This is a genomic window from Candidatus Latescibacter sp. IFSED24, from assembly GCF_058273205.1.
In genome coordinates this window covers 3856659-3913794 of the sequence record NZ_CM177850.1, presented here as the reverse complement: position 1 = coordinate 3913794, position 57136 = coordinate 3856659, and the positions used below count along the sequence as shown (strand labels likewise).

Genomic DNA, 57136 nt, shown 5'->3' with positions numbered 1-57136 from the left:
GGCTGGCCCGCCGGTGGTCGGCTGACCGGAATCCGGACGGTCCGACCGCTCCGGTGGCCAGGGTCTGGACCGGGCTCAGGCCGCGGGGCGGCTGCGCGCCGGCAGCTGCACCTGGGAGAGGATCATCCCCACCAGCATCAGCGCGCAGCCCAGCAGGCCGCGCGGCGCCAGCGACTCGCCCAACACCACCAGCCCGCCGATCACCGCGAACACCGCCTCCAGCGAGAGGATGATCGCCGCGTGGGCCGGCGGCGCCTGGCGCTGCGCCACCACCTGCAGGGTGTAGGCGACGCCGGTGGACAGGAGGCCGGCGTAGAGGATGGGACCGACCGCGCCGGCCAGCCCGGCCCACGACGCGCGGTCCTCGAAGACCGCGGCGGCGAGCAGGCTCAGCACGGCGCAGACCGCGAACTGGAGGCAGGCCAGGCGGACGGGGTCGGTCCGCGGGGCGTAGCGGGCGATGAGCAGGACGTGGGTGGACCAGAAGAACGCGCCCAGCAGCACCAGCAGGTCGCCCTTGGCCATGGCGAGGCTGCCGGTCATGGTCAGGAAATAGAGGCCGGCCACCGCCAGCGCCGCGCCCAGCCAGGTGCCGCGGCCGGTGCGCTGGCCCACCGCCAGGCCCAGGATGGGCACCAGCACCACGTAGAGGCCGGTGATGAAGCCGGCCTTGCCCGCGGTGGTGAAGACCACGCCGAACTGCTGCAGGGTGGCGCCGCCGAAGAGGACCAGGCCCAGGATCAGGCCGCGGCGCAGGTCCCGCCGCCAGGGTGCGGGTGGTGCGCCCTGGCCGGCCGGGCGCCGGCCGCGGGCCCGGACCAGCGGCACCAGCACCGCGGCGCCCAGCGCGAACCGCGTGCCGTTGAAGGCCAGCGGCCCGGTGTGCTCCATGCCCAGGCGCTGGGCCACGAAGGCGAAGCCCCAGATGGCGGCGGCGAGCAGGAGCAGGAGGTCGGCGCGGAGCTTCGGGGTCATGGTCGGTCCTTCGGGGTCGGATGTCCGGCGCCAAGAGTGCACGCGACCTGGGGAGTTGTCCAGCGCCCGCCGCTCCGGTAGACTGGTGCGGGCCGGAGGAAGGTCCATGCCCCCCACGCTGTTGCTGATCCACCATTCGCACACCGACATCGGGTACACCGATCCGCAGGGTGTGGTCGAACGGTGGCACACCGCTTACATCCGCCGCGCGCTGCAACTGACCGCCGCGGTGCCCGGCTTCGCCTGGCAGTGCGAGGCCTTCCGGCCGGTGGAGCGCTTCCTGGCCGAGGCCCGGCCCGAGGAGCACGACGCCCTGCTAGCCGCGGTGCGCACCGGGGCGGTGGGGCTGTCGGCGAGCTGGCTCAACCTGAACGAGCTGGCCGACCAGCCGCTGCTGACCGCGCTCGTGGGCCGCGCCCGCCGGTTCGGCCAGCGCACGGGCCTGCCGGTGCGGTCGGCCATGACCGCCGACATCAACGGCTACTCATGGGGCTTCGCCACGGCGCTGCTCGACGCCGGGGTCGAGAATCTCTTCACCTGCATCCACACGCACCACGGCCGCTACCCGCTGGACCGGCAGCAGACCGGGTTCTGGTGGGAAGCTCCCGACGGGCGCCGCCTGCTGGTGTGGTCGGGCGAGCACTACCACTTCGGCAACGAGCTGGGCCTCTGCCCCGGCGCCGTCTCGAGCTACCTGACCAAGGACGACTGCGACCGCGACCTGATCTTCGGCGACCACTGGACCGTGGCCGAGCGGCGCATCCCCCGCTACCTCGACCGCCTCCGTGACCTGGGCCTCGCCCGCGACCTCATCCCCGTCATGATCAGCGGCCTGCGCAGCGACAACGCCCCGCCCAACGCGGCCATCGCCGAGACCGCCCGGCGCTGGAACCGCGAGCACGGCGACGTCTGCCGCGTGGCCCTGGGCACCCTGGAGACCTTCTTCGACCACCTCCGCGAGCACGACGCCGCGTCGTTACCGGTCCACCGCGGCGACTGGCCCGACTGGTGGAGCGACGGCCTGGCCAGCGAACCCGTGGCCACGCGCCTGTTCCGGCAGGCCCAGCGCGACTGGCTCTGGCTGCGCGCGCTCCTCGCCCGCCACCCCGAGCTGCCGCCGCCCGACCTCACCGCGCTCGAGGACCAGCTCGGCCTCTTCGCCGAGCACACCTTCGGCCACAGCGACAGCCTCACGGCGCCCTGGCACGAGCTGGTCCAGGCCATCGGCGCCCGCAAGCGCGCCTACGCCGCCCAGGCGCTGGACACCGCGGCGCGCGCGCTGGACGCGGCCGGCACCGCGCTGGGCGGATCGCCGCCGGCCCCCGACCGTCCGCTGCGGTTCCTGGTCTGCAACCCCCTCGACGTGCCCGTGGCCGCCATCGTGCCGCTGGTGGTGGAGCATTTCGAGTACGCCGAGCGCCAGCTCGACGGTCCGGTGCGCGTGAGCGACCTCAAGGCCGCCACCCTGCGCCCCTGGCAACGGCGGGACGTGCCGCGCGGCATGGCCTTCGAGGTGGCCCTGGACCTGACCGCGGGCGAGGAACGCGTGCTCGAGCTCTCGCCGCTGGCGGGCCGCCGCCAGGACGGCCCCGAGCCCCAGGCCTGGGCCGACGGCGGCGAGCTGATCACCGACGCCCTGCAGCTGTCGTGGTCGCAGGGACCGGGGATCACCACGCTCTCGGCGGACGGCCACGCGCTGCTGCGGTCAGACGCCCCCAATCCCGCCTTCGCCCTGCTGCAGGAACACACGCCCGCGACCGGCGACCAGGCCCGTGTCCGCGGCGCCATGGTGCTGGACCGCAAGGGGCCCGACGAGACCCGCCGGACGGTCCGCTGCACCGGCGGCCGGGTCCTCGCCGCGGGCCCGGTTGCGGTGCGCCATCTGCTGCGCTACGCGGGCGACGGCGTCCCGTGGTGCGAGCTCGAGCTGACCGCCCACCGCACGGCGCCGGTCCTGGAGGCCTCGTTGCGCCTCCAGCACACGGGCACCTGGGATCCCGAGAACCTCTATCTGCCCCTGCCCTTCACCTGGCCCGGCGTGCAGGACCTCTGGGTGGCCAAGGCCGGAGCCTGCGTCCGACCCTGGCGCGACCAACTGCCCGGCACGCTCACCGACTGGACCTGCCTGCAGGAGGGCTTCGCCTGGTGCGGTCCGCTGGGCGGCCTGGTGGTGGCGCCGCTGGACGCGCCGCTGCTCTGGCTCGGCCCGCTGGCCAGCGGCCGCCGCCGGCTCATGGGCGACGAGGACCTGCCCTCCCGCCCCGACCATCTCTACTCCTGGTTGGCCACCAACTACTGGGAGACCAACTTCGCCGCCGACCTGGGCGGCTTCCTGGAGTTCCGCTACCGCCTGAGCTGGGGCGCCTCGCTCACCGATCCCGACACGGCCCGGGCCCGCCTGCGCGCCCTGGCCCAGCCACCGCGAGCCATCCGCCTGGGAGAATGACGTGTCCCGGATCTTGCCGATCATCCTCTTGCTGGGGAGCCTGAACACCGCCATGCCAGTCCACGCCCTGCCGCTGATCCCCGTTCCGCATTCCGTCGCCCCCCAGGGCGGCGAGTTCGCGCTCACCCGGACCACCACGCTCCTGGTGGCCCCGGGCCGGCCCGACCTGGCCGAGCGCCTGGCCCCCGTGGTCGACCTCCTGCGCGAGGGCACGGGCCTGGACCTGCCGCTCGCCGAGGCCGACCAGCCCCGTCCGGGCGCCATCTTCGTGGGCCCCTTGCCCGACGCCGCCCCCGAGGCCTACACCCTCGACGTGCTCCCCGACGGCATCGTCCTGCGCGCCGGCGGCCCCGACGGCGTGACCTGGGGCCTGCAGACCCTGCGCCAGCTCCTGCCCCCCGCGGTGGAGACGCCGCTGCCGCCGTTGATCGACGATCCGGGCCGTCCCGACGGCCACCTGCGCCCCCTGCCGGCCGACTGCCGCTACCCCCGCAACAACCTGCGGCCCGCGCCGGCCGCCCCCATGCGCACCGAGGCGGCGAGCCCGGCCGTCGCCTGCACCATCCCCTGCGTCCGCATCGCCGACCAGCCCCGCTTCGGCTGGCGCGGCGTGCTCCTCGACTGCTGCCGCCACTACCTGGACCTGACCGCCATCGAGCGCGTCATCGACCTGATGTCGCTGCACAAGCTGAACCGGCTGCACTGGCACCTCACCGAGGACCAGGCCTGGCGCCTGGCCATCGACGCGTACCCCCGGCTCACCGAGGTCGCCGCCTGGCGCACCGACCAGGACGGCGTCCGCTACGGCGGCTACTACACGCAGGACCAGGCGCGCCACGTGGTGGACTACGCCGCCCGGCGCGGCATCACCGTGGTGCCCGAGATCGAGATGCCCGGGCACAGCCAGGCGGCCCTCGCCGCCTACCCCGAGCTGAGCTGCCGCCAGGCCGACCTCGCGGTGCAGCCCTGCTGGGGCGTGTGGCCCGACGTCTACTGCGCCGGCCGCGAGGAGACCTTCACCTTCCTCGAGACCGTGCTGACCGAGGTCCTGGACATCTTCCCGTCGGAGTTCATCCACGTCGGCGGCGACGAGTGCCCCAAGGATCGCTGGCGCGAATGCCCCCGCTGCCAGGACCGCATCCACCGGGAGGGCCTGGCCGACGAGCACGAGTTGCAGAGCTGGTTCATCCAGCGCATGGAACGCTGGCTCGCCGCGCGGGGCCGCCGGCTCATCGGCTGGGACGAGATCCTCGAGGGCGGCCTCGCCCCCGGCGCCACGGTCCAGAGCTGGCGCGGCTTCGAGGGTGCGGTGGCCGCCGCCAGCGAGGGCCACGACACCGTGGTCTCCCCCACCAGCCACGCCTACTTCGACTACGACATCGGCACCACCGACCTCGCCGGCATCTACGCCTACGAGCCGGTGCCCGCCGAGCTCACCCCCGCGCAGGCCCGCCACGTCCTGGGCGGCGAGATGAACCTGTGGACCGAGTACGCACCGCAGGCCGTACTCGACGAGCGCCTGCTGCCCCGGCTATGCGCCATGAGCGAGGTGCTGTGGTCGCCGGCGCCGCCACACCCCGAGCGCGCCGGCCGCGACGTCGACGACCCCGCCGTGGTCGGCCGCGACCTGACCGGCTTCTGGCACCGCCTGACCGGACACTACCGGCGCCTCGACCGCCTCGGCGTCCGCCGCGCCGGCGAGGGCCGGCCGGTCACTCTCACCGCCGCCTGGGATCCGCAGCGCGCCGGCTGGCTGCTGGCCTGGCAGGCCGATGAGCGGCGCCCTGCCGGGGAAGCCACGGTGGAGGTGACCACCGGCGGCCAGCGCCACATGGAGTCCACCACGGGCACCGCCGTGCGGCAGGACCCGGGTCTGGTCTGCGCCCAGCTCATGGTGGACGGGCGGCCCTTCGGCGCCCCGCAGCGTCTGGAACTGGTGCGGAACCTGGCGCTGGGCCGCCCGGTGTCGGTGACGCCCGAGCCCGCCGCCAGGTACCACCCCGGCGTCCCGGACCCGGTGACCGACGGCGTGCTGCCCGACGGCGACTACCACGACGGGCGCTGGCTCGCCTGGGAAGGCCCCGACGCCGCCGTCGTCGTGGATCTGGGCGAGGCCGTGCCGGTCCGCGAGACCGCGGCGGTCTGCCTGCATGCCGGTGGGCGGCTGATCTATTCCCCCGAGGAGATCGCGGTGTCCGTCTCGCTGGACCAGATTGACTGGACGCCGCTGGGTTCGGCGCGCTGGGTGCTCGAGCCCGGGGTCATGGCGCGGGTCCTGCGGACCTATCGCGTCGCCGTGGATCAGCCCGCGGAAGCGCGTTACGTCCGCTTCGAACTGCAGCAACGACAGCATGTTCCGGCATGGCCCTGGGCGCCGGATTCGCCGCCCTGGATCTTCCTGGGCCAGTTAATAATTAAATAGGCATCCAATCAAACCGAAGATAATTCGTCGATTTTTTGACAGCTTCAGATGACATGTCAACAAATTGCAATCGTTTTAGTAGACTTATAGAAAATAGATATCAAAATTATCAGCCCCCGGGACACGGCGCCCCGCCGCGGATAGACCGGTCGGGGCGCGTTCTTTTCGAGACCGCGAGGAGGGCGTCGAGTCGGCCTTTCAAGCCGACGTGGCGATGCGATCAGCGGTGAATCGACACCGGCGGAACCACCGCCGGAGCCTCACGATACCCGCGATCGTAGGCCATGGGGCATGCGCAGGCCGAGCCCATGGGCTGCTCGCCGGCCATGGCGTCGGCCCAGCCCTGGTGGTAGGACATCCAGTAGTCCTGCTCAGTCTCACTGCAGCGGTATCCCATTGTCCTCTCCTGTTCGAGATGCCCCCGGAGGGGCGGCCTATTCTGTGCATATACTAATTCATGATTGCCGAAAATTCAACAGGCAGAATTGGTAATTCGTTGACAACCGATCAAATTGGCCGCTGAGGCTCAAAATGCAAGAAGTATTTCCGGGATCCAAGCCCGGGCCGACGGTCGGAAAACCCGGTCGGAAGGCGGATGACACGAGAACGCCCGGCCGCCTCGTCCCGCTGGACGTGACGGCCGGGCCTCCGGATCGCTGCGCACAGGCTCACTTCAGGAGCGTCAGCCCCCGCGTCTGGCAGGTCGTACCCGCCACGAGCCTCACGAGGTAAGGACCCGACGCCACCCCGCGTCCGCCCGCATCGCGACCGTCCCAGACCGCCGCGTGCTCACCGGCCGAACGGTGCCCGTCCACGAGCACCCGCACCAGCGACCCGTCGACCGCATGGATGGACAGGCGCACGGACCGCCCCGCGGCGAGGCTGTACTTCAGGACCGTGCCGGGGTTGAAGGGGTTGGGGAACGGCGGTGCCAGCTCCGCCATGGGCGGCACGGCGGTCGGCAGCACGGCCACCGGCTGGTAGCCCCCGACGTGGTGCCGGGCCATGGCCGCGACGTTGTCCTGCAGCGCGGTGCTGTCGACGCCGCAGACCACGGCGAACGCCACGCGCAGGGTGTCGCCGGCCGCGAGCAGCGGCACCGGACCGGTGGAGAGCAAGCCCATCCAGTCGTGCATGATGGTGAAGTCGCCCTCGTCGGTCACGTCCACGTCGAAGTCGCCGTTGCTCATGAGCTGATACTTGCCGGGCTGCGCCAGACCGTCGTCGTCGATGTAGGTGTCGTCGTGCCGGGGCACGTGGTGGTAGGGCCACGCGTTGTAGGAGACCGGCGGCTGGCCGGGCTCGGGTTCGGCTGCCGGCTCCAGCGAGAGCAGGCGGCAGCCGACCCAGGACGTGGCCATGCCGTCCTCGCCGTCACCGTCGTGCTTGTGCATGAGCCAGCCGGTGGGGTCGGCCGGCACGTCGCCGGGGCGCCAGGCGCCGCTGAGGTCGTCGTAGTAGTTCCAGGGGACCGGCGCGCCCGGATCGTAGGGGTCGGTGACCTCGGTGTTGCCCACGGTGGCGTCGGCGAAGTACCCCACGTGGAGGTCGCGCAGCGCCGTACCGGACTGGTTGATGATGGCGTACTCGATGATGACCCCGTCGTCGAGCGCTCCGGCGCTCCAGGCCAGGACGCTGGCCTCGACCCGCAGGCCCAGCGGCACGTGGCCCGTCACCGCGGCGTCGTCGCGAAAGGCGTAGTGGGCTTCCCAGGAGGCCACGGCGCGGGGGTCGTAGAGGGGGTCGTGGATGTCTTCGGACCAGACCTCGACCGGTCCCTGATCCCAGGCGAACTCGCGCAGGTCCTGCGCGCCCTGGAAGCCGTTGGCGTCCTCCGCCGAGGTGGAGACGCGCACCTCGCCGGACGCCGTCCGGGCGCCGACCCACAGGCCGGCCTGGAAGAGGTGCTCGACGTGAGAGTTTCGCGGGTAGGCGAGCGACGGGCTGGACGGGGACGCGAAGAAGTTCCCCTGGTAGCCGTCGGTGTTCAGGTTCATGGCCACCAGGCTCCGCTCGGTGGTCAGGTCCACGGCGCGGTCGGCGTCGGCGGGGCGCGGGTCGCGGCGGCGGTCGGCGGGACCGCCGGCGCCCAGGAGCAGCGGCAGCAGCGCCGCCAGTGCGACGATTGCCAGGGCGGGCGGGGTCGATCCGTGGTTCACGAGGGGTCCTCTCGAGCGAGCGCGCACGGTCCTGACGAGCGCTCTCATGATACCACGTTCGGCGGGTCGCGTGGGCTGCGGGCAGCTTTTTGCCGCCAGACCTGATGACACCGGAAAACCTGGCGTTAGACTGTGGGGCAGCGCCGAGGGGCCGTTGTCACGACGGCGCCGACAAGGTCCATCTCACCGGAGAGTTGCCAGGATGATCGCCGCCACCGAAGCCCTCGACCGTCTCCGCGCCGGCAACCGCCGTTTCATGGCCGGCGCCAACTCCTGCCACACCCACCAGAGCCTGGTGGCGGCGGATCAGACGCCCTTCGCCATCATCCTCGGCTGCTCGGATTCGCGGGTGCCGGTGGAGATCGTCTTCGACCAGGGCCTGGGCGACCTCTTCGTGATCCGCGTGGCCGGCAACATCGTGGCCCCGTCGCTGATCGGCAGCGTCGAGTTCGCCGCCGCCAAGTTCGGCACCCGCTTGGTGGTGGTCCTGGGCCATTCGCGGTGCGGCGCGGTGCAGGCCACCCTCGAGACCATGCAGGATCCGGAGGCGGCCCCATCGCGGAACCTCTGTTCCATCGTCGACCGGATCAAGCCCTCGGTGGCCGACCTCCTCGCCACCGAGCTCCGGCACGATCCGGACGCCCTCTTCGAGCAGGCCATCCGCGCCAACGTGCGCGCCTCGGTGGATCAGCTCCGGCACGGGTCGCCCATCCTCGAGGAGCTGATCGACCACGACGGGCTGCGCATCGTCGGCGCCGAGTACGAGCTGGCCACCGGCGCGGTCGACTTCTTCGACACCGAGCCGCGCGCGGTCTGACGCCGCCTCACTGCGGCAGCGGCGAGAGCTCCGCCCGCAGCCGCGGCAGCGCCGCCGGATACTGATCCCGCACGAACGCCACCAGCTTCTCGCGCACGTGGCAACGCAGGTCCCAGGCCTTCCCCGAATCCGCGGCGCTCACCAGCGCGCGCACCTGCACCGTGCTCTGGGTGACGTCGGTCATCACCACTTGCGCCACGCGGCCGTCCCAGCGCTCGTCGTCCGCCACCACGCGCTGCAGCTCGTCGCGCAGCGCGTCCACGGGCACCGTGGCGTCCACGTGCAGGTAGACCGTTCCCAGCAGCTCGGCCGTGACGCGGGTCCAGTTCTGGAACGGTTGCTCGAGGAAGTAGGTGATGGGCACCACGAGGCGGCGCTGGTCCCAGATGCGGACCACGACATAGGTGAGGGTGATCTCCTCGATCCGGCCCCACTCGCCCTCCACGATCACCACGTCGTCCAGCCGGATGGGCTGGGTCAGCGCGATCTGGATGCCGGCGAAGAGCGTGGCCAGCGACTTCTGCGCGGCGAAGCCCACGATGATGCCCACGATCCCGGCCGAGGCGAGGATGCCGGCGCCGAGCTGGCGGACCTGGTCGAAGGTCATCAGCACGCTGGCCAGGCCCAGCATCACGGCCACGGCGATGACCACTTTGCTGAGGACGTCGTACTGCGTGTGGATCTTGCGGGCCTCGAGGTTGTCGGCGGCCGTGAGGTCGAAGTGGGCGCCGAGCACGTCGCGGCCCGCGCGCGTGAGCGCCACCGCGAGCCAGGTGATCGCCACGATGAGCAGGATGCTGGTGAGCTGGGCCACGGAGTCCTGGACCGTGCCGACCAGGCGCATCAGGGGCACGGCGATCTTCAGCACGATCAAGAGGATCACGAGCCGCGCCGGTCCGCGGAGGTGGCGCACCAGCGCGTCGTCGACCAAGGTCGGCGTGCGGCGCGCGATGCGGGCCAGTACGGCGAAGAGGACCGCGTGGACCACGAGGCCGACAGCGACGCCGGCGGCGAGGACGATCAGCGCCCGCAGCGCATCCTCGCCCAGGGTGAGGAGGGAATCCATGGTGTCGCTCCTTTCGGGAAGACCGCGGACGGACGGACCCGCGACCGGGTCACGTCAGGCCGCCGGCTCGCTTCGTCCCAACGGCTTCAGCTTCTCGACCACGCGGGTCTCCACGTCGTCCCAGAAGACCTGGAGATGGGGATAGGGGATCTGGATCCCGGCGTCATCCAGGGCGTGCTTGCAGGTCTCCAGCACCGCGAACTGGACCCCTTGCCGGGCGCCGGCATCCGAGACCCAGACGCGCACCTGCAGGTTCACGCTGGAATCGGCGCAGGCCTGGACCACCACCTGGGGACCGGGATCCGACATGACGTCCTCGAGACCATCGACAGCCTTCAGCAGCGCCTCCCGAGCGGCGACGGTGTCCTCCTTGTAGGCGATGCCGATGGGCACGTCGATACGCACCTCGCCGTGCTTGCTGTCGTTCTCCAGCACCTCGTCGATGATGCGCTTGTTGGGGATCACCACGTAGGAGTTGCGCGGCGTGCGGATCCTGGTGGAGCGCAGGGTGATGTCCTGGACCATGCCGTACTCGCCGGCCACGGTGATCCAGTCGCCCACCACGAAGGGCTTGTCCCAGAAGATGGTGAACCCGGCGATGGTGTTGGACAGCGAGTCCTGTGCGGCCAGGCCCACGGCGATGCCGGCCACGCCGAGTCCCGCCACCGCCGCCCCAACGTTCACGCCGAGCTGCGAGAGCGACAGGACCAGGCCGAAGGCGAAGATGGTGTAGCGGTAGATGCCGTCGATCAGCAGGCCGACCAGCTTGGCGTGCATGCCGCTGTGGGTCATGGCCAGCCGCAGGGGTCGCCGGCTGAGCCGGTACAGCACCCAGAACGCCACCATGATGACGAGGGCGACGATCAGGCGCGGGGCAAAGACCACCATCTGGTTCAGCAGGGCATCGAGGTCAAGAGCGTTCTGCAGGTACTGCATGCAGACACCTCCGGAGTTCGGGGGACCAGCGTCTCGTCATCCCGTCAAGCTAGGCAGGATGGGCGATCTTGGCCCCCGGGGTCCCCGGAGGAATCTGCCCGACCGGTCAATCTTCTTCCAGCTCGGCCAACCGCTTGGCGCTCACCGTCTCCGCGCGCAGATCGCCGTAGACCACCCGGTAGCGGCCGTCGTCCAGGCGCCAGCGCAGCAGCACGCGGTCGAAGTCGCGGGCCGTGACCGTGTCGCCGTGGTAGGCCGGGTCCCGGTCGGCGGCCTGCAGGTCGCGGTAGAAGTTGCAGGTGCTGCGGATCTCGAACAGCGCCGCGACGTCCCGGCCGGCCGCCGCGTCGTAGCGGTCGTGCTGGTCGTCGAGCCGGCGCTCGGCCTCGGCGACGGCGGTGGTGAAGGAGAGCGCGCTGGGGTAGTGGCCGGCGAGCAGCCCGGCGTAGGCACGGAGACCGTCGACGGCCTTCTCCTCGGTGGCCTCCACCTCGCCGAGGTCGGCGATGAGCTTGTAGCCGTCGGGGATCTCGAAGGCGAAGTCGCGGGGCGTGAACCGGGCGTTCCACTGGAAGTCCTCGAGCGTGTACGTCTTGTGGAAGGCGCCGCCATGCCCCTCCACCTCCAGCTCGAGCAGGATCGGCCACTCGGTCTCCACGTCGACCCACAGCCGGCAGCGGCTCTTCTCGAAGACCGCCGACCACTCCGCGAGGTCGGTGATCTCGATTCCCTCGGCCAGCTTGCCGTCGATGCGCCGGCGGCCGAGCTTGCGGTACTCGTTCTCGCGGAAGCTCGCCACCATCTCGCGGGCGTTGGTCTGACGGCGCAGCTCGGCCATCTGCTCGTCGCTGTAGCGCTGCTGCATGTAGGTGCGGTCGCGGTGGATGAGGGCGTAGCCCATGTTCTCGGCCGGCACGATGTACTGGACGGCCTGCAGCTTGCCGTTCTGGTAGATGTCCTGGCGCAGCCCGTACTGCGCCGAGCGGTACTCGACGATCTCCTGGGCCGGCTCCCCGCTGCGCTTCTCGATGCGCCGGCAGACGAAGTCCTGGGCCTCCACCACGCGGGCCAGGACGTCGGCCCAGACCAGGCCGCCGGTGCCGTCGCGGTCGAGGAGATTCACGCCGAAGAAGATGCACACGGCCAGCGCGGCGGCCACGGCCCAGCGCAGGCGGGCGGGGGTGAAGAGGCGTCGTCGGGAACGGTCGCGCGCGGGCGCGGACGGGATCTCGCGGTCGATGGTCTTCATGATCTGGTCCTCCACTCTGGCCAGGACCGGGTCGGTCGCCTCCACGAAGGCGGACAGACGGCGGTCGTCCTCTTGCAGGGCCAGACGGAGTTCACGGCAGTCGGCGCAGTCCTCGAGATGACGCGCGAGGGTCTCCTGCTCGGCGGCGGTCAACGCCTGCAGGGTCTCGGCCATCAGGAGGTCCCGGACGTGGTCGCAACGCTCACTCATGAGGACTCGCCTCCTCCTCGAGCAGGCTCCGCAGGCGCTGGCGCGCCCGGAAGAGCCGGGTGCAGGCGCCCCCCTCGGTGAGTCCCATCTCGCGCGCCAGCGTCTTGACGCTCTTGCCGTCGTAGTAATAGAGCAAGAGCGGCAGGCGGTGCTCCTCCGGCAGGCGCGACAGGGCGAGCCGCAGCTCGGGGAACTCGTCCGTGGGGGCGGGGGCCTGGTCGGCGATGTCGTGGGTCAGCGAGCATTCGGAGCGTCGCGCCCGCCGGCGCAGCAGGTCCCGACAGCGGTTGCGCGCGATCTGGCCGATCCAGCTCGCGAAGCGACCGCCGTCGCGCAGTTTCCCGATCTGCTCGAATCCGCGCACGAAGACCTCCTGCGTCGCGTCCTCGGCCTCGGCCGGGTCGCCCAGCACGCCCAGGCAGATGGCGAAGACACGCTTCAGGTGGCGGTGCACCAGTTCGGCGTAGGCGTCGCGATCGCCTTGGCGGCTGACGGTTGCCAGGAACTCGTCTGGTCGTTCCATGAGCGGGAGGCCTCCCTGTTCACTTGGCAAGACGACGGGAGGGGCGGATTCATTTCACAGGATCTTGGCGCTCCTGTACAGAGCGGTGATGATGCGTGACCACGATCGACCCCCGGCCAGCTTCGCGCGTGCAATCCCGCCGGCCTCGCCGTAGGCTCGACGCACCGGAACCCGATCCACCGAGGAGGCGCCGACCGTGCAACACTCCCGCAAGCGTACCCGGCCCGGAGCGGTGGCCGGCGAGATGGCCATCCCCCCCGGTTCGCCGCCGCCGAGGATCCGCGTCTGCCGCTACGGCCCGGACACCGTCGACGAAACCGACCTGGAAGGTCCGCTCACGGGCACCGACCTGTCCCCCCACCCCGACAGGACGCTCTGGATCGACGTCCAGGGCTTCGGCGACGAGACCCGCCTGCGCGACCTCGCCCGCCGCCTGGACATCCCCGAGATGGCCCTGGCCGACGTGGTCAACGCCCCGCAGCGCGACAAGGTGGAGACCCTGCCCGACCAGCTCTTCGTCCTCGCCCACCAGTTCTGGCTCGACGCGGACGCGTGCCTGCAGACCGGCCAGCTCAGTCTCTTTCTTGGCGACGGCTACGTGGTCTCGTTCCACGACGCCCCGGTGGACTCGTTCCAGGCCGTCCGCCAGCGCATCCGCAACCCGCGCAGCCGCCTCTCCACCCGCGGGGCCGACTACCTCCTCTACGCCCTGCTCGACTCGCTCATCGACCAGTACTTCCCGGTCCTCGACCACTACGCCGACGCCATCGAGGAACTGCAGGACGCCATCTTCGCCCAGCCCGCCGACGACCACCAGGCCGCCCTCTTCGCCCTGCGGCGCGACCTGACCGCCATCCGCCGCCGCGTCTGGCCGCTGCGCGAGATCGTCAGCGCGCTCGTGCGCGATGACTCGGACCGCCTCGACGTGGTGGCCGAGCAGCACCTGCGCGACTGCTTCGACCACGTCGCCGTACTCGTGGACACGGTCGACTCCCAGCGCGACCTGGTGGCCGGCCTCGCCGAGGCCCACGTGGCCGGCGTGTCCAACCACATGAACCAGGTGATGAAGCTGCTGACGGTCATCGCCACCACCTTCATCCCGCTGTCGTTCCTGGCCGGCGTCTTCGGCATGAACTTCGACCGCGAGGGACACCCCTGGAACATGCCCGAGCTGGGCCTGCCCTTCGGGTATCTCCTGTTCTGGGGGCTCTGCCTGGTGGTGGTGGGGGTGATGGTGTGGGTGTTCCGGCGTAATCGGTGGCTATAGAGGACCACCGCCGAAAGCAAACTGCACCGGCTACCGAAATATAGATTTGACGTCGCTCCAGCTATGAGCTTCCACCCCTACTTGGGGCTCCAGATTGGAGCGCACAACGTAGTCGAATTCGTTCCCTTCGAAGTACGACGGTGGCTCGAAACTTGGCCGAACCAGTATCCAAACCAGATCTCCCGGCTCTCCAAAAACGGTCATCGTCCGCTCAGAACAACCGGCGACATCCATCTGATTCCCGTACCAGATGTCGTCGCAATCTTGCGGATTCGACTCGTAGACTCGCAAGAGCATCTCGGTCTCGATCGAAATATCAAGGTAACCATCCTGTGGCATCACGAACTCGAACCAATCGATATCCCAGTCGATGGGCCCTGGCGAGTCGTACCACCCCGAAACTGCACAAAAGACCGGACTAGTGATTGGCTGAAATGGCGCGTATCCCAGAAAGTCAATACTGGCACAACCGCCGTTTAGAGCGTCGATATAGCCATCGTACAGGGTGGGTTCTCCCTCCAATACAGCATCGCCTGGGCAGGAGATATCGCACGCTTCATACTCCTGGACATGCATGACATAGTTGCCCTGGTCATTGGTATGACCGTCGACCACAATGAAGTAGACTGCACCGCCCAAAAGGGGCGCGGCGACAATTTTCGATTCGTAGTTCTCCCAGTAGTAGTCATCGTTGCACTCCACGAGATCGTAGTCGGCATCCCAGATCCAGACCTTCGTATCATAATCGGAGCCCCAAAGATCGACTGTCAGCAAGAGGTCATATTCGGGAACAAATTCGTAGACGACATCGGGAGAGATCCCGGGATATGGGCAGCTTTCGTCGTAGTCGTTCGCGAAGCCGACGGTGGTTCCCGAGGCATCATATGGCAGGCTGGCAATTGGCACAGCCAACTCGATCGTATCGCCGCCTTGGCGCCCAGCTTCAACGCGCGTCGGTGCTAGAGAGACAAATACTAGGGGCAACAACAATACAATATTGTTCTCACCCGACTCTCCCTTCGTCCGGCAAGGAATCGTATTCTAACTCGCGAGGGTTAGCTTGGTCATCGTTGTCCTCGTAGCCGACGCGACCCGTACAAGGTAGCAGTCTTGCACGGAAATTTCCGACATCGGCTGAAGCAGCTTCCTTTTCTCGTCCGTACTCATTCGGGCTCTTGTAGCCCAGGCTCGAATGCACTCATCGCTGATTATACCACACCTCGATCCACCAGCTGAGATCGGCCGCGGCTTCCTTCCTGGACCGCTACTGCTTCCACCTCACGCGTTGGCGATGTCCGTGTCGTCCGCCACCCAGAACGAGTTCTGCCGATCCGTCTCGAAGTACTGGTCGACCAGATTCGGGGCCGCCTTCCGACAGAGACCGGATCTCATTGATTGTCTGCTTGCGCATCTCTCGCAGTTTGAGACTGACTTCTTTTTCACCACATTCCCCGAAGGGCCAGTTCGCTAGGATTTGCTATTGATTCCACTCCACGATCCGACCCCGAAACGTGGAATCCTCCTTGCATTCCTTGGCACGCTTCACTCACGGGTTACAAGGCCATTATCTTCACCAACCACCACCCCCTAATCGATATAGACGAACCCCGGCGGCGCGAACCCGTTGAACCGCGTCGCCTCCGAGAAGGTGTAGGCCCCCATGCTGCCCGCCACCAGCAGATCGTCGAGGTGCATCTCCGGCAACGTGACCGTGGCGATCTCGCCGCGATGGTCGCGCGAGAACACGTCGATGCAGTCGCAGGTGGGGCCCGCGAGCACGTACGGCGTGGGCGGTCCGTCGGTGAGGCCCTTCAGCGGATAGGTCATGCGGTAGAGCAGGACCTCGAGGAAGCTGCCGTAGGTGCCGTCGTCGAAGTACAGCCAGTTGCGGCCGTCGCGCACCGATTCCGAGATCACCTTGGTCACCAGGATCGCCGCGTCGCCCACGACGGCGCGGCCGGGCTCGGCCACCAGCTGGACCGAGTCGTCGAACAGCGCCTCGTAGTGCGCGCTGATCGCGCGGCCCATGGCGGTGATGTCGATCTGCTCGTCCAGGTAGCGCACGGGGAAGCCGCCGCCGATGTCCACCATCTCCAGCGCCAGGCCCTCGGCCCGGGCCGCGTCGAAGATGCCACGCACGAGATCGAGGGCCTCGCGGTAGCGCCCGACCTCGAGGCACTGGCTGCCCACGTGGAAGCTGACGCCGCGCGGGGTGAGCCCCTGGTCGCGGGCCGCGCACAGCAGGGCGACCGCGTCGGCCGGCGGCGCGCCGAACTTCTCGCTGAGGTGCGCCACGCTGCCCTCGTTGGAGACCCTGATCCGCACGTGGACGTTGGCGCCCGGGGCGTGCCGCGCGATCTGGGTGATCTCCGAGCGGTTGTCGAAGGTGAAGTCGTCCAGGCCGACGGCGGTGGCGTGGGCGATGTGGCGGGGGTCCTTCACCGTGTCGGCGAAGATCAGGTCCTCGCGCGCGTCGGCGCCGGCGGCGAGCGCCGCCTCGATCTCGCCCTGCGAGGCCACGTCGAAGCCCGCCCCCACGGCGGCCAGCGCCTCGAGAATGCCGTGGTGCGGGTTGGCCTTCACGGCGTAGAAGAGCGTGACCGCGGGCAGGCAGGCGTCGAGCCGGCGGTAGTTGTCGACGATCCGGCGGCGGCTCACCACGTAGATGGGCGTGCCGTGCTCCTGGACGAGTTCCTCGATGCGGGCGCGGGGCAGGTCGAAGGGATTCATCGATGGGTCCTCGCGATGGGGGCAACGTGGGCTGATCGGTGCGATCATAGGGGAGGGTACCCGGGTGAGAGAAGATCATTCGACCGGCCCCGGGGATCCCGCGCGCCGCCTCGTCGCCCGTCCCGGAGGTGAACCCATGCCCCGCTCCTGCGCGTCCGGCGCCCTCGTGGTGACCGCCCTGCTCGCCGCCGCGGTCCTCGCCCAGCCTCCCGCACCTGCGCCCACCGCCGCCGACCTCTTCGAGCAGACCCTCGCCACCGCCGGCCTCGACACCGCGCTCGCCCGCCTCGCCACGGCGCTGGCCGACACCACCGAGCCCTACGCCGTCGACGCGTTCGAGCTGGCCATCGCCCTGCCCGCGCGGCTGGTCCTGCGCCACCAGCGCACCGAGGCGCGGGCGCTGCTGCAGGCGCTGCAGCCGCTGTTCGGCGATCACCCGCGGTACTGGCTCGAGCTGGGCACCGCCCACCTGCGCTGCGGCGAGGCCACGGAGGCCCGCGAGGCGCTCACCCGCGCCCGCGACCTCACAGACCAACGCGCCGACCTGGTCTGGATGGTCGACCACCTCGACGAGCTGGTGGCCAACGCGCGGCTGCAGGCCGCGGTGGAGGACCGGCTCGTACCCGGCGAGTCCACCGGTTGCTCCGGCCCCTACCTCGGCCAGGACCCGCCCGGCGACACGCCCCGGGTCTTCGCCCCGGGCATCCTCAGCACCACCGCCCACGAGTACCACCTCAGCTTCGCCCCCGACGGTCGCGCGATCTACTTCTCCCGCGGCGGCGTGGGCACCCTGGTCACCCGCTGGACCGACGGCGGCTGGACCGCCCCCGAGGAGGTGCGCTTCTTCGACGGCGACCAGCTCGCCGAGGAGGCCAACCTCACCCCGGACGGCCGCTCGATCGTCTTCTGCGGTCGGGACGATGTGCGCCAGGATCGCGTGCTCTACCGCGCCGAGCGCACCGCCACGGGCTGGTCCACGCCCGTCAGGCTCTTCCCCGGCATGTACGCCACCGCCACCCGCGAGGGCGCGCTCTACTACACCGCGCACGGCGAGGGCCACGACATCGGCGTCATCGTCCGGCGCTCCTGGGACGGCAAGGAATACGGCGAGCCGGAACCGGTGGCAGGCGAGGGCATCAATACCCCCGCGCCCGACGCCCATCCCTGGATCTCCCCCGACGAGCAGCTCCTCCTCTTCGACACCTACCGCGAGCCGGGCGCGGGCATCTACGCGAGCTTCCGCCGGCCAGACGGCGGCTGGGGCGCGGCCATTCCGCTCCACGACCGCCTCGGCATCCCGCCCGTGGGCCAGTGCGCGCTCTCGCACGACGGCCGGTACCTCTTCTTCTGCCTTGCCGGCGACATGTACTGGGTGGATGCGGGGTTCCTGGACGGATTGCGGGCGGAGCAGGAGCGGCACTGAGCCCGGCGGTGCAAGGACGCAAACTAGTTGCAACTCTAATCATTCTTATTATGATTATACACATGGTTAAAGAGTGGCCGCGACGGGGCGAATCGCCCCGGAGCTGCCCGGAAAGGTGGTAAGGACATGCTGAGAAGTCTCAAGGAACTAAGGGGTTACGTGCTCAAGGCCGAGGACGGCGAGGTCGGCCGCTGCCACGACTTCCTCATCGACGACCTGAACTGGACGATCCGGTACATGGTCGCCGACACCCGCAAATGGCTTCCCGGTCGCCGTGTCCTGATCTCCCCCATCGCCCTCGGCGATCCCGACTGGAAGGACCAGCGCTTCCCGGTGCGCCTGACCCGGCAGCAGATCAAGGAGGCCCCGGACCTCGACGAGCACGCCCCGGTCACCCGCCAGTACGAGATCTGGTACCACCAGCACTACGGCTGGCCCTATTACTGGACCGGCAGCGGGATCTGGTCCTCCGGGATCCACCCCAAGGCGCTCTACGTGAGCCGGCCCGACCTCGGCGACGAGGGACCCGAGCTCGACCACCCGCATCTGCACGCCGCCCACGAGGTCATCGGCTACGACGTCCAGGCCACCGACGGCGAGATCGGCCACGTCGAGGACTTCATCGTCGACGACGACAGCTGGTCCGTCCGCTACGCCGTGATCGCCACCCGCAACTGGCTGCCGGGCAAGCGCGTCCTCGTGCCGCTCGCCCGGCTCCAGAGTGTCGCCTGGGACGACCGTGCGCTCGAGGTGGACCTGACCCGCGACAAGATCGCGGACAGTCCGGAATACGACCCGAGCACACCGGTCAACGCCGAGTTCGAGAAACGGATCTACGACTACGTCGGCCGCCCGCGCGACTGACGCGCGGGCCCGTTCGACGGTGCTCAGGGCACCGCCACGTAGGTATTCCCGTTGCCTGCTATCTGGACGTCCGTGTTGACCCAGCCCGTCCCGTCGTCCAGGTAGGCGGACACGCCCTCGGTGGCGCAGCCGCCGCCCACCTTGTACTCCACGCCGCCGAGCACGAAGACGAACTCCGGCTGGTCGCCGCTGTCGAGCAGCCCATCGTGAGGACCGGCGTGCTCGGAGAGCAGGAAGGTGAAGATCCCGTCGCCGGCCGTCACGTCGCCGGCGGTGCCGTCGTCCACCAGGGCCACCTCGGACCAGCCCCAGGCCGAACCCTTGACCGTGGCGTCGTCCGAGTAGTCCGCGCCCTGGAACGCCGGGGCGAGGTTGGCGCCGTCGGCCGAGAGGTCGATGGTCAGCCGCAGGTCCACCGTGCCGAGCTCGGGCAGCACCAGGCCGGGGGCCGCGATGGGGCCGGCCGCGCCCTGGGGAATGTTGACCGAACCGTTGGGGCCGACCCAGATCCACGCCCCGTCCGACCCGTCCACCGAGCCGCGGATCGCGCCGTACTCCAGGGTGACCGCCGCGCTGTTGTCCACCCAGACCGCCACGCTCCAGACGTGGTCGCCGGCCACGGCGTCGGCGGGCTCGTGGCCGCCGTCGGTCCAGGGACCGTCGTCGTGCAGCATGGGGTACGGGCCGGGCCAGGCGCCGTTCTGGGTGAGGATCCGCGTGGCAGGATCGAAGCTGAACGACCCCTTCCAGGCCAGCCCGTCGGCCTCGGTGTAGGTCTGGTTCGCGGTGTCGTCGATGGCGAAGGTCACCAGCGCGTGGTCGGCCGGAGGCTGGAAGCCGCCCACCTCGAGGGCGGGCGCGGTCACCGCGCCGGTCTCGCCGGCGTCGACGGTCACCATCTGCATCACGTTGCCCGGCACCCAGTCGCCGTCGCTCCCGTCGACCGAGCCGCTGATCACGCCGTAGGTGAAGGTCAGGTCCGCCTCGGGCGTCTCGACCCGGACCACCGCGCCCCAGCGGTGATCGCCCGCGGTCTCGCCGGCCGGCTCGTGGCCGCCGTCGGCCACGGCCCCGTCGTCGTGCAGCATCACGAACGGGCCGCTGCCGGTATCGTCGGCGGTGATGATCCCGGTGGCGGGATCGAGGCTGAAGTCGCCCTTCCAGGCCAGGCCGTCGTCGGCGGTGTAGTCCTGGTTCTGGCTGTCGTCGAAGACGAAGGAGACGGTGGCGTAGGTCGCGGGATCGCCGCCGCCGGGATCGGTGGGGTTGTCGTCGTCGTCGTCGCCGCCGCAGCCGACGAGGACAGCGGCCAGGGCGATCAGGACCAGCAAGCGTGACCAGGAGCTGTTGCCGAGCATTGTTGCCTCCAGGAGGATGAGGGACGGGTCCCCGCATGCGTCGCCGGATGCGACGTTCCGCGGGACGACCCGGAAGGATCTATCGACATACGCGAGCTGCAGTTTAACGGAAGAGGCTCTTCAGGGAAGCCCAAGTTGTGGCCCTCGCCGCCACCGACCCGGGCGTGGCGTAGACCACGTGGTCGATGGTGAACGCGTCGCCGCGGCCGCCAAAGCTGACGCTGACGATGGGCGTGGCCGGGTCGTAGCTGCGCACCACCAGGACCCCGTTGCGGCCGGCGCTGAGGTCGAAGCCCAGGCTCTCGAGCTGGCCCAGCGACTGGCCGTTGACGTAGAGCACGTGGTTGACGGTCACCTGCTGGCTCGCGAACGCGAACCAGGTCGTGCCCTGCGGCACGTAGAACGCCACCGCCCGCCAGTCCTGCGACCCGTAGTTGAGGACCTCGTTGTTCTCGGTGTTGATCAGGCAGCGGCTGCCGTCCCAGACGCCCAGGACGAAGGCGCTGCCGTAGGGGTCGTCGCTCTCGGGGTTGAAGGTGTTCAGCAACGAGGTCGAGCCCTCGCCCGTGAACTGGCCTGCGGCGTCGGCGATCTCGAGCAACAGGCCGGGTGCGAGCGCCAGGTTCTCGAAGTTCTCGACCACGCCGCCGGCCAGGCCGATGGCCTCGTCGGGCTCGCCCCACTGGTCGGCCGGGATGATCTCGACCACGAATTCCGCCCGCGCGGAGACCGCCGCGAGCAGGATCAGGAAGGTCAGGAGGACAGGGTGCCGATCGTTGGCGGAGAAGAGTCGCATGGCGGCCTTTCGGGCTGGACCGGTACTGATTTCTCCCAAGCTAGCGGTGGTGATATCGGTCCGCAACGGGCCCTTGTCGCGCCGCCCGGTTCAGATCAGCCGTCCCGCGAACTCGCTGGCGTTGCGCACGAAGATGGTGGTGCTGAAGCCGCTGGCCATCTGCTCGAGCCGCTCCGCGTCGGCGGCCTCCTGCCCCGGCTCGCTGGCCATGAGCCCCAGGAAGACGATGCTCGCGTCGCCGCTGGTGCGGTGCATGACCTCGACCACGGTCTGGTCGGCCGGCTTGACGATGACCTCGGTCTCGGCGGGGATGCGGCTCTCGTGCACGATGGCGGCCACGTCCTTGGCCGCGCTCTCGCGCTTGGAGTCGTTGGAGACGATGCAGCGCAGGACGATGCGCGCGTCCTTCCAGTCGGGATTGAGCGTCAGCAGGTAGGCCAGGAGCAGCATCAGATCGCCGTTGCGCTGCTTGCCGCGCCACCAGATGTCGATCCGCTTCTGCCGGCCGGGCTCGAGCTGCCAGTTCAGGCGGGCGATGATCGAGCTCTTCTTCAGCGCCGACACCGCCCGGATCACGCGCAGCATGATCTCCAGCCGCTCGCGCTTGCGCGGCCAGCCGAACATGATGGTGTTGGAGTGCAGTCCCGCGATGCCGTTGGCCTGCGCCACGGCGATGGCGCCGCTCTCGAAGCCGGGCACCACGTTGACCTCGCTGAAAGCCACCAGGCCCTCGCGTTCGAGGTCGCGCTGCATGATGTGACGGATGTCCGCGGTCTGGTCGGAGTGGCTGGCCACGTCGCCGAGCACCAGGTTGGCCACGGTGAGGATGCCGCGCTCCTGGTTGAACCACGCGGCCAGGCGCACCAGGCCGAGGCGCTTGGCGGTGTCGCCGGCGAAGACCAGGATGTGCGGCCGCCAGTTGCGCGGGTCGTCCTCGTGCTCGCGCAGGCGCAGGAGCGAGAAGCGCGTCAGCGCCAGCCAGAGGCCCGCACGCACGTCGCCCCAGCGCTTGCGCATGGCCCGGCGGCGCAGGTAGAAGTACAGAGCGCCTTCCAGCAGCACCGCCAGCAGGCAGGCCACCGGGCTGATCATGAACATGACCGCCACGGCCCCCAGCGATCCGAGCAGCGACACGTACCAGGGCACCCGGATCCGGGGCCGATAAGAAGGGTCGCCGGCCAGGCGCTCGAAGGCCGCGCTCAGGTTGATGGTGACGTAGAGCGTCAGGAACAGGATGGTCACGAAGCGGGCCACCATGTTGAGGCCGCCCAGCAGCACGGCCGCCAGGGCGATGCCGCCCGAGACCCAGGTGGCGATGGCGGGCTGTCCGGAGCGCGTGAGCCGGCCGAAGATGCGCGGCGCCAGCCCGTCGTTGGCCAGCGCCTGCAGCACCCGTGGACCGCCCAGGGCACTGCCGAAGGCCGACGAGAGGATGGCGCCCCACAGCCCGGGAAAGACAAGGAACGCGCCGAGGACCGCCACGTCGGTCCAGACGTTGACGCCGCCGGCCGCGAGCTGCTCGGGGGTCAGGCGCGCGGTGCAGGCCAGCAGCACCGGGATCAGCAGGTAGACCAGGGCGCCGGTCATCACCGCCAGCATGGTTCCGCGCGGGATCGACCGCTGCGGGTCGCGCAGGTCGCCGCTCATGCCGATGCCCGCGGTGAAGCCGGTGACCGCGGGGAAGAAGACCGCGAACACGAACCAGAAGCCCTCGGGCGCGGTGCGGAAGGTGGCCGCGAGTTCGGGCGAGCGGAAGCCGCCGCCGAGCACGCCGCCGATCAGGGCGAGCAGCGAGAGCCCCACCGCCACCATGATGGGGATCTGTACCTTCAGGGCCAGGGCCGCGCTCTTGCTCGAGATCGCGGTGGTGAGGATCACGATCACCGCGGCGAGGATCTGCACCGTGGTCGACGACACGGCCTCGCCGCCGCTCAGCCCCAGGTAGACGATGGATTCCGCCAGGCCGAAGCTGTAGAACGTGATGCTCAGGGTCCGGCAGAGGAAGAGCGGGATACCGATGGCCCCGCCCAGCTCCAGGCCGAGGCTGCGCGAGATCATGAAGTACTCGCCGCCCACGCCGACGCGGATGTTGGTCGACAGCGCCGCCGCGCTCAGACCCGTGATGAAGGTGATGGAGCTGGCCGTGAGCACCACCAGCACGGTGAGCGGCAGGCCCAGGTTGCCCAGGACCCAGCCGAACCGCAGGTACATGATCAGGCCGAGGATGGTCAGCACGCTGGGCGTGTAGACGCCCAGGAACGTGCCGAACTTGCGCGCCTGGCCGGTGGGTTCGTTGCTCATGGCGCCATCGTAGCGGAGGGGTCGGGGTTTGACCAGTGCGGACGGACCGGTTGATCCGCGGGACGCGAGGTCGTAGGCTGGGTGTCAGACCCTGGTCCGGAGCGCATCGCCATGGCCCACCGCACCGTCAAGTCCGGCTACGACCAGCTCACCGAGCGCCTGAACCGCGCGCCCCAGGGCGCGCCGCCCTCGCAGCTCCTCCACCGCATCCTGGCGCTCCTGATGGACGAGCGCGAGGCCGGGCTGCTGGCGCTCTTGCCCATCAAGCCCCTCACCGCCGCCAGGGCCGCCCACATCTGGAAGGTCGGCGAGGCCGAGGCGCGCCGCCGGCTCGAGGCCCTGGCCGGCCGCGCGCTGCTGGTGGACATCCAGCGCGACGGCGAGATGCATTACGTCCTGCCGCCGCCCATGGCCGGGTTCTTCGAGTTCTCGCTCATGCGCGTGCGCCAGGACCTGGACCAGAAGGTCCTCTGCGAGCTCTTCTTCCAGTACCTCAACGTGGAAGAGGACTTCGTGAAGGCCCTCTTCACCGAGGGCGAGACCCAGCTCGGCCGGGTCTTCGTGCAGGAGCCCGTGCTCACCAGCGAGCAAGCCGCCCACGTGCTCGACTACGAGCAGGCCAGCGAGGTCATCCGTACCGCCGACTGCATCGGGGTCGGGCTGTGCTACTGCCGGCACAAGCAGCAACACCTGGGCCGGGCCTGCGACCAGCCGCTGGAGATCTGCATGACCTTCAACACCTCGGCCGCCTCGCTCACCCGTCATGGCCACGCGCGTCGGATCGACGCCGCCGAGTGTCTCGACCTCCTCGACGAGGCCTACGCCCGCGGCCTGGTCCAGTTCGGCGAGAACGTGCAGCGACAGGTGAACTTCATCTGCAACTGCTGCGGTTGCTGCTGCGAGGCGCTCCTGGCGCAGAAGCGGTTCACCCACCTGCATCCGGTCCACACCACGAACTGGCTGCCGGCGGTGTCGGACGAGCGGTGCACCGGCTGCGGCCAGTGCGTGACGGCCTGCCCGGTGGACGCGGTAACCCTGACGCCAGCCGGCGATGCCGCGTCGCCCCGGCGGCAGGCGGCACGCATCGATACCGAGGCGTGCCTGGGCTGCGGCGTGTGCGTGCGGGCCTGCAGCAAGGGCGCGCTGCGGCTGGAGCCGCGCACAGCCCGCGTCCTCACCCCGGTGAACAACGCGCACCGCTACGTGCTGATGGCCACCCAGCGCGGCAAGCTGCAGGACCTCGTCTTCGACAACCGCGTGCTCTGGAGCCACCGGGCCCTGGCCGCGCTGCTGGGCGCGGTCCTCAAGCTGCCGGCGGTGCAGCGGCGGCTGGCGCAGCGGCAGCTGGGCTCGCGCTACCTCGAGGCGGTGATGGACCGGTGGGGTGGCTGAATCCCGACCGATGTGCCAACTCCGCGGTCCAGGCTATCTTGTGGTCGCCACCAGCCTGGAGGAACCCATGCACGCGTCCCGGATCCCCGCCGTCACCATCTCGATCCTGCTCTTGATCGCCGGCAGCGCCGCCGCCGCCGGCATGACCCGCGCCTCGAGCGGCGAGAGCCCCTCGATCTACGAGCTGCAGGTCACCAGCCTCGCGGGCGAGCCCGTGGACCTCGGCCAGTACCGCGGCACCGTGGCGCTGGTGGTCAACACGGCCAGCAAGTGCGGCCTCACGCCGCAGTACGCGGGCCTGGAGAAGCTGCACCGCGAACTCGCCGACCAGGGTTTCACCGTGCTGGGCTTCCCGTCCAACGACTTCATGGGTCAGGAGCCGGGCAGCCCCGAGGAGATCCAGGAGTTCTGCAGCCTCGAGTACGGGGTCACGTTTCCGCTCTTCGCCAAGTCGCCGGTCAAGGGCGACCAGCGCAGCGAGGTGTTCCGGCGCCTGACCGTGGAGCTGGACGAACCGTCCTGGAACTTCACCAAGTACGTGGTGGGCAAGGACGGCCGGGTGATCGCGCGCTTCGACCCGCGCACCGAGCCGGACAGCCCGCGCCTGCGCGACACCATCGAGCGCGCGCTCGCCGCCGAGTAGGGCGCCCTACAGCTCCTCGCCGACCACGTGGGCCCGGATGAAGTTCGTCACCCCGGTGCGCTCGAGCGGATAGCCTCCCGCCACCACCACCACGTCGCCCGGCTGCAGCCAGCCCTGGCCGCAGGCGCGGTCGATGAGGGCCTCCAGCGCCTCGCGCAGGTTGTCGGGGCTGCTGCTGGGCTTGGGGAACACCGCCGTGAAGAAGTTGAGGCGGCGCGCGTCGAACTCGTCGCGCAGGCCGGCAACGATGGGCACGGGGCCGCGCTGCCGGCTGACCCGCACCACGGTCGAGCCGTTGGTGATGGGCACGATCACCGCCCGCGCCTTGAGGTCGTCCACCAGATCCTTGACCGCCCGCGCCATGGCGGAATCGATGGTGTCGTCGCCCGACGGCAGCGGTGGGAAGTGGCCGTAGGGTTCGGAATGGCGAAGGATCTCGGCCATGGTGCGAATCACCTGGTCGGGGTGGTCGCCGATGGCGGTCTCGCCCGAGAGCATGACGCAGTCGGTGCCGTCGAACACGGCGTTGGCCACGTCGCTGGCCTCGGCCCGGGTGGGCCGCTGGTTGTGGATCATGGACTCGAGCATCTGGGTCGCCGTGATGGTGAACTTGCCGCGCCGGCGCGCGGTCTGGATGAGCCGCTTCTGCACCACCGGCACGTGCTCGATGGGCAGGGTGATCCCGAGATCGCCGCGGGCGACCATGATGCCGTCGGCCTCGTCGAGGATGGCGTCGATCCGCTGCACCGCGATGGGCAGCTCGATCTTGGCGATCAGCTGCGGCATGGGGTCCGTGTCGGCCAGGAACCGCCGCACGGCGACGAGGTCGTCGGGCCCCTGCACGAAGCTCAGCGCCAGCGCGTCCACCCCGAGCTCGACGCCCAGCGCCATGTCCTGCCAGTCCTTGTCGGTCACCGAGCCGATCGTGAGCTCGGTGTCGGGGAGGTTCAGGCCCTGCCGCGAGCGGACCACGCCGCCGGCCACCACCCTCGTCAGCAGCTCCGCGTCGTTCTTGGCGGTGACGGCGAGGGTGACGATGCCGTCGCCCAGCATGACCCGGTGGCCCACCTGGACATCGCCGTACCAGCCGCTGTCGACCACGCCGACCCCGGTCTGATCGCCGTCGCGGTCGGCGAGCCAGAGCTTGAAGACGTCGCCTTCCTGCAGCGTGACGCTGTCCGTGGCCAGCGACCCGATGCGCAGCTTCGGCCCCGAGATGTCCTGCAGGATCGAGATGGTCTGCTCCATCCGGGCGGCGATCTCGCGGATGCGGTGGAAGACCGCGGTATGCTCCTCGTAGGTCCCGTGGCTGAAGTTGAGGCGGAAGATGTCCACCCCGTCGCGGATCATGCGCTCGATCATCTCGGCCGAACGCGAGCTGGGGCCGACTGTGGCCACGATGCGGGTGAGGTGGCGCGCCAGGGGGCGCTCGTCGTCCTTGCCGACCAGGGTCGCGGGAAAATCATCAGCCATGGCACACCCTCGTTTCCTGCTGTTTCATCGTCTCGTTCGCCGGCTCAGCGGCGCCTTACGCCGCGGCCAGGAGATAGACCGCCACGACGCCCCGCAGCGTCCAGGCCCCGGTCCGCAGCCAGTTGCTCGCCACCAGCCGGCGATGGACGCCGGTGTCGAAACCCCGGGCCAGCCGGCGATGGCACGGCACCTGGAGCCAGGCGGTGGACGCCCAGATGACCGCCAGGAGCGCGAGTCCGAGCCAGAGGACCGGCGCCGGGATCGCCGGCGGCGGACGCCAGGCCAGCCCGATCGCGGCCAGCGCCTCCACGATCATCGGCGGAGCGACCACGAAGGTCGTCAGCCGCGTGTGCCCCGCCTCGTATCCGGGGAAGCGCTTCCCATCGGCCAGGGCCATGAGCGGATAGTGAACGACCTGGACGTACCAGATGATGCCCACCATCGCCAGTGTGGCGACCGCCTGCACCTGGATTAGAATGGGCGTGATGGACATGCGGTCTCGCTTCCTGTGCCCCCAGTCTACTCGAAACCCGACAGGAGTCGACCATGGAGGATCCGCGTCGCATCATGATCGTGGGCGGGAATACGGGGATCGGCGAGGCGATCCGCACGCAGCTGGCCGTCGATCATGAGGTGATCTGCTTGAGTCGCAGCCAGTCTCCCCCGGTGGACGTGACCGAGGAGCAGCCCGCCTTTCCCGACCTCGACGGCCCGCTCCACGGCCTCGTCTACTGCCCCGGCAGCATCAACCTGAAATCGCTCCGCGCGCTGAGCGTCGAGGATTTCCGCCAGGACCTGGAAGTCAACCTGATCGGCGCGGTCCGCGTGCTCAAGCGGTACCTGGCCAACCTGCAGGCCGCCGACCAGGCCGCCGTGGTGCTGTTCAGCACGGTGGCCGTGCAGAGCGGCATGGCGTTCCACTGCTCGGTGGCCGCCGCCAAGGGCGCGGTGGAGGGGTTCACCCGCTCGCTCGCCGCCGAGCTGTGCCCGAAGATCCGGGTCAACGCCATCGCCCCCTCGCTCACCGATACGCCCCTCGCGCAGGGCATCCTGCGCAGCGAGAAGCAGCGCGAGGCCGTCACCGCGCGACACCCCCTGCGCCGCCTCGGCCGTCCCGAGGACCCCGCCGCCCTCGCCTGTTTCCTGCTCTCCGACGCCGGCTCCTGGATCACCGGGCAGGTGATCGGCGTCGATGGCGGCCTCTCGTCGTTGCGGTCGACATGATCCGCGCCGGCGCCACCCGGACCGGAGGGCCCCATCCGTGAGCGAACGCATCGCCATCGTCGGCACGGGCATCGCGGGATTGACGACCGCCTACCTGCTGTCCCGCCGTCACGACCTGGTGGTCTACGAGGCCAACGACTACATCGGCGGCCACACCCACACCGTGGACGTGCGCGAGGGCGACCGGACCCACGCGGTCGACACCGGCTTCATCGTCTACAACGAGCGGACCTACCCCAACTTCTGCCGCCTGATCGACCGGCTGGGGGTGGCGACCCAGCCCAGCGACATGAGCTTCAGCTTCGCCGACGAGGCCTCGGGCCTGGAGTACGCCGCCCCGGGTCTGCCATCGCTCTTCGCCCAGCCGCGCAATCTCTGGCGCCCCCGTTTCTGGTCCATGCTCCGCCAGATTCTCCGCTTCTACCGCGAGGCGCCCCGGCTGCTGGCGGCCGCCGGCCAGGAGATCGACCTCACCCTGGCCGAATACCTCGAGCGTGAAGGCTACAGCGACGCCTTCGTGGAGGACCACCTGGTCCCCGTGGCCGCCTCCATCTGGTCGGCCAGTCGCCGGGGCGTGGGCGCCTTCCCCGCCCAGGCCTTCATCCGGTTCTTCCAGAACCACGGTCTGCTGAGTCTGACCGACCGCCCCACCTGGCGCACCATCACCGGCGGTTCGGCGCGGTACGTCGAGCCCATGGTGGCCTCGTTCCGCCACGCCATCCACCTGTCGACCCCGGTGACCGCGGTCCAGCGCGACCGCGAGGGCGTCACGGTGACCGCCGCCGGCCGCCGGCCCGAGCGGTTCGCCAGGATCGTGCTGGCGTGCCATGCCGACCAGGCGCTCCAGCTGCTGACCGACGCCACACCCCTCGAGCAGGAGATCCTCGGCGCCTTCCCCTACGCCCCCAACGACGTGGTCCTGCACTCCGACCCCACACTCATGCCGCGCAGCCGGGCCGCCTGGGCGAGCTGGAACTACCATCGCCTCGCCAACGACCCGGACCGCGTGGTCATGACCTACAACCAGAACCGGTTGCAGCGGATCCCGAGCACCGTGCCCTACCTCGTCACCCTGAACCGCACCGCCGCGGTGGCCGCCGACCGCATCCACGCGCGTTTCACCTACCATCATCCTCAGTACGACCCGCGCGCCGTGGCGCTCCAGCCGCTGCAGTCCCGGATCGACGGCATGAACCATACCCACTTCTGCGGCGCCTACTGGGGCTACGGTTTTCACGAGGACGGCGTGACCAGCGCGCTGCGCGTGGCCCGCGCCTTCGGGGAGGAACTGTCATGACCACGGCGAGCGCCGTCTACGAGGGCTGGGTCTCGCACCGGCGGTTCCGGCCGCGTCCGCACGGCTTCCGCTACGGTCTGGGCATGCTCTACGTCGACCTCGCCGAACTGCCGGAGATCCTCGACCGCCATCCGCTCTGGTCGGCGCGGCGCTTCGCCCCCGCCTGGTTCCGGCGCACCGACTACCTGCATCCAGCCGATCGGCCGCTGGACGACGCCGTACGCGACGTCGTCGCCGAGCGGTCCGGCGAGCGACCCGCCGGACCGATCCGCCTGCTGACCCACCCGCGCTACTGGGGCACCTGCTTCAATCCGGTGAGCTTCTACTACGTCTTCGACCCCGACGGCGCGCGCCCGCAGTGGGTGCTCGCCGACGTCACCAACACCCCCTGGAACGAGCGCCACACCTATCTGCTCGGCCCGCTCGGCGAACCCGACCAGCGCGGCGCCTGGCGCCCGCGCAGCCGCAAGGTCTTCCACGTCTCGCCGTTCATGGACATGGACCTGGAGTACCGGTGGCTACTGCGCCCGCCCGGTGATAATCTGTTGGTCAATATCGAGAACCACGACGGCGCGGGGCGTCTCTTCAACGCCACCCTCTCCCTGCGCCGGCGTCCCTTGACCGCCGGCAATCTCGGCCGCCTCCTCTGGCGCTACCCCTGGCTCACCGCCAGGGTCGTGCTGGGGATCCACTGGCAGGCCCTGCATCTGTGGCGCAAGGGAGTGACCTACGTGCCCCACCCGGGCAAGCTGGAGAGGGACCAACCATGAACCAGGGTGCCATCGGGCTTGGCCCCGCCGGGACCATGCGTTCCACCAATCGCTGGCAACGCCTCTGCCGTCGCCTGCTGATCCGCGCGCTGAACGACCTGCGCGAAGGCCAGATCGTCCTGCACGACGCCGACGGCACCTGGACCCTGGGCGCCACGACCCCCGCCTATCCCTTGCGCGCGGTGCTCACCATCCACGACCCGGCATTCTATCCCGCCACCCTGCTCGAACAGAGCGTCGGCACCGGCCGGGCCTTCATGAGCGGCTGGTGGACCAGCGATGACGTGGTCGCGCTCATCCGCATCCTGGCGCGCAACGAGGCGGCCCTGCGCCGCTGGACCGCCCCGGCTCTGGGCATCCTCGCCCCCGGGCACCGCCTCGCGCTGTGGTCACGCCGCAACGACCGTTCCGGAGCCCGCCGCAACATCGCCGCGCACTACGATCTGGGTGACGATTTCTTCCGCACCTTCCTCGACCCCTCGCTCACCTACTCGTGCGCGGTCTTCACGGACGAGCAACGCGATCTCGCCGCCGCCCAGACCGCCAAGCTCGACCGCATCTGCCAGAAGCTCGACCTCGGCCCCGACCACCACCTGCTCGAGATCGGCACCGGCTGGGGCAGCTTCGCCGTCCATGCCGCACGGACCTACGGCTGCCGGGTCACCACCACCACGCTCAGCGCCTCGCAGGCGCGCCACGCCCGTCGCTGGGTGGAGCAGCTGGGCCTGGAAGATCGCGTCACCGTCCTCGAGGAGGACTACCGCGATCTCGACGGTCGCTACGATCGGCTCGTCTCCATCGAGATGATCGAGGCGGTGGGCACGCGCTTCTATCCCGCCTACTTCGGCCAGTGCAGCCGGCTGCTCCGCGACGACGGCGCCATGCTCCTGCAGGCCATCGTGGTGGATGACCGCCACTTCGCCCACGACGCCAGCCACGTCGACTTCATCAAGCGCTACATCTTCCCCGGCGGCGTGCTGCCCTCGGTCAGCGTCATCGCCGACACCGTGGCGCGCGCCACCGACTTGCAGCTGGCCCACCTCGAGGACCTCGCCGCCCACTACGCGGAGACCCTGCGCATCTGGCGCCAGCGCCTGCTCGCCGCGCGCGGCCAGCTCCTCGCACAGGGACGCGACGAGATCTTCCAGCGCTGCTGGGAGTTCTACTTCGCCTACTGCGAGGGAGGCTTCCGCGAACGTCGCGTGGGCACCGTGCAGGCCTTGCTGGCCAAGCCCCACTGCCGATCGCTGCCGCTGCTGCAGCCGGTCGCCGTTCCCTGGTCGCGCAAGACGAAGGAGGCGAGGGCCTCATGAGGCCGGTGCCGCAACTCCTGGCCCCCCCCAGCCCGTTCTTCCGGCGGCCCCCGCGGCACCATGCCGGAGCGGAGGTCTGACCATGTGGTACCAGGGCATCCTCGACCGGGACCTCGTACCCGACCGGGTCATCCGGCAGGCCATCCGCCGCCGCTGCCGGCAGCGCCTCGACCGGGAACGCAGGCGGCCGACGACCGCCGCGTTCCTGGACGACCTGCGCGCCAGTCCCATCGCCGTGCACACCGACACCGCCAACGAACAGCACTACGAGGTGCCCCCGGAGTTCTTCGCCGCCGTGCTCGGTCCGCGGCGCAAGTACAGCTGCGGGCTCTGGCCGCCGGGCACCGACACCCTGGCGGATTCCGAGGAGCGCATGCTCGACCTCACCGCCGAACGCGCCGGCCTGGCCGACGGTCAGCGCATCCTCGATCTCGGCTGCGGCTGGGGTTCGCTGGCGCTCTACGCCGCCGCACGCTTTCCCGCCAGCTCGATCCTCGCCGTCTCCAACAGCCGCGACCAGCGCGCGTACATCCTCGCCGAAGCCGATCGGCAGGGCCTGGCCAACCTCGAGGTCCGGACCGCGGACATCAACGACTTCGCGCCCGACCGTCGCTTCGACCGCGTGGTCTCCATCGAGATGTTCGAGCACATGAAGAACTACGGCGAGCTGCTGCGCCGGATCGCGAGCTGGCTCGAGTCCAAAGGCGCCCTCTTCGTCCACATGTTCGTGCATCGCGAGCTGGCCTATCACTACGAGGCCGAGGGTCCCGACGACTGGATGGCCCGGCACTTCTTCACCGGCGGCACCATGCCGTCCCACCACCTCCTCGACCACTTCGCCCAGGACCTCCGCGTGGTCCGGCGCTGGCAGGTGCCGGGCCGCGAGTACCAGCGGACCTGCGAGGCCTGGCTCGCGCGCATGGACGCGAACCGTGCCACGATCCGCCCCATCCTCGCCGCGACCTACGGCGCCGACCAGACCACGCGCTGGTGGGTCCGCTGGCGGGTCTTCTTCATGGCCTGCGCCGAGCTGTTCGGCTATGGCGACGGCGAGGAATGGTTCGTGGGTCACTACCTCCTGCAGCCGCCAGCCTGAGCGAGGAACGATCACCATGTCCAACGCCGACCAGCTCGCCGCCCACCCGTCCCCCCTGGCGGCCCACTACCGGCACTTCCGCGTCGCCGACCGCCTGCTGCTGACCGGCCACTCGCACCAGGCCTGGCCCGACGTGGCTCTGAGCGCGCAGATGCAGGCCTGGCACGACGCGGCGGCGCACGTCGACGAGAAATGGGAGCTGGCGTTCGCGCAGGCCGAGCGGGTCCGCCGGGGCTACGCCCTGCGGCTGGACGATCCCGACGGCGACTACGCCCTGGCCGCCAGCACCCACGATCTGGTGATCCGGTTCCTCTCGGCGCTGCCGCTGCGCGAGCGGCCGGTGCTGCTGACCACCGACGGCGAGTTCCACACCCTGCGCCGCCAGCTCGACCGGCTGGGCGAGGCCGGCGTCACCGTGCGCAAGGTCGCCGCCGAACCCACGGCCGACCTCGCCGCGCGCCTCGCCGCGGCGGTGGACGACCGCGTGGCCGCGGTGCTGGTCTCGTGCGTGCTGTTCCGCACCGGACGGATCGTCCGCGACCTGGGCCAGGTCGAGGCCGCCTGCCAGCGGCACGGCGCCGAGCTGCTCGTCGACGCCTACCACGCCGTGAACGTGGTCCCCTTCTCGCTGCCCACCGAGGGACTCACCCGCGCCTTCGTCACCGGCGGCGGCTACAAGTACTGCCAGCTCGGCGAGGGCAACGCGTTCCTGCGGATCCCGCCCGGCTGCACGCTGCGCCCGGTGATCACCGGCTGGTTCGCCGAGTTCGCCGACCTCGCCGCCGCGCCCCACGACGACCGCGTGGCCTACGGCGACGGCGCCGTCCGCTTCGCCGGCGCCACCTACGATCCGGTGAGCCACTACCGCGCCGCCGCCGTCTGGACCTTCTTCGCCGACCAGGGGCTCACCCCGACCTCCCTGCGCGCCATCAGCCGGCATCAGATCGCGCGCCTCGCCGCCGGCTTCGACGACCTCGATCTCGACCCCGCGCTGGTGACGCGCGACCGGGCCACGCCGCTCGACGAGATCGGCGGCTTCCTGGTCCTCCAGTCCCCCCGCGCCGGCGCGCTCTGCCGCGCCCTGCGCGAGCGGGGCGTGTGGACCGACCACCGCGACCAGGCCCTCCGCTTCGGCCCGGCGCCCTACCTCGGCGACCAGCAGCTCGACACCGCCATGGCGTTGCTCGGGGAAGCCGCCCGGGAGCAAGGCGACTGGACCTAGACCGGGTCGTACCCCATGATGGCCGCAGGACCCTGCGTTAGACCCTCAGCCCGGGAATGTCGAACCCCATGACCGACCTGCGCCGCGCCATCCTGTTCAGCATCCTCCTCGCCGCGGCCATCCCGGCCGCCGCCTTCGACCACCCGACCACCCCCTGGAACCCCCGCACCTACGCCTGCCTGCGCACCGCCGCGGCGCCGCTCATCGACGGCATCCTCGACGACCCGGTCTGGCTCCAGGCCCCCTGGACCGACCCCTTCGTCGACATCGAGGGCCAGGCCCGCCCGGTGGCGCCCCGTCACCAGACCCGCGCCCGCCTGCTCTGGGACGACACGTCGCTCTACATCGCCGCCGTCCTGGCCGAGCCCCACGTCTGGGGCACCGTCACCGAACGCGACGGCGTCATCTTCGCCGACAACGACTTCGAGGTCTTCCTCGACCCCGACGGCGACCACCACCTCTACGGCGAACTGGAGATCAACGCGCTGGGCACGGTCTGGGACCTGCTCCTGGTCCGGCCCTACCGCGACGGCGGCCCCGCGATCAATGGCTGGGACATCGACGGCTTGCAGTCCGCCGTCCACGTCGACGGCACCCTGAACGATCCCGGCGACACCGACCAGGGCTGGACCGTGGAGCTGGCCATCCCCTGGGCCGCGCTGGCCGACCTCGCCGGCGACCGGGCCTGCCCTCCCGAGCCGGGCGACTCCTGGCGCCTGAACCTCTCGCGCGTGCAGTGGGAGCACCGGATCGAGGACGGCCGCTACGTCAAGACACCCGTCGCGGGCCGCGGCTGGCAGGGCGAGGACAACTGGGTGTGGTCGCCGCAGGGGCTGGTGGCCATGCACGCGCCCGAGCGGTGGGGGTTCGTGACCTTCGTGGAGACGGAGATGACATCGGTGGCGGATCCGCGCGAAGCGCTGCGGCCCTGGTACGAGCGACTGATGCAGACGTACTACGCCCAGCGCCAGCACCACGAGGACACCGGACACTTCGCCGGACGCCTGCCCGGGATCGGCAGCAGCGTCCACATCGAGCACACCACCGATACCTTCACCGCCACGCTGGTCGACTCGGCCGGCACCGCCTGGACCGTGGACCAGGAGGGGCGCCTGACTTCCCGCTGAAGAGGCGCGTCTTGGCCCTCGAGCGCTCATGGCCTATGCTCCCGGGACGACACCCGGACCAACGTCCCGACCAAGGATCGCCTCCGTGACGCTTTCCCCCCTCGACTGGACCATCGTCCTGGCCATGCTCGCGCTGTTGCTCTACGGCGTGCGCCAGAGCAACCGCCACTCGCGCTCGGTGGCCGACTACCTGGCCGCCGGCCGCTCGGCCGGCCGCTACCTCGTGGGCGTGGCCAGCGGCATCGCCGGCCTCGGCGCCATCACCATCGTCGGCAACCTGGAGATGAACTACGTCGCCGGCTTCGCCATGTCGTGGTGGGGCCTGACCACCTCTGTGGTGGTGATGATCATCACCCTGAGCGGCTGGGTGATCTACCGGTTCCGCCAGACCCGCTGCCTGACCCTGGCCGAGTTCTTCGAGCGCCGCTACTCGCGCCGGTTCCGCGTGTTCGCCGGCATGGTCTGCTGGGTGTCGGGCATCATCAACTTCGGCATCTTCCCCGCTGTGGGCGCGCGGTTCTTCATCAGCTACTGCGGCTTCCCCGAGTCCGTGGCCCTGGGTCCGCTCGCGGTGCCCATCTACCCGCTGGTCATGCTCGTGCTCCTGACGGTGGCGCTCTACTTCGTGTTCAACGGCGGCCAGGTTACCGTCATCGTCACCGACTTCCTCCAGGGCACGCTGGTCAACCTGGTCTTCGTGCTCGTGTGCGGCTGGCTGCTCTGGCGGGTGGTGAGCTGGGACCAGATCTTCGCCGCGCTGGGCTCCGCGCCCGCCAACGCCTCGCTGATCAACCCCTTCGAGACCAGCCACGTCGAGGACTTCAACGTCTGGTACGTGCTGATCGGGATCGTGGGGCTGATCTACGGCAAGATGAGCTGGCAGGGCACCCAGGCCTACAACAGCTCGGCCACCAGCGCCCACGAGGCCAAGATGGGCGAGGCCATCGGCATGTGGAAGCTGGCCCCCCAGAACCTCTTCCTCATGTTCGTGCCCATCGTGATTTACACGCTGCTGAACCACCCCGACTTCGCCGGCCTGGCCGACCAGGTGAACGCCCAGCTCGCCGGGGTCGAGCGCGAGGCGATCCGCAGCCAGCTCCGCGCGCCGCTGGTCCTGGTCCGCGTCCTGCCGCCGGGCCTGCTGGGCGCTTTCGCCGCGGTCATGCTCGCGGCCTTCATCTCCACCCACGACACCTACCTGCACTCGTGGGGCAGCATCTTCATCCAGGACGTCCTCTTGCCCCTGCGCCGCGGCAAGGCGCTCTCGTCCGCGAGCCACCTCCGGGCGCTGCGGCTGTCCATCCTCGGCGTGGCCGTGTTCATCTTCCTGTTCTCGCTCTTCTTCCAGCAGAGCCAGTACATCTTCCTCTTCTTCGCCATCACCGGCGCCATCTTCGCCGGCGGCTCGGGCGCGGTGATCATCGGCGGACTCTACTGGCGCCGCGGCACCACCGCGGCCGCCTGGTCGGCCATGCTGGTGGGTGCGGGCCTCTCGGTGGGCGGGATCGTCGCCCACCAGCTCGACCCCGACTTCCCCATCAACGGCCAGGAATTCTGGATGCTGGGCATGGCGGCCTCGCTGGCGGTCTACGCGCTGGTCTCGCTCCTCGGCCGCCGCCAGGATTTCGACCTCGACCGCCTGCTCCATCGCGGCCGTTGGGCCGTGGCCGACGACCGGATCGACGACGACGGCGTGGTCGGCCGTTTCCAGCGGCTCTTCCTCTTCACCCCCGAGTTCACGCGCCGCGACAAGGTGCTCTACCTGGTCACCTACCTGTGGACCTTCTTCTGGTTCGGTCTGTTCGCCGTGGGCACGGTCTACAACCTCACCCACGACGTGAGCGACGCGAGCTGGGCGCGCTTCTGGCGCTGGTACGTCGGCCTGCAGTTCGTGGCCGCCGGCGTGGTGTTCGTCTGGTTCACCCTGGGCGGGGTGCGCGATCTGCAGCGCATGTTCGCGCGGCTGCGGACGGCGCAGCGCGACGAAACCGACGACGGGGTGGTCCGCGGCTAGAGGACCCCGACGTGGCGGGCGGCCTGGAGCGTGGCGAGGAGGTTGGACACCACGTGCATGGCCAGCGGCGTCCCCAGCGAGCGGGTCCGCAGGCGCGCGTAGCCCAGCAACAATCCCAGGAGGAAGATCCACACCAGCTCGAGCCAGCCGTACTGCACGTGAGCCACCGCCCAGAGCGCCGAGATCAGCGCCACCGCGCCCCAGGGTCCCAGCCGCGAACGCCGCCAGCCCGCGAGCAGGAAGCCCCGGCAGAACACCTCCTCGAACACCGGCGCGGCCACCACGACGCCCAGCCAGAATAAGGGATGGCGACCGCCGGTGCGCGCGGCCTCGAGCATGAACTCGGGCAGCTTCTCGGCGCCGAGCAGCGGCCAGACCAGGTCGTAGAACACGCCGGCCGCCACCATCATGGCGAGCCAGAAGAGCATCGTCAGCGGTCGGACGCGCCGCAGGGCCAGGTACTCGCGCGGCGGATAGCCCCGGCGCAGCCACAGCGCCAGGAGCACCACCGCGCCGGCGGCCAGCGCCGACGCCAGCGTCGCTCCGCCGAGCACCACGCCGTGGTTGGCCAGCTCCTCGGCCATGGCCTGGATGGACGCCCCATCGACCCCGCCGGCCTGGCGCTGCATCCCCGCCTTCACCCCGGCCACGATGGCCACCACCATGGTCTGGGCGATGAGGAACGCGACCGCCACGCCCAGGGCCCAGCCGCAGGTCGACCAGAAGCCCCAGGGGCCCCTCTTGGTGTTCTCTCGTGTGGTCATGGTCACCTCCGGCTTGGAGGCTAGCACGACGCCCGCACCGCGCCAAGGCGGGCATGTTCAGCGTTGGGGACGCATCCTGCGGCCTGGCCGCCGCACCGGAACGATCAGGGCCAGGGCCAGGATCGCCAGCGCCCCCGCCCATGGCCAGAGCGGTCGGCGGGCGTGCACCGGCACCGGCGCGCTGCCCTCGCCCACGAGCACGAAGCCCGCCCAGTGCCGGGGCGCCGCGGTGGCGGGATCGCGGCGGCTGCGGTCGCGGGCGCGGGCCAGGGCCGATGCGGCCGGGTCGCCGTCGGCCAGGGCGTCGTAGAAGGCGGCCATGAAGCGGGCGGTGGCGTGGTCGTCCACGTCCCAGAGCGTGGCCAGGACCGCCGGCGTGCCCGCTGCCAGGAATCCCGCCGCCAGCCCGAGCAGGCCCTCGCCGCCGACCACGCGGCTGCCCGCGGTGCGACATCCGGAGAGAACGGCGAGCGAACCCACGGGCGGCAGACCGGCGGCGTCGGCGGCGCGCAGCCGGATGCCCGTTCTCGACCCGAGATCCACCGCCGTCTGCCACGGCTGTTCCTCGACGAGCTCGACGTGCGCCGCGAGGTGGAGCACCGCTGCCCGGCGCCAGCGCGTGGTGTCCAGCCCCCCGGTGGGAGACATCCCGAGCCGGCGCACGTCCCGGAGCCGGGACTCCAGCCAGGCCACTTCCGCCGCCGCTCCCGGCAAGGGACCGGAGCCGTCCGGAGCATCGCCGATGACCGTCAGGATCCCCTGCCTCGCCACCGGAGTCCGCTCCCTCAGCCGGGCCAGGACCGACACGGCCGGCAACCGCACCACCGTGCAGGAATCCGGCAAAAGTCCGGCCGGGCCGGTGGTCAGGGCCAGCGGCAGTCCGTGCCACACGCCGTCGGGACACCAGTAGATCCGCCGGGTCGCGGCCAGACGCGCCAGGATGTCCGCCGGCCAGCGGGAGAGGAGTCCCACCGCCAGCGACCGCGCCGCATCATCCCGATCCAGCGCCGGGCTGACGAGGACATCCTCCAGCCGGCGCAGTCGTGGCGCCAGATCGCGACCGCCGGGCAGGCGACCCACCAGGACCGTGTCGCGCGCCACGCAGAAGACCAGCCCCTGGTCGGGTCCCTGGACCATGTCCACGATCACCTCGTCCGCACCGAGCACCTCCTCGCGCAACCGGGCCAGGCCCACCGGCGCCCACGCTTCCGCCAGGCCTCGTCCCGGACCCAGCATGCGCTCGATCAGGGTCCGTCCCTTGTAGCGTTGCACCACCGCGAAGGCGGACGCCCGGCGCGCTTCCGATGAGGATGTCCCGGGGTCGTCCAGCGTCGCCGCCGCCGCGCCGGCGAAGAGCCGCGCGGCGTCCACGCTCCGCCGTTCGCGCCAGGCGGGGTCCTCGGGCAAGGCGCGGCGGGCTTCCCACAGCGCCACGGCCTCGCCGAACGAGACCAGCGCCGAGTCCGGTCGACCCAGCGCCCGCCAGGCGTCGCCGGCCACCGTGAGCAGGGGAATCCGCAGCGCCTCGCCACCGGCGGCGAGCGCGGGATCCTCCGCCTGACGAGTGCAGTCCAGAGCCGCTTCGGGCCGTCCCAGCGCCAGCAGGAGCCGACCACGGTCGGCGGCCAAGGCCAGGGTGAGCGAGGCCGCGCCGGCTCCCGAGGCCGCCGCCGCCTCGAGCACGGCCAGCGCCGCGGCCGTGCTGTCGCGGGCAGCCAGGGCCCGGGCCAGGCGCAGACGGACCTCGGTGTCCGCCATGGCCGACGGCATCTCCGGCAAGGCCAGGGTCCGGCGGCTGAGGGCGGTGGCCGCCGCCGGCCGATCCAGGGCGAGCAGCACGTCGCTGAGCTGGTTGGCCGCCAGGACCTCGAGGTCGGCCAGGCCGTGGGTGCGGCACTCCGCCAGAACCGAGTCCAGGAGCGCGGCGGCGGCCTCGGGGCGTCCTTGCAAGGTGAGCGCGGTGGCCAGGTCGATGCGCGGCAGGAGGCCCTCGCGCCGATGCTGGTACGCCGCGTGGATGGCGGCCGAACGGCGGAGCATGCGCTCGGCCCGACCGGGATCGCCGAACTGCAACTCGAGCCGGGCGAGCGCGTCGAGGGCCAGCGCCTCGTTGAGCGGGTCGTCGCTGGCGCGGGAGAGGACGAGGGCCCGCTCGAAACCCTCCCGGGCGGCATCGAAGCGCCCCGCCTGGCGCAGGGCGAGTCCCTGGCCGTTCCAGGCCCAGATCGCCCCCCGCGTGATGCCCTGCCGCTGCAGGATCCCGGCGGCCCTTCCGTAGAGGCTGCTCGCCGAATCCGCGCGGCTGGCGAGGTAGTGGTCGTAGGCCAGCCCGGTCCAGGCCCAGCCCAGGTGCTGTGAATCGCCCACGGCGGCGGCCAGCGCTTCCAGTTCGCGGTAGCAACCCGCAGCGTCCCGGGAACGGCCCTGCAGACCGACCGCCACCCCCAGCCAGCGCAGCGCGCGCAGGCGACCGAGGGTGTCGTCGGTCGCGACGGCCAGCGCCATGGCCTCGCGCAGGTCGGGTTCGGCGGTCCGCGCCCGGCCGAAGGCCGCCCGGGTGTGGCCGCGCGCCAGGAGCAGGTCGCGCAGATCGAGGGTGTCGGCCCGGTTGCGGGCCGCCGCGATGCCGCCGGCGGCGAGGCTGTCCACCAGGTCGGGTCGACTTTGCCGGTGCAGGGTGGCGAGGGAGTCGAGGAGCGCGTTCCGGGGCCGGGGTTCGGCGCCAGCGCTGACAGCCAGAACGAGGGCGCCGAGCAGGATGATCCGCCGCTGCCGGTGCCCCCTGCCGGCCATGGCGATCAGGTCCCCGTCGGCCGGGCGGACACGATGGCGCTGCGGGCCACGGTGTCCTCCCGGGCCACGAACAGGACCTGCAGGTAAGCCGCGGCCGCCGGGATCCGTCCGAGGTCCAGGACCCGGGCGTCGACCCCGAGTTCGAGCTGCGTCAGCTCGCCCATGGCGGCATCGAAGCAGACGACCACCGGCCTCGCCGCCGCCGGTCCGGCGGTCCAGACCAGCTGCCAGCTCCCGTCGCTCTTTTGCCACTGCGGGGCGGCGGCCGACTCGCCGCGTTGCCACCCCGGTCCGGACGGCAGGCGCGAGTCCTGCCGGAACTGAGCATCGCGCGCCAGGAACATCCCGGCGCAGGCGATGAGCACCGCCGCCATGGCGAACCTGGTCCGGGGAGCGCGGAATCGGTCCGCCCAGCCGGAAGGGGTTTTCCCGGGACGATGATCGCTGCCGAGAGCGGTGGCGAGTCGACCGGCCAGCTCGGCATCGGCGGCTTCCAGATCGCCGCCGAGATCCTCCGACCCCGGATCGATGAACTCGTCGTAGGCGTTCAGGAGTGCCCGGCAGTGCGGGCACGAGGCCAGGTGCCGGCGACGCGGGTCGTCGTCGGAAAGGTCCAGGACCAGGGGCAGGTCCCGCGGTTCGAGACAGGGCTGGTTCACCGCGTTTCTCCTTCGCGAGCCGCCAGGGCCGCCCGCAGCTTGCGCCGTGCCCGTTGCAGCACGGCCCGGGCGCCGGACGCCTCGCGGATGCCCAGTCGCCTGGTGATCGTCTCCACCGGCAAGCCCTCGTAGCAGCGCAACCAGAGAGCGTCGCGTTCCTGCTGGTCCAGCGTCGTCCGCACCAGCTCCTCGATATGCTCACCCAGATGCTTGCGTTCGAGAACCTCGTCGGGACGCGGCCCATGGTCGCGGACCAGGGCGAGCACGCCCTCGCTGGCCAGCGGCACCTTCCGCCGGCGCAATTCGCCGAGACACCGGTTGCGGGCGATCATGAAGATCCAGGCTCCGAAGCGGCTCTGCTCGCGATACGTGCCCAGGTTCTGGTAGGCGCTCAGCAGAACTTCCTGCGCCAGATCCAGTGCCGTCTCGCGATCGCCCATCAGGCGCCAGCACCAGACCAGCACGCGACGGCGATAGCGGGCCAGCAGGTCGCCCGCCGCCGCCCGGCCCGCCGCCCCCTCGGGATCACGCTGATAGATGCGCACCAGATCGTGATCTTCGCGGGCGTCGCTGCCCCCGGCGCCGTCGACCGGAGCCCGGTTCGTGTGTCTCATCCAGCGTAAACGCATGGCCGCCCCTGCCGTCACATGATCCTCCAAGATCATCTTAGACCACCGGCTACTCGCTGCCAACGTCAACCGCCGTTGTTTGCCTCGAACGTCGCTCGTGGTAGGATGGGCCCCAGCTCCCTGGAGGTGCGAAGATGATCCTCCGACGCCTGGGCGAGGGCCCCCTGCTGACCCGCGAGCAGGTCCCCGACGTCCCGCCCGAGCTGGTCGACCCGACCAGCGTCTTCAACCCCGGCGCCTGCCGCCGCGAGGACGGCCGCCCCATGCTGCTGCTGCGGGTGCAGACCCGCGGCCGCCGCACCGTGCTGATGCGCGCCTTCGGCTGCGGCCCGAGTTCCTGCGTGGTGGAACCGGAGCTGGTGGAGATCGCGGGCCTCGGCAAGCTCGGCGCCCAGGTGCACCACGTCTACGACCCGCGGATCACGCGCCTCGAAGGCCGCTGGTACGTGACCTGCGCGCTGGACCTCGACCGCGGCTGCCGCGTCGGCATCTTCACCACCAGCGATTTCCGCCGGCTCGACCTCCTCGCGGTGACCGGCGACCGCGACGCGCGCAACGGCGTGCTGTTTCCCGAGAAGGTCGGCGGCGAGTACCTCCTGCTCGAGCGGCCCAACACGGTCAGGCCCGAGGGCGGCGCGGCCACCGGCGACGTGATCGAACTGCGCGCCTCCGACGACCTGCTGAGCTGGCGCACCGTGGGCCCGGTGCTGGCCGGCCGCTGGCACTACTGGGACGAGCTGATCGGCGCCGGGCCGCCGCCGGTGAAGACCGACCGTGGCTGGCTGCTCATCTACCACGGCGTGGCCACCCACCTCGGCGGCGGCCTCTACCAGGCCGGCGCCGCGTTGCTCGACCTCGCCGACCCCGCCCGCGTCCTCGGCCGCACCCGCGACAACATCCTCGAGCCGCGCGAACCGTGGGAGATGGTGGGCCAGGTCCCCAACGTGGTCTTCCCCACGGGGATCCTCGGCGATCCGCCGCGGGAGGACGGCACGCTCTCGGCCGAGAGCGAGTTGCATGTGGTCTACGGGGCGGCCGACACGTGCGTGGGCGTGGCCGGCATCACGGTGGGCGAGTTGATCGCGGCCTGCGGCCAGGACTAGAACGCCACCACCGTGGTGGCCGAGAGAACCCGTGTCCGCTACCATCCAAGGATAGGTCGCGCCTCGACACCAGCCAGGGAGTACCGCCATGCATCGTCCCCTTCTGATCGCCGGTTTCGCGCTCCTCTTCGCGAGCAGCGCCTTCGCCGGCCCCTACTTCGTGGAGGTCTCCGGCGGCTACAGCTGGTACGACATGGGCACGGTCAACGAGTTCGTGGACACGGTCAACGAGGAGGCCGGCACCCAGGCGCTCGACTACCTCGAGGGCGGGCCCGCGTTCGGCGTCGCTCTGGGCTACGTCTCCCAGAGCCGCATCATCACCGCCATCGGCTACGAACGGCTGGTGAGCACCCTGGACAAGTCCACCCCCGAGGCCAGCCTCAAGATCAAGTCGCCGGGCAACATCTTCCGCCTGCAGGTGGGCTACAGCCTGGGCGCGAAGGGCCGGGTGCGGCCGTTCGTCATGGGCGGCGGCGGCATCGTGACCACCAACGGCCACGTCGAGGTGGACTACGACGGCACCGACAACCGTCACGACTTCCGCGGCACCGCGCTCATGCTCGAGGCCCTGGCCGGCGCCAACATCCTGGTGGGCGACCGCTACGCCATCATGGTGGCCGGCGGCTACCGCCTCGCCGACATCGACGAGCCCAAGTGGGAAGGCGACAGCTTCGGCGGCTACGGCACCTTCACCGGACCGGGATTCGACTTCACCGGCGCCATGGTGCGCGTGGGGTTGAAGATCCGGCTGAACTGGGGGGACGGCGGGGGCGCGGCGCCCACCGAGCAGAAGCGGGAGAAGGAAGCTACGGGCTGGATGTAGGTCAACCGGATGCGGAACGTCGCGCCCGCTCAGCGCACCTCGAACCAGGGCGGACATTCGTATCGGTGCACGATCTCCTGCCCGGCGGCGATGGGCTTGATGGCCACGAAGGTGATCGTGTCGTTCGACCGGTCGCGCCGGGTCTCGGCGTTGGGATCATCCGAGTGGTTGTAGATGAGGCTGTACCCGAGGGGAATCGCGCAGTCGTTGGGCCCCCAGTCGAAGTAGTAGTCCTTCAGCAGCGTGTGATTCAACAGCTCGTACTGGTCGTCCCGGAGGACCACGACCGGGGCCTGCTCGATGACCTCGCCGGGCTGGAAATCGCGCAGCGCGAAGACGCCGCGCCCCTTGCCATCGACGGACCGGACCTCGATCTCCCGACCCCCGGCTCCCCGGCTCAGCCGATCTCCATCCGCCGCCATGTCGCTACTCTCCTTGGATCATTCCGCAGCTTCGCCCCCGGCGCCGGCCGCCGCGCGGGGCGTGCCGGGGCCGGAGCAACCGGCGCAAGATAGCGCCGCTGCCGCGGCTGTCGCAACCGGAACCGCAACGGCCGAAGAGACGATCCGGTCCTCTCCCCGCAGAGCGCTCCGGAGCCTCGCGACACTCGAGTCACCGGTCGCCTTACCCTCTCGATTTTGCTAATGTTCCGGGCGCACCCTCGACCCAGGAGCCCCCATGTCCGCTGCCCCTCGCCACGCCTTCCTCGTCTCCCACACCCACTGGGACCGCGAGTGGTACCTCACCTTCGGCCGCTTCCGCGTCCAGCTCCTCGAGACGGTGGACGCGGTGCTCGATCTCCTGGAGACCGACCCCGACTTCCGCCACTTCTGCCTCGACGGCCAGGCCCTGGCGGTGGCCGACTACCTGGCCGCGCGTCCCGACCAGGAGGACCGCGTCCGCGCGCTGGTCGAGGAAGGCGCCCTGGCGCTGGGCCCCTGGTACGTCCTGCCCGACGAGTTCCTGGTCTCGGGCGAGGCCACGGTGCGCAACCTCCAGCTCGGCCACGCGACGGCCGCCCGCCTCGGCGGCGTCCAGAAGGTGGGCTACCTGCCCGACACCTTCGGCCACCTGGCCCAGATGCCGCAGATCCTCCGGCAGGCGGGCATCGACAGCTTCGTCTACTGGCGCGGTCACGGCGACGAGCGCGACCGCCTCGGCCTCGAGTGGTGGTGGGAGGCGCCCGACGGCAGCCGCGTCCTCGCCGTGAACCAGGAGGACGGCTACGTCAACGCCGCCGCCCTGGGCCACGACGAGCTGTGGCACGCGCACACGCGCCGCGCGCTCGACCCGGCCCGCGCGGTCGACAAGATCGGCAAACTCTTCGCCCGCATGGCCGCCCGCTCCCGCACCGGCACCTGGCTCCTGAGCAACGGCTGCGACCACCACCCGCCCCAGCGCCGGTTCGGCGCCATGCTCGCCGCCCTGCGCGAGGCCTTCCCCGAAACCGAGTTCCACCACGGCAGCTTCGCCGATTTTTTGGCCGCGGTGCGCCGCGACCTGCCCGCCGACCTGCCCGCCTGGCGCGGCGAGCTGCTCGGCGGCAAGGACGCCCTCATCCTCTCGGGCGTGTGGTCGGCGCGCCTGCCGCTCAAGCAACGCAACGCGGCCTGCCAGGACCTGCTCGCCCACCAGGTCGAGCCGCTGCTCGCCTACGCCCACTTCGTCCACGGCCTCGACCACCGCACCGGCCTGTTGGACCTCTGCTGGCGCAAGCTCCTGGAGAACCACCCCCACGACAGCATCTGCGGCTGCTCCACCGACCAGGTCCACCGCGACATGCTCCCGCGCTTCGACGAGGTCCGCGAGACCGGCGAGCACCTGCTGGCGCGCACCCTCGAGCGCCTCGTCCCCGCGTTCGGCCCCACCGAGGCCGACGACCGCGAGACCCTGATCACCGTGGCCAACCCGTCGCCCTGGCGCCGCACCGAGGTGGTCGACCGCCTCGTGATCCTGCAGCCCCTGGGCTACCATCTGGATCGCCTGCAGCTCCGCGGTCCCGACGGCCGCGCGGTGCCCTTCGTGGTCAAGTCGCGCCGCTTCCTGCAGCGTTTCTGGGGCATCGACTACCGCAGCGAGCTGCGTGCCCGCGACCAGCGCGCGCTCCTGCAGACCTACCTCGACACCTTCGCCGACCGCATCGTCAAGACCGAGGCCGACCGGGACACCGAGCTGGTCGACTGCTTCCTCGAGATCCAGTTCCTGGCCCGCGATCTGCCGGCCTGCGGCCACACGGTCTTCCACCTCACCGACCGCGCCCCCGACCCCGGCGAGCCGGCCGACCTCACGGTCGGCGAGCTCGTGCGCGCCGACGGTCCGGTGCTCGAGAACGGACGCCTCCGCGTGACGCTGCATCCCGACGGGCGCCTCGATCTGGTGGACAAGGAAACGGGACGGGAATTCCGGGGTCTGAACCGGCTGGAGGACACCGAGGACGCCGGGGACGAGTACGACTACGCGCCCTGCCCCCGGAGCCGCACCGTCTTCGCCGACGGCGCCAAGGGAACCGTGGAGACGGTGGAGAACACCGGCCTGGCCGGGGCCCTGCACACCCGTTTCGACCTGCACCTGCCGGCCCGCCTCACTGCCGACCGTCGGTCCCGGAGCGACGAGACGGTCGCCTGTCCCGTGTCCGTGTCCGTGCGGCTGACAGCCGCGTCCGACACCGTGGAGGTGACGACCCGGTTCGAGAACCGGGCCGAGGATCACCGGCTGCGCGCCTGGTTCCCCACCGGCGTGGCCACCGACACCGTGATCTCGGACGGCCAGTTCGTCCTGCCCGAGCGCCCGCTCGAACCGCCAGTCGGCGAGGACTGGGAGCAGCCACACCCCGGCACCTACCCGCAGCAGGATTGGTCGCTGGTCCAGGACGGCGGCGGCCGTGGCCTGGCGGTGATCGCCGCGGGCCTGCCCGAGGTCGCGCCGCGCCGCGAGCCCGACCGCACCGCCACCCTGCAGCTCACCCTGCTGCGCTGTGTGGGCTGGCTCTCGCGCGACGATCTGCCCACCCGCCGCCACACCAACGCCGGTCCCACCCTGGCCACCCCCGAGGCCCAGTGTCCGGGACCGCACGAATTCCGTTACGCGCTGGCGCCGCTCACGGGCGGGGTCGGCGATCTGCGCCGTCGTTCGCGCCGGCTGCTCGACCCGGTGCTCACCCGGCAGGGCGTGGCCGCCGGCGCCGTCCCCGGCGGGATGCTGCTCGAGCAGCGCAATCCGGCGGTGGCGGTGAGCGCGCTGCGCCGGCACCCCCGGCGCGACACGCTGGTGGTCCGCCTCTGGAACCAGACCGGCCAGGCTCAGCACGACGTGCTGCGGACCGGGCTGCCCGCCACGGGCGCCTGGCTGCTGGACCTGCTCGAACAGCGGCAGGAGGACCTGGTCCTGGCCACGGTCCCCACCGGCGAGATCGCCGTGGACCTGTTGCCCCATCGCATCGTCACCGTGGAGATCGCCTTCGCCCCGGAGGAATCCTGATGCCCAATCGCCGCCAGTTCCTGACCACCTGCGCCCTGGCCGGGGCCGCCCTCGGCGCCGGCGACGCCCCCGCCGAGGATCCCGACACCGCCCCGGTGCCGGCCGCCGACGGCCCCCTCGTCCTGAGCACCTGGCACTTCGGCCAGGCCGCCAACACCGCGGCCTGGCGCGTGCTCGAGAAGGGCGGCAGCGCCCTCGACGCGGTGGAGCAGGGCGCCCACGTGCCCGAGTCCGACCCCGCCAACCTCTCGGTGGGCCTGGGCGGCCTGCCCGACCGCGACGGTCACGTCACAGTCGACGCCTGCATCATGGACCACGCGGGCCAGGCCGGCAGCGTCTGCTTCCTCGAGGGGATCGAGCATCCGGTGTCGGTGGCGCGCAAGGTGATGGAGGAGACGCCCCACGTCATGCTGGCCGGCGACGGCGCCCGGGACTTCGCCCTGGCCCAGGGCTTCCCCTCGCGCGACCTGCTCACCGAACGGGCGCGAAAAGAATGGCAGGAATGGCTGAAGACCGCCGCGTACCAGCCGCGCGCCAACGCAGAACGCCACGACACCCTCGGCATCCTGGCTCGCGACGGCGCCGGTCGGCTGGCGGGCGCGTGCACCACCAGCGGCATGGCGTTCAAGCTCCACGGCCGGGTCGGCGACTCGCCCATCATCGGCGCCGCGCTCTACGTCGACGGCGAGGTCGGCGCCGCCACGGCCACCGGCCACGGCGAGTTCGTCATGCGCACCCTCGGCGGTTTTCTGGTGGTGGAACTCATGCGCCAGGGGCGCTCCCCCCAGGCCGCCTGCGAGGAGGCGATCGGCCGCATCGCGCGGGGCCTGGGCCAGGATGCCGGCGAGGTCCAAGTGGGCTACCTGGCCACCGACACCCGGGGGCGCGTGGGCGCCTTCAGCGTGCAGCCGGGATTCCAGTTCGCGGTGCGGAATGGCCAGCGCGACGAGGTCCTGGACAGCCGGAGCTGGTTCGGCTAGAGGGTCGACCGGGCCAGCCGGCCGCACAGTCGCGCGGCCATGACCATCCGCTCGAGGGTCAGCCTGGTCCGTGGCCAGAGACCCGGTGGACCGTCGATCCCGACCCGCGCCTCCAGCAGGCCGCCGGGATCCGGGAAGAAGAACTTGCGAAACTCCCGCGAGCGGTGCGTAGCGGGAACGCACAGACAGTGCACCAAGTAGGTGTAGCTCAGATCGTGGAGCCCGTTCTGGCCGAGGCAGTGTGTCAGCACGTCCAGCCGGTCGATGAATTCCGCGAGCCGGGGCCCGGGATGGCACAGGCGCTGGACCGTGGGCGGGATGGGTTCGCCGAGCAGGGCCTCGCGCAGATGGTAGTGCAGCCAGAGGCCGGTGGCGAAGTTGCCCGCCTGGGCCCGGGCGCAGAGCACGCTGCGCTCCTCGGGATCCAGATGCTGGTCGAGCAGGTGCAGGTCGAGGACGCGGCGCAGGTCGCCGAAACCGCCGGCGATGGCCTGCAGCACGCCGTGGTTGATCTGGTCCACCGCGCCCGGCGCCAGGAACGACCCCTCGCCCAGGGGGATCTCCACCGCGGTGCGCCAGAACAGCTCGGGGTCGTAGGAGTAGACCGACTGGGGCAGGGTCACCGCCCAGTGGACCTCGATGCACACGCCCTGGTTGCTGATGAAGATCCGGTGGAAATGATAGTCCTCGTAATAGCGCGCCGGGTTGACGGTCCGGGCGAAACGGTAGCCCAGCCGTTCCAGCGCCGCGTAGACCGCGGGCAGTTCGTCGCGCCGGACGAGGAGGTCGATGTCCACGAACCAGCGGTCCTCGGGATGATCGTAGACGGTCAGCGCCAGCGAGGCGCCCTTGAGGACCACGGGACGGCAACCGATCTCCCCCAGCGCCGGCAGCACCCGTTCGAGCTCGAGGAGCATGAAGGTGGTGCGCCGCCGCGCCACCTCCACGGCCTGATCGAGCCGCGACCGCTCCCCGACCGGCAGCACCATGGGGTCGAGGTGGGGCACGAGGGTCTGCATGGCCGGCTGGCTGGCCAGCTGGCGCAGGAAGCGATCCGGGTCGAGGGCCGCGGCGGGCGGCACCGTGCCCGGCACCTTGCCGGCCCACGCCCGCGCCAGATCGCAGAGATAGTTGCCTTCGGCATCGAGGTGATGCATCGTCCCCAGAACCTCCTTGTCTACCAGCTCATTATGGTGGAATCTTCGGCACGTTGCCAGGAATATGGAGCACCGACAATCCTGGCGAAGGACGACCGCGTGACCGGCCCTCCGACAGCGACAGACCAGGCGACCGACCAGTGGCGGCTCCTGCAAGGGGGCCTCGCACCGGGTGAGACCATCACCCTGGCGGTTCAGAGCGGCAGCATGCTGCCGTTGCTGCCGGTGGGCGCCACCATCGAGATCGCCCCCTGCGCGGGCAGCCGCTGCCAGCGCGGCGAGATCGTGGTCTTCCGCCAGCAGCATCGTCTGGTGGCGCATCGCTTGTTGCTCGGCTGGGGCGACGGACCCGGCGGCTGGTTCCTCCAGCGTGGCGACGGCACCTCCCCGGCCGGCATCATCCGACCCGGGGCGATCCTGGGCCGGGTCGTGTCCGTCACCGCCGCCGATGGCGTCCGGCACGATCTGCGCACGGTGGCCGCGCGGGACGACGGTCTGCGCCGGGCACGGGGCAGCCTGGCCCGGCTCGCCAGGGACACGCTCAAGGCGCTCTTCAGGAGGAATCACCATGGCCAGTGACCACGAATACCGGCTGCGGGTCGGACGACGGGTGATCGGCCTGGTCTGCGAGGATCCCGCCTTCGCCGCCTCCTTCGAACCGTATTTCGACCAGCCCAGCGATCCCGCCGAGCCCGACGTCCAGCTCGCCCTGCACCTGGTCCCCCACGTCGAGGATCCCCCGGTTCCCAACTCCCTGATCGTGACCAAGACCGTGGGACCCGACGGCTTCGACATCGCCGACGGCCTGATCCGGGGCCGCTACGACGCCGCCACCGGGCGTGGCGAGCTGCACGTCAAGACCATCCTGACCAACGGGATGATGACGCGGGTCTTCGAGCAGATCCTCTACCAGGCCTTTCATTCGGCCTGCCAGCGCCGACAAGACGACGCCGGGCTGGTGCATTCCGCCTCGGTGATCCACCGCGGCGCGGGTTTCCTCTTCGTGGGACCCTCGGAGGCCGGCAAGAGCACCATCGCCAGCCTCAGCCAGCGGGCCACCGTCCTGAACGACGAGATGTCACTGGTGGAATTCACGGGCAACGGTTGCGAACTGGTGAGCACTCCCTTCAATGGCTTTTTTCGGGATAAACAGCCGGGCCGCGCCCCGCTGGCCGCGGTCTTGCTTCTTCAGCACGGGCCCGAGCACCGGCTCGAACCGGTGGGCCCCGGCGAGGCGGCCGCGGCCGTGGCCACCCAGGTGGCCCCTCCGGTGGGCCTGGACCAGGCGGCTTCCATGGCGACGCGCGTCCGCATGGTCGAAACGGCCAGCCGGATCGTGCAGGCCGTGCCGGTCCGACGGCTCGTGTTCACGCCCGACGACGGTTTCTGGCCGCTCTTGACCGCGGCATTCACATCCCAGTAGCGAGGTAGACATGGTGGACATCCAGGCCATTCCCGTACCCAGCCAGGACTTCTGCGTACGCCAGGTCGGCGAGGAGACCGTGTTCCTGGCCGAAGCCGGCAACCAGATCCACAGCCTGAACGCCATCGGCAGCTACATCTGGCAACAGATCGACGGCAACCATTCGCTCCAGGACATCCTCGAGGCCATCACCCAGACCTACGAGGTGGACCGCACCCAGGCCGAGAGCGACCTGATGGCCTTCGTGGACGAGCTCCTGGCCAAGGGGCTCCTGAGCCTGCCGGACGACGATGAATGAGCAGCCTCCTCAGACAGATCGAACGATCCTACTGGGAACGCAACCAGCTCCACGCCCTGGCCATCGAGCTGACCCATCGTTGCTGCTGCCGCTGTCGTCATTGCTACGTCATCCACTCGCCCCAGAACGATGAGTTGACCACCGCCGAGGTCTGCGACCTCCTCGATCAGGCGCGCCGGGAGGGCGTCTTCCACCTCTCCCTCACCGGCGGCGAACCCTTTCTCCGCCCCGACCTGCCGGCCATCCTCGACCACGCCGGCGAGCACAAGTTCTTCGTGACCCTGCTGACCAGCGGCCTCCTGATCGATGCCGACCAGGCCGAGATGCTCGCCGCGCGCAGACCCTACAGTGTGGAGATGTCGCTCCTTGGAGCCACGGACGCGTTGAACGACGACCTCATGCAGGTCCCGGGCGCCCTGGCCCGGATCCGCCGCGCGGCGACGCTGCTGCGCGAGCGTGGCGTGCCGGTGACCCTGAAGTCCACCATCATGCGGCCCAACGTGGGCGATCTCGAGGCCATGCGTCACCTGGCACGGGATCTCGACTGCGCCTACAACGCCTCGCCCATGGTGGCCCCGCGTCGGGACGGCGGGCAGGAGCCCATGGCGCTGGCGCTGGACGAGGATGCCCTGGCCGCCATCGACCCTCAGGAGCTGAGGCACGGTCCCCTTCCCGGGGAGGACTACGAGGGGGGCGCGGTCCTCATCTGCAAGGCCGGCCGCACCTCGGCCTGCGTGTCGGCCGGCGGCGAGGTCTATCCCTGCCTGATGTGGCCACAATCGGTGGGCAACATCCGGCAACGCTCGCTAGAGAGCATCTGGCACGACGATCCGGAGCCCTGGTTGCTGGAACTGCGATCGCTGCGGGACGAAGATCTGGAGGCCTGCGCCGCCTGCGAGCTGCGTCGCGATTGCCACCGCTGCCCCGGGCTGGCCTGGCAGGAGAACGGGAGTTTCGCGGGGCCGGCGCCGTCGATCTGCATGGCCGCCCGTGGATATCAGCGATCCCGGCTGGATCGATCCTGAGACCGTATCGAGAAAGGCGGCGACCGGTGGTCGCCGCCTCGTCACGAATCGGACCTGTCAGGAACACCTACCCTCCGCAGCAGAGGGTGAACAGCGGGTTCCAGATCCCGATGATGGGAGCCCAGGGGCCGTCGTTGTTGCTGCCGGCATAGCACCCGTACACGCCGACCTCCACGGTCTCGGTACGGATTTCCGGGCTGATGTATTCTTTTCGCATGATGTGCTACCAGCCTCCCTCAATCATCAGAAGTACTTACCCCCCTGCCCAGATTCACTCTGATCAAATAGAATTATCACACATTAATCATCAAATAACAAGATGATTATCTTTGCTTAATTACATTATCAGCAGAATCTTGGCCTGCGCCGTCCCGGCCGTTCCCCGCAGCCGCACCAGGTAGAGACCGGCCGGCAGGGACCGTCCCGCCTCATCGCGCCCATCCCAGGCGAACTCCTGGTGCCCGGCAGCCACCGTTCCGGTCATCAGGGTCCGTAGGCGATGCCCGGCCGCATCGTGGATATCCAGCGTGATGCTGCCAGCCTGGGGCTGGTTCCAGGAGATCACCGTGCGCGGGTTGAACGGGTTGGGTGTGCAGCGCAGCGCCATGGCCGGCACCGGTTCCGGCGGTGTGGCCGTGGTCGCCGCCACCTCGTAGGCCCCCATGTCGGGGGACTGGCCTGCGATCCGTGGCCGGCCGGCGAGGTCGAGATCCGGCAGCCAGGGAGCGGCCGCCGAGGCCTGTGCCGCGTCGATCAGTGGCGAGTCGGTTTGCAAGGCGAAGGGCGCGGGGCCGAAGAGGTCGAACCGGGGATCGAGGTCCACGCAGCCGTTGCCGCCGGCCAGGAGCCCCACATCGCAGTAGGCCGTGTAGAAGGGCTTGGCTCCGCGAATCTGCAGGTCGTCGTAGTAGCTGGTGTCGTTGCCCCAGTAGATGCCGCCGATGTGGAGCGGCTTGGCGTGGACGTGGTCGACGCAGCCGGTGTGATAGAAGGCGCCCGGCGCCGCGGTGGTGTTGGCCGTGAAGGTACAGTGGACGAGCCGCGGATAGCTGTAGGAGGCGTAGAGGCCGCTGGCGCGCAAGAGGGCGTGGTTGTCGTGGACCAGGTTGTTGATCAAAAGCGGCGCCGCGCCGTAGTGGACGGCCATGGCGCCGCCGCGCTCGGCGAGGTTGCGGCGCAGGATGCAGTGGCTCACCTCGAGGTGCGAGGTGCCCACCACGCGGAGCGCGCCACCCATCCCGGGAACCAGGACGCCGCCGGCACCGCGTCGCGGCGGGCTGGGCGGCTCGGGCAGCGCCTTGCTGCACTCGATCACGCACCAGCGCACCCGGCTGCTGTCGCACGAGGCAGGAACGTTGAGGAAGGTCAGCCCGTCCCAGGCGGCGCGGCGCTCGTAGTCCGGCGTCCACTCGTCGGCCCGCTCGCTGGTCAGGACGATGGGTGCCGATGGCGTACCCACGGCCTGCAGGCTACCGTCGAGGACGGTCAGACCGAAGAAATCGGTGAACTCGACCCGCGCGCCGGCGGCGATGCGCAGGGTGGCTCCCGCCGTCACGGTCACCGCTTCGGTGACCCGCACCAGGGCGGCGTCCCAATCGGTGTCGGTATCGATCAGGCCACCGACGTCGAGCCGGCCAGTGTTCGCGGGGAGCGGTTCGATGGCCACGGGTGCTGGCCACGACCGCGCCTTGATCCCTGCAGGCAGGACACGGGTGCCGTAGCCGGCCGCCACCAGGGGCGTGTAGTCTCCCTGGTCGGGATCGCTCAGTCCCGGATCCTCGCCGACGATGTTGTTCCAGGGGGCCGCACCGGCCTCCGCCCACGCCGTGGGCAGCACTCAGCTGTATTCTCAGAGGAAGCAGAAGTGGTGGAACGGCTCGTCGTTCTGGTGCGAGTCGGCGAACCAGGTCCAGTTCTCCCGCACCTCCGGCAGCCCGTAGGCGCCCGTCTGCACCGAGAGCCCGAACGCCAGGCCGGTGGGCAGGTTGGGCCCGGCCTCGCTCGACCAGATGACGTAATCGAGCCCGGTGTCCACGCTGTCCACCACGATGTTGCGCTCGAGGACGATCCCCGCCCCCGCCCCTTGCAGCCGCAGGGCGTAGTCGTGCGGCCGGTAGAAGGTGCAATAGCGGACCGACCCCTGCGGCGACAGATCCTCGTCGGGAAAGATCTCCCCACGGAACCGGACCCCGCCATTCAGGACGATGCAGTCCTCCATATCGAGTCGATTGTCGCAGAAGCTGATGCAGATCTGCTGCCCCTGCAGATCGAGGACGGCGCCGTTGCCGGCGATCATCACGTCGAGCCCCACCTCGTCGCGAAGGAACTCCTGCCGATCGTCGTCCCACGTGGGACCGACGAGCAGACCACCCGTGTAGATCACGCCGGCCTCGAGCTCCAGATAGCGGTCATAGCCGTGTTCGGTCGGAGCCGCCTCGTAAACCGCCTGCAACGAGACGGCGGCGGCCATGGTCGTCGCCAGAACACCCAGACAACAGAGCAGAACGATGCGCAATTCAGGTGACCTCTTCACAAACCCATGGGCGATAATCGACATTCATGATAACACATCCGGTGCGGCAATTCCCGCCGAACACCGTTATCGTGGATCGCATATCGTGAGCCTGTTCCTACGCCCAGCCTTCCCGAGAGGATCCCCCATGCTCTTCGCAAGCCGACTTCGTCTCGTCCTGCCGGTCACCGTGCTCCTCGCCCTGTTCAGCGTCATGGTGCCGCCGGCCCATGCGGAGATCGACCCGCAGTACGAGCAAAACGTCTTCCAGCCGATCAGCGACCTGCTGCGCTCGATCTCGGAGACCGTCGACCCCTGCGTCGTCCAGATCTTCACCTCCACCTACGGCCCCCTGGCCACGGACCAGGGCCAGGTGGCCACCTTCGGCACACGGCGGGGCTCCGGATCGGGTGTCGTCCTCGACCCCCAGGGCTTCATCGTCACCAATGCCCACGTGGTCGACGGCGCCCGCCGCGTCCAGGTCCTCCTCTCCCCCCGCCTGCGCGAGGACCCTGCCGGCCACTCGATCGTCGACAACCGTGGCCTGCTCCTCGGCGCCCGCATCGTGGGGGTGGATCGCGAGACCGATCTGGCCGTGCTCAAGGTCGACTTCGCCGATCCCCTGCCCTACCTGCCCCTTGGCAACTCGGACGACCTCTTCCAGGGCCAGTTCGTCTTCGCCTTCGGCAGCCCCCTGGGCCTGACCAACTCCGTGAGCATGGGCGTGGTCTCGGCACTAGCCCGCCAGCTGGATGAAGAGTCCCGGATGATCTACATCCAGACCGACGCCGCCGTGAATCCCGGCAACAGCGGCGGTCCGCTGGTCAACGCACGGGGCGAGGTCGTGGGCATCAACACCCTGATCTTCAGCCAGAGCGGCGGCTACGAGGGATTGAGTTTCGCCGCGCCGAGCAACATCGTCAGCGTGGTTTACGAACAGCTCCGCAGCAATGGTCGGGTGCGTCGCAGCATGATCGGGGTCGCCGCCCAGACCATCACCCCCTGGCTCACCGAGGGCCTCTCGCTTCCCCGCGAACACGGTGTGATCCTCAGCGACGTCTACCCCCAGTCTCCCGCATTCAAGGCCGGGCTCCGGACCGGAGACATCGTGCTCTCGCTCGACGGCAAGCCCATGGAGAATGCGCGCCAGTTCCACGTGAACCTCTACGCCAAACCCCTCGGCAAGCCGGTGACCCTCGAGGTCCTTCGCGGTGGCGAGGTGAAGACCATCCAGTCCGACGTGGTGGAGCGTCCCGAGCCCAACCTGCGCTTCTTCGACATGGTCACTCCCCAGAACAACCTCATCCGTCGCCTCGGCATCCTCGCCCTCGACCTCGACGACGACACCGCCAAGCTCCTGCCCCCGCTGCGCCAGAAACGAGGTGTCATCGTGGCCGTGGTCACGGCCGATGCCTCGGTGCTCGGCGAGCCGCTGGCGCCGGGTGATGTGATCTACAGCCTCAACGGCAAATCGGTCGGGGAGTTGAAGGAGCTCAAGCAGCTGGTTCGGGATGTGGGGTACGGGCGGGCGTTGGTGTTCCAGGTGGAGCGGCAAGGGCAACTCCGCTACCTGACCATGCAGGTCGACTAGGTTGTACCCACGAGATTGTGTCCCGGGCCTGGGCCAACGCCCAGGCCCTCTCTTTCAAGCCGCCCGCTTCAACGCATGCCGCCGATTCACTCCCAACGCCGGCGTCTCCACCTCCCCCCAGTAGTACTCCCGCCACCGCCCCGCGAGCCCGACCTTCGACACGAATAACCGACCACTCAATATCCCCCCCACAGTCAACCGTCCCCCGAACAACCCAGCCTGCATCCCCGGCGTCTCCCCACACTTCTTCGTCCACCGCGGCCGCACGTAGTTCCGCCACACCAGGAACACAGCCAACCGCAGCGCCGCTCCCTGGCGACGCTTCGACCACGCGATCGTCTCCCGCTTGTGATTCCCGCTCCCATGACGCAGCAACAGATCCAGCAAGTTGATCTCGTACAGCGCGTTGTGCTGATCCCGACGATCCCGACTACTCGTCACCTCATGCCGGATCACCTTCCACGCCGTCTCCACCGCCCGGATCGCCGGCGGATACGACTTGTGAGCGTCGCTGCGGATGGTCACTGCCGCGGCCTTCCGCGTCACCGTCTCGAGCAGCTCCTGCATGTCCTTGCGCACCGCCCGCGGGTCGGGTCGCCCGAACTGCGCCTCCAGCTCCTGCCGACGCGCCTTCTGCCGCGCCGTCATCGATCCCTTCCGTCTGAGCGGACTGTCGGTGAAATGCAGGAACATCCCGGTTCGGCAGTCCACCGCCAGATGGAAGTGGAACGGGAAGTACTGGCTCAGCTCGAAGGATTCGAACCCGTCGACGGCGATCACCCGGGACGG

At 70.1% G+C, this 57136-nt stretch carries 49 protein-coding genes (1 of these 49 running past the window's edge); 25 read left to right on the top strand and 24 right to left on the bottom strand.

What is annotated here, in order from left to right; all coding sequences use genetic code 11:
- Positions 1-75 precede the first annotated feature (75 nt).
- Complete coding sequence (locus IFSED24_RS15795) at positions 76-975, bottom strand: DMT family transporter (RefSeq protein WP_491332442.1); 900 nt, start codon at positions 973-975, stop codon at positions 76-78.
- Positions 976-1081: 106 nt separating this feature from the next.
- Between IFSED24_RS15795 and IFSED24_RS15790 the strand changes: the two genes are divergently transcribed.
- Together IFSED24_RS15790 and IFSED24_RS15785 are read left to right on the top strand one after the other, a co-directional pair.
- Positions 1082-3421 (top strand): glycoside hydrolase family 38 N-terminal domain-containing protein, encoded by a 2340-nt coding sequence (locus tag IFSED24_RS15790; protein WP_491332441.1) that lies wholly within the window; start codon positions 1082-1084, stop codon positions 3419-3421.
- 1 nt (position 3422) lies between these two features.
- Positions 3423-5843, top strand: coding sequence for a glycoside hydrolase family 20 protein (locus IFSED24_RS15785; RefSeq protein WP_491332440.1), 2421 nt, complete (start codon positions 3423-3425; stop codon positions 5841-5843).
- Between the two features lie 220 nt (positions 5844-6063).
- On the opposite strand, the gene IFSED24_RS15780 is transcribed toward IFSED24_RS15785, so the two are convergent.
- Together IFSED24_RS15780 and IFSED24_RS15775 are read right to left on the bottom strand one after the other, a co-directional pair.
- A complete protein-coding gene (locus IFSED24_RS15780; RefSeq protein WP_491332439.1) occupies positions 6064-6240 on the bottom strand; it encodes a hypothetical protein in 177 nt (58 codons plus the stop codon).
- A gap of 271 nt (positions 6241-6511) precedes the next feature.
- Positions 6512-8002 carry a FlgD immunoglobulin-like domain containing protein gene (locus IFSED24_RS15775; protein ID WP_491332438.1) on the bottom strand — a complete coding sequence of 497 codons (1491 nt, stop codon included), beginning with the start codon at positions 8000-8002 and terminating at the stop codon, positions 6512-6514.
- A 202-nt stretch (positions 8003-8204) separates the two neighbouring features.
- Between IFSED24_RS15775 and IFSED24_RS15770 the strand changes: the two genes are divergently transcribed.
- On the top strand, positions 8205-8819 hold the full coding sequence (locus tag IFSED24_RS15770) for a carbonic anhydrase (protein ID WP_491332437.1): 615 nt from the start codon (positions 8205-8207) through the stop codon (positions 8817-8819).
- 7 nt (positions 8820-8826) lie between these two features.
- On the opposite strand, the gene IFSED24_RS15765 is transcribed toward IFSED24_RS15770, so the two are convergent.
- From IFSED24_RS15765 to IFSED24_RS15750, 4 genes are all read right to left on the bottom strand, one after another.
- Complete coding sequence (locus tag IFSED24_RS15765; RefSeq protein ID WP_491332436.1) at positions 8827-9885, bottom strand: mechanosensitive ion channel family protein; 1059 nt, start codon at positions 9883-9885, stop codon at positions 8827-8829.
- A gap of 54 nt (positions 9886-9939) precedes the next feature.
- Positions 9940-10821, bottom strand: a complete 882-nt coding sequence (locus tag IFSED24_RS15760; RefSeq protein ID WP_491332435.1) for a mechanosensitive ion channel family protein — start codon at positions 10819-10821, stop codon at positions 9940-9942.
- 106 nt (positions 10822-10927) lie between these two features.
- Positions 10928-12280: a hypothetical protein gene (locus tag IFSED24_RS15755; RefSeq protein WP_491332434.1), complete on the bottom strand. Its 1353-nt coding sequence runs from the start codon at positions 12278-12280 to the stop codon at positions 10928-10930.
- On the bottom strand, positions 12273-12803 hold the full coding sequence (locus IFSED24_RS15750) for an RNA polymerase sigma factor (RefSeq protein ID WP_491332433.1): 531 nt from the start codon (positions 12801-12803) through the stop codon (positions 12273-12275). Before IFSED24_RS15750 ends, IFSED24_RS15755 begins: the two co-directional genes overlap by 8 nt.
- 196 nt (positions 12804-12999) lie before the next feature.
- Between IFSED24_RS15750 and corA the strand changes: the two genes are divergently transcribed.
- Entirely contained in the window at positions 13000-14070 is a 1071-nt protein-coding gene (corA, locus tag IFSED24_RS15745) for a magnesium/cobalt transporter CorA (protein ID WP_491332432.1), read from the top strand.
- 30 nt (positions 14071-14100) lie between these two features.
- Here the strand turns inward: corA and IFSED24_RS15740 are convergent, their stop codons facing one another.
- Together IFSED24_RS15740 and IFSED24_RS15735 are read right to left on the bottom strand one after the other, a co-directional pair.
- On the bottom strand, positions 14101-15057 hold the full coding sequence (locus IFSED24_RS15740; RefSeq protein ID WP_491332431.1) for a hypothetical protein: 957 nt from the start codon (positions 15055-15057) through the stop codon (positions 14101-14103).
- A 600-nt stretch (positions 15058-15657) separates the two neighbouring features.
- On the bottom strand, positions 15658-16800 hold the full coding sequence (locus IFSED24_RS15735) for a type III PLP-dependent enzyme (protein WP_491332430.1): 1143 nt from the start codon (positions 16798-16800) through the stop codon (positions 15658-15660).
- A gap of 136 nt (positions 16801-16936) precedes the next feature.
- Between IFSED24_RS15735 and IFSED24_RS15730 the strand changes: the two genes are divergently transcribed.
- Together IFSED24_RS15730 and IFSED24_RS15725 are read left to right on the top strand one after the other, a co-directional pair.
- Entirely contained in the window at positions 16937-18223 is a 1287-nt protein-coding gene (locus IFSED24_RS15730; protein ID WP_491332429.1) for a hypothetical protein, read from the top strand.
- A 126-nt stretch (positions 18224-18349) separates the two neighbouring features.
- Positions 18350-19087 (top strand): PRC-barrel domain-containing protein, encoded by a 738-nt coding sequence (locus IFSED24_RS15725; RefSeq protein WP_491332428.1) that lies wholly within the window; start codon positions 18350-18352, stop codon positions 19085-19087.
- A gap of 23 nt (positions 19088-19110) precedes the next feature.
- On the opposite strand, the gene IFSED24_RS15720 is transcribed toward IFSED24_RS15725, so the two are convergent.
- The 3 genes from IFSED24_RS15720 to IFSED24_RS15710 all read right to left on the bottom strand — a co-directional run bounded on the left by IFSED24_RS15720 (position 19111) and on the right by IFSED24_RS15710 (position 23542).
- Positions 19111-20445 (bottom strand): choice-of-anchor X domain-containing protein, encoded by a 1335-nt coding sequence (locus tag IFSED24_RS15720; RefSeq protein WP_491332427.1) that lies wholly within the window; start codon positions 20443-20445, stop codon positions 19111-19113.
- Positions 20446-20548: 103 nt separating this feature from the next.
- Positions 20549-21241 (bottom strand): hypothetical protein, encoded by a 693-nt coding sequence (locus tag IFSED24_RS15715; RefSeq protein WP_491332426.1) that lies wholly within the window; start codon positions 21239-21241, stop codon positions 20549-20551.
- Positions 21242-21331: 90 nt separating this feature from the next.
- Entirely contained in the window at positions 21332-23542 is a 2211-nt protein-coding gene (locus IFSED24_RS15710; RefSeq protein WP_491332425.1) for an APC family permease, read from the bottom strand.
- Positions 23543-23653: 111 nt separating this feature from the next.
- Here IFSED24_RS15710 and IFSED24_RS15705 point away from each other — a divergent pair, with 111 nt between their 5' ends.
- Both IFSED24_RS15705 and IFSED24_RS15700 read left to right on the top strand, forming a co-directional pair.
- Positions 23654-24934 carry a 4Fe-4S dicluster domain-containing protein gene (locus IFSED24_RS15705; protein ID WP_491332424.1) on the top strand — a complete coding sequence of 427 codons (1281 nt, stop codon included), beginning with the start codon at positions 23654-23656 and terminating at the stop codon, positions 24932-24934.
- 67 nt (positions 24935-25001) lie between these two features.
- Positions 25002-25577, top strand: coding sequence for a glutathione peroxidase (locus tag IFSED24_RS15700; RefSeq protein WP_491332423.1), 576 nt, complete (start codon positions 25002-25004; stop codon positions 25575-25577).
- 6 nt (positions 25578-25583) lie between these two features.
- Here IFSED24_RS15700 and pyk read toward each other — a convergent pair whose 3' ends face one another.
- Both pyk and IFSED24_RS15690 read right to left on the bottom strand, forming a co-directional pair.
- A complete protein-coding gene (gene pyk / locus IFSED24_RS15695; protein ID WP_491332422.1) occupies positions 25584-27050 on the bottom strand; it encodes a pyruvate kinase in 1467 nt (488 codons plus the stop codon).
- Between the two features lie 55 nt (positions 27051-27105).
- Positions 27106-27543 (bottom strand): hypothetical protein, encoded by a 438-nt coding sequence (locus tag IFSED24_RS15690; RefSeq protein WP_491332421.1) that lies wholly within the window; start codon positions 27541-27543, stop codon positions 27106-27108.
- 53 nt (positions 27544-27596) lie between these two features.
- On the opposite strand from IFSED24_RS15690, the gene IFSED24_RS15685 reads away from it, so the two are divergent.
- The 8 genes from IFSED24_RS15685 to IFSED24_RS15650 all read left to right on the top strand — a co-directional run bounded on the left by IFSED24_RS15685 (position 27597) and on the right by IFSED24_RS15650 (position 37113).
- Positions 27597-28274 (top strand): SDR family NAD(P)-dependent oxidoreductase, encoded by a 678-nt coding sequence (locus IFSED24_RS15685; RefSeq protein WP_491332420.1) that lies wholly within the window; start codon positions 27597-27599, stop codon positions 28272-28274.
- Positions 28275-28311: 37 nt separating this feature from the next.
- Positions 28312-29571, top strand: coding sequence for an NAD(P)/FAD-dependent oxidoreductase (locus IFSED24_RS15680; protein ID WP_491332419.1), 1260 nt, complete (start codon positions 28312-28314; stop codon positions 29569-29571).
- Positions 29568-30341: a DUF1365 domain-containing protein gene (locus IFSED24_RS15675; protein WP_491332418.1), complete on the top strand. Its 774-nt coding sequence runs from the start codon at positions 29568-29570 to the stop codon at positions 30339-30341. The genes IFSED24_RS15680 and IFSED24_RS15675 overlap by 4 nt, the downstream gene beginning before the upstream one ends.
- Positions 30338-31654, top strand: coding sequence for a class I SAM-dependent methyltransferase (locus tag IFSED24_RS15670; protein ID WP_491332417.1), 1317 nt, complete (start codon positions 30338-30340; stop codon positions 31652-31654). Before IFSED24_RS15675 ends, IFSED24_RS15670 begins: the two co-directional genes overlap by 4 nt.
- Positions 31655-31736: 82 nt before the next feature.
- Positions 31737-32750, top strand: coding sequence for an SAM-dependent methyltransferase (locus IFSED24_RS15665; protein ID WP_491332416.1), 1014 nt, complete (start codon positions 31737-31739; stop codon positions 32748-32750).
- Between the two features lie 16 nt (positions 32751-32766).
- Positions 32767-33972, top strand: a complete 1206-nt coding sequence (locus IFSED24_RS15660; protein ID WP_491332415.1) for a kynureninase — start codon at positions 32767-32769, stop codon at positions 33970-33972.
- A gap of 68 nt (positions 33973-34040) precedes the next feature.
- A complete protein-coding gene (locus tag IFSED24_RS15655) occupies positions 34041-35099 on the top strand; it encodes a carbohydrate-binding family 9-like protein (RefSeq protein ID WP_491332414.1) in 1059 nt (352 codons plus the stop codon).
- An 85-nt stretch (positions 35100-35184) separates the two neighbouring features.
- Positions 35185-37113, top strand: coding sequence for a sodium:solute symporter family protein (locus tag IFSED24_RS15650; protein ID WP_491332413.1), 1929 nt, complete (start codon positions 35185-35187; stop codon positions 37111-37113).
- On the opposite strand, the gene IFSED24_RS15645 is transcribed toward IFSED24_RS15650, so the two are convergent.
- Genes IFSED24_RS15645 through IFSED24_RS15630 form a run of 4 tightly spaced genes read right to left on the bottom strand, consistent with a single transcriptional unit; the run spans position 37110 to position 41958 of the window.
- The gene (locus IFSED24_RS15645) at positions 37110-37877 is read right to left on the bottom strand and encodes a CPBP family intramembrane glutamic endopeptidase (RefSeq protein WP_491332412.1); all 768 of its coding nucleotides are present in this window, start codon (positions 37875-37877) and stop codon (positions 37110-37112) included. The two genes, IFSED24_RS15650 and IFSED24_RS15645, sit on opposite strands and share 4 nt — an antisense overlap.
- Before the next feature lie 57 nt (positions 37878-37934).
- Entirely contained in the window at positions 37935-40670 is a 2736-nt protein-coding gene (locus IFSED24_RS15640; RefSeq protein ID WP_491332411.1) for a CHAT domain-containing protein, read from the bottom strand.
- 5 nt (positions 40671-40675) lie between these two features.
- Positions 40676-41329 (bottom strand): hypothetical protein, encoded by a 654-nt coding sequence (locus IFSED24_RS15635; RefSeq protein ID WP_491332410.1) that lies wholly within the window; start codon positions 41327-41329, stop codon positions 40676-40678.
- A complete protein-coding gene (locus tag IFSED24_RS15630) occupies positions 41326-41958 on the bottom strand; it encodes an RNA polymerase sigma factor (RefSeq protein WP_491332409.1) in 633 nt (210 codons plus the stop codon). The genes IFSED24_RS15635 and IFSED24_RS15630 overlap by 4 nt, the downstream gene beginning before the upstream one ends.
- Positions 41959-42092: 134 nt before the next feature.
- Here IFSED24_RS15630 and IFSED24_RS15625 point away from each other — a divergent pair, with 134 nt between their 5' ends.
- Together IFSED24_RS15625 and IFSED24_RS15620 are read left to right on the top strand one after the other, a co-directional pair.
- Positions 42093-43061: a glycoside hydrolase family 130 protein gene (locus IFSED24_RS15625; protein WP_491332408.1), complete on the top strand. Its 969-nt coding sequence runs from the start codon at positions 42093-42095 to the stop codon at positions 43059-43061.
- Between the two features lie 88 nt (positions 43062-43149).
- Positions 43150-43884, top strand: a complete 735-nt coding sequence (locus IFSED24_RS15620) for an outer membrane beta-barrel protein (protein WP_491332407.1) — start codon at positions 43150-43152, stop codon at positions 43882-43884.
- A 29-nt stretch (positions 43885-43913) separates the two neighbouring features.
- Here the strand turns inward: IFSED24_RS15620 and IFSED24_RS15615 are convergent, their stop codons facing one another.
- Positions 43914-44306, bottom strand: a complete 393-nt coding sequence (locus IFSED24_RS15615) for an SET domain-containing protein (protein WP_491332406.1) — start codon at positions 44304-44306, stop codon at positions 43914-43916.
- 256 nt (positions 44307-44562) lie between these two features.
- Between IFSED24_RS15615 and IFSED24_RS15610 the strand changes: the two genes are divergently transcribed.
- Complete coding sequence (locus IFSED24_RS15610) at positions 44563-47361, top strand: alpha-mannosidase (protein ID WP_491332405.1); 2799 nt, start codon at positions 44563-44565, stop codon at positions 47359-47361.
- Entirely contained in the window at positions 47361-48341 is a 981-nt protein-coding gene (locus IFSED24_RS15605; protein WP_491332404.1) for an isoaspartyl peptidase/L-asparaginase family protein, read from the top strand. Before IFSED24_RS15610 ends, IFSED24_RS15605 begins: the two co-directional genes overlap by 1 nt.
- Here IFSED24_RS15605 and IFSED24_RS15600 read toward each other — a convergent pair.
- Positions 48338-49498: a nucleotidyltransferase family protein gene (locus IFSED24_RS15600; RefSeq protein ID WP_491332403.1), complete on the bottom strand. Its 1161-nt coding sequence runs from the start codon at positions 49496-49498 to the stop codon at positions 48338-48340. The genes IFSED24_RS15605 and IFSED24_RS15600 overlap by 4 nt on opposite strands.
- A 99-nt stretch (positions 49499-49597) precedes the next feature.
- On the opposite strand from IFSED24_RS15600, the gene IFSED24_RS15595 reads away from it, so the two are divergent.
- Genes IFSED24_RS15595 through IFSED24_RS15580 form a run of 4 tightly spaced genes read left to right on the top strand, consistent with a single transcriptional unit; the run spans position 49598 to position 52244 of the window.
- Entirely contained in the window at positions 49598-50077 is a 480-nt protein-coding gene (locus IFSED24_RS15595) for a S24/S26 family peptidase (RefSeq protein WP_491332402.1), read from the top strand.
- Entirely contained in the window at positions 50067-50921 is an 855-nt protein-coding gene (locus tag IFSED24_RS15590; protein ID WP_491332401.1) for a hypothetical protein, read from the top strand. Before IFSED24_RS15595 ends, IFSED24_RS15590 begins: the two co-directional genes overlap by 11 nt.
- Positions 50922-50931: 10 nt before the next feature.
- Positions 50932-51219 (top strand): PqqD family protein, encoded by a 288-nt coding sequence (locus tag IFSED24_RS15585; protein ID WP_491332400.1) that lies wholly within the window; start codon positions 50932-50934, stop codon positions 51217-51219.
- Positions 51216-52244: a radical SAM protein gene (locus IFSED24_RS15580; protein WP_491332399.1), complete on the top strand. Its 1029-nt coding sequence runs from the start codon at positions 51216-51218 to the stop codon at positions 52242-52244. Before IFSED24_RS15585 ends, IFSED24_RS15580 begins: the two co-directional genes overlap by 4 nt.
- 67 nt (positions 52245-52311) lie before the next feature.
- Here the strand turns inward: IFSED24_RS15580 and IFSED24_RS15575 are convergent, their stop codons facing one another.
- The 3 genes from IFSED24_RS15575 to IFSED24_RS15565 form a co-directional block, all read right to left on the bottom strand.
- Positions 52312-52461, bottom strand: a complete 150-nt coding sequence (locus IFSED24_RS15575; RefSeq protein ID WP_491332398.1) for a hypothetical protein — start codon at positions 52459-52461, stop codon at positions 52312-52314.
- A gap of 120 nt (positions 52462-52581) precedes the next feature.
- On the bottom strand, positions 52582-54081 hold the full coding sequence (locus IFSED24_RS15570) for a FlgD immunoglobulin-like domain containing protein (RefSeq protein ID WP_491332397.1): 1500 nt from the start codon (positions 54079-54081) through the stop codon (positions 52582-52584).
- Between the two features lie 12 nt (positions 54082-54093).
- Positions 54094-54714 carry a hypothetical protein gene (locus tag IFSED24_RS15565; protein ID WP_491332396.1) on the bottom strand — a complete coding sequence of 207 codons (621 nt, stop codon included), beginning with the start codon at positions 54712-54714 and terminating at the stop codon, positions 54094-54096.
- 190 nt (positions 54715-54904) lie between these two features.
- Between IFSED24_RS15565 and IFSED24_RS15560 the strand changes: the two genes are divergently transcribed.
- On the top strand, positions 54905-56347 hold the full coding sequence (locus IFSED24_RS15560) for a trypsin-like peptidase domain-containing protein (protein WP_491332395.1): 1443 nt from the start codon (positions 54905-54907) through the stop codon (positions 56345-56347).
- Between the two features lie 54 nt (positions 56348-56401).
- Here the strand turns inward: IFSED24_RS15560 and IFSED24_RS15555 are convergent, their stop codons facing one another.
- Positions 56402-57136 carry the 3' portion of a hypothetical protein gene (locus IFSED24_RS15555; RefSeq protein ID WP_491332394.1) on the bottom strand. 381 nt of this gene lie beyond the right edge of the window, so 735 of the gene's 1116 nt are visible here — the last part of the coding sequence; the start codon falls outside the window, past its right edge — the gene reads right to left on this strand; the stop codon is at positions 56402-56404.

Coding starts and splice junctions, on each gene's coding strand:
- IFSED24_RS15755 (WP_491332434.1), bottom strand. CDS start 12,280: ATGAGTGAGCGTTGCGACCACGTCCGGGACCTCCTGATGGCCGAGACC.
- IFSED24_RS15685 (WP_491332420.1), top strand. CDS start 27,597: ATGGAGGATCCGCGTCGCATCATGATCGTGGGCGGGAATACGGGGATC.
- IFSED24_RS15780 (WP_491332439.1), bottom strand. CDS start 6,240: ATGGGATACCGCTGCAGTGAGACTGAGCAGGACTACTGGATGTCCTAC.
- IFSED24_RS15620 (WP_491332407.1), top strand. CDS start 43,150: ATGCATCGTCCCCTTCTGATCGCCGGTTTCGCGCTCCTCTTCGCGAGC.
- IFSED24_RS15575 (WP_491332398.1), bottom strand. CDS start 52,461: ATGCGAAAAGAATACATCAGCCCGGAAATCCGTACCGAGACCGTGGAG.
- IFSED24_RS15760 (WP_491332435.1), bottom strand. CDS start 10,821: ATGCAGTACCTGCAGAACGCTCTTGACCTCGATGCCCTGCTGAACCAG.
- IFSED24_RS15605 (WP_491332404.1), top strand. CDS start 47,361: ATGCCCAATCGCCGCCAGTTCCTGACCACCTGCGCCCTGGCCGGGGCC.
- IFSED24_RS15565 (WP_491332396.1), bottom strand. CDS start 54,714: ATGGCCGCCGCCGTCTCGTTGCAGGCGGTTTACGAGGCGGCTCCGACC.
- IFSED24_RS15600 (WP_491332403.1), bottom strand. CDS start 49,498: ATGCATCACCTCGATGCCGAAGGCAACTATCTCTGCGATCTGGCGCGG.
- IFSED24_RS15590 (WP_491332401.1), top strand. CDS start 50,067: ATGGCCAGTGACCACGAATACCGGCTGCGGGTCGGACGACGGGTGATC.
- IFSED24_RS15790 (WP_491332441.1), top strand. CDS start 1,082: ATGCCCCCCACGCTGTTGCTGATCCACCATTCGCACACCGACATCGGG.
- IFSED24_RS15580 (WP_491332399.1), top strand. CDS start 51,216: ATGAGCAGCCTCCTCAGACAGATCGAACGATCCTACTGGGAACGCAAC.
- IFSED24_RS15640 (WP_491332411.1), bottom strand. CDS start 40,670: ATGGCCGGCAGGGGGCACCGGCAGCGGCGGATCATCCTGCTCGGCGCC.
- IFSED24_RS15645 (WP_491332412.1), bottom strand. CDS start 37,877: ATGACCACACGAGAGAACACCAAGAGGGGCCCCTGGGGCTTCTGGTCG.
- IFSED24_RS15750 (WP_491332433.1), bottom strand. CDS start 12,803: ATGGAACGACCAGACGAGTTCCTGGCAACCGTCAGCCGCCAAGGCGAT.
- IFSED24_RS15670 (WP_491332417.1), top strand. CDS start 30,338: ATGAACCAGGGTGCCATCGGGCTTGGCCCCGCCGGGACCATGCGTTCC.
- IFSED24_RS15700 (WP_491332423.1), top strand. CDS start 25,002: ATGCACGCGTCCCGGATCCCCGCCGTCACCATCTCGATCCTGCTCTTG.
- IFSED24_RS15730 (WP_491332429.1), top strand. CDS start 16,937: ATGCCCCGCTCCTGCGCGTCCGGCGCCCTCGTGGTGACCGCCCTGCTC.
- IFSED24_RS15735 (WP_491332430.1), bottom strand. CDS start 16,800: ATGAATCCCTTCGACCTGCCCCGCGCCCGCATCGAGGAACTCGTCCAG.
- IFSED24_RS15660 (WP_491332415.1), top strand. CDS start 32,767: ATGTCCAACGCCGACCAGCTCGCCGCCCACCCGTCCCCCCTGGCGGCC.
- IFSED24_RS15710 (WP_491332425.1), bottom strand. CDS start 23,542: ATGAGCAACGAACCCACCGGCCAGGCGCGCAAGTTCGGCACGTTCCTG.
- IFSED24_RS15665 (WP_491332416.1), top strand. CDS start 31,737: ATGTGGTACCAGGGCATCCTCGACCGGGACCTCGTACCCGACCGGGTC.
- IFSED24_RS15705 (WP_491332424.1), top strand. CDS start 23,654: ATGGCCCACCGCACCGTCAAGTCCGGCTACGACCAGCTCACCGAGCGC.
- IFSED24_RS15720 (WP_491332427.1), bottom strand. CDS start 20,445: ATGCTCGGCAACAGCTCCTGGTCACGCTTGCTGGTCCTGATCGCCCTG.
- IFSED24_RS15625 (WP_491332408.1), top strand. CDS start 42,093: ATGATCCTCCGACGCCTGGGCGAGGGCCCCCTGCTGACCCGCGAGCAG.
- IFSED24_RS15690 (WP_491332421.1), bottom strand. CDS start 27,543: ATGTCCATCACGCCCATTCTAATCCAGGTGCAGGCGGTCGCCACACTG.
- IFSED24_RS15585 (WP_491332400.1), top strand. CDS start 50,932: ATGGTGGACATCCAGGCCATTCCCGTACCCAGCCAGGACTTCTGCGTA.
- IFSED24_RS15795 (WP_491332442.1), bottom strand. CDS start 975: ATGACCCCGAAGCTCCGCGCCGACCTCCTGCTCCTGCTCGCCGCCGCC.
- IFSED24_RS15655 (WP_491332414.1), top strand. CDS start 34,041: ATGACCGACCTGCGCCGCGCCATCCTGTTCAGCATCCTCCTCGCCGCG.
- IFSED24_RS15615 (WP_491332406.1), bottom strand. CDS start 44,306: ATGGCGGCGGATGGAGATCGGCTGAGCCGGGGAGCCGGGGGTCGGGAG.
- IFSED24_RS15715 (WP_491332426.1), bottom strand. CDS start 21,241: ATGCGACTCTTCTCCGCCAACGATCGGCACCCTGTCCTCCTGACCTTC.
- IFSED24_RS15675 (WP_491332418.1), top strand. CDS start 29,568: ATGACCACGGCGAGCGCCGTCTACGAGGGCTGGGTCTCGCACCGGCGG.
- IFSED24_RS15560 (WP_491332395.1), top strand. CDS start 54,905: ATGCTCTTCGCAAGCCGACTTCGTCTCGTCCTGCCGGTCACCGTGCTC.
- pyk (WP_491332422.1), bottom strand. CDS start 27,050: ATGGCTGATGATTTTCCCGCGACCCTGGTCGGCAAGGACGACGAGCGC.
- IFSED24_RS15765 (WP_491332436.1), bottom strand. CDS start 9,885: ATGGATTCCCTCCTCACCCTGGGCGAGGATGCGCTGCGGGCGCTGATC.
- IFSED24_RS15610 (WP_491332405.1), top strand. CDS start 44,563: ATGTCCGCTGCCCCTCGCCACGCCTTCCTCGTCTCCCACACCCACTGG.
- IFSED24_RS15630 (WP_491332409.1), bottom strand. CDS start 41,958: ATGCGTTTACGCTGGATGAGACACACGAACCGGGCTCCGGTCGACGGC.
- IFSED24_RS15770 (WP_491332437.1), top strand. CDS start 8,205: ATGATCGCCGCCACCGAAGCCCTCGACCGTCTCCGCGCCGGCAACCGC.
- IFSED24_RS15725 (WP_491332428.1), top strand. CDS start 18,350: ATGCTGAGAAGTCTCAAGGAACTAAGGGGTTACGTGCTCAAGGCCGAG.